The sequence below is a fragment of the Paenibacillus sp. BAC0078 genome (assembly GCF_054483875.1).
Window position 1 is genome coordinate 57,672 of the sequence record NZ_JBTLRW010000013.1, and the last position, 57,671, is coordinate 115,342.

Genomic DNA, 57,671 nt, shown 5'->3' on the forward strand with positions numbered 1-57,671 from the left:
TCATCGCTCCACTCATCAGCCTCGGCGTTCTGCGCCTGTTCCAATCGCGGAAGAAATCCGGAATTATGCTTATTTTCAGCGGGATCGCTGTCTACGCCATTTTTCAAATGGTCATGTCGATCACTCATGCTTGATAGAACACAGTTGAAGCGCTCGGTGCCCGGATACTTTTCGCCCAGGCTGGTGATCATAAATCCGCAATTTCTATAAAATCGGGCGGCATCCTTATCCGTCTCGGCCTGCAGTGTTTCAGCCTTTTTACACTTGCGGAGCTCTTCGATCATTGCACTGCCGATACCTCTTCCGCGCAAACGGGCCTGAACCGCCAGATGACGGATTTCCACCGCCTCCGTACCCAGCCGGATACCAAGCAGCCCTGCCAATTCACCGTTCACAAAGGTTCCCAGTAGCTCCAGAGAGTCCTCAGTCAGATAATTGTCCAGCTCCTCCAGTGCCCGTTCTTCTCCTGCCCACATACATTCTGCCAGCAGAAGCGCCACCGCATCTCTGTCCCAATAGTTTTCCAAGCTGATTAGCAATGTTCACAGCCTCCTTATCAGTTGCTCCTGCACTGGGCAAACGAAAGACCGCCTCCAGTGCGGAAGCGGCCGTTCTCTTCTTGAGTAGAGGAGTTATTGTTAATGCTGTTAAATAGTAGCCAAAGCCTTGTCAAATTGCGTTTTGTTCATGCCTACAATTTTGAAGTCGCCGATGACGGTTACAGGCACAGCTCTCATTCCCATATCCCAAACCTGCTGGGCGAAATCATCGTTCTGTTCAATGTTGCGCTCCTCGTAGGAGACGCCCTTCTCGCTCAGGAAGCTTTTGACCTGACGGCAATGCGGACAGTTGGTTGAAGTGTATACAATAACATTTTCCATAGTTAATCTCCTCCTTAAGGTGTGTAAGAACTTTATAGAATAACCGCGCTGTGCTCCAGACTCTCGATGTATTTCTCGGCATCCATTGCCGCCATGCATCCGCTGCCCGCTGCGGTAATCGCCTGTTTGTAGCGGGTATCCTGCACGTCTCCGCAAGCGAATACGCCGGGAATATTGGTCTCAGAGGTGCCAGGTGTAGTAACGATATAACCATTCGCATCGGTTGTAATCTGTCCGCCCAGGAACGCCGTGTTAGGGTGATGCCCGATGGCTACAAACACGCCGCTCGCTTCAATGACTTCCTCTTTTCCGGTCTCATTGTTAAGCACCTTAATTCCGCTCACGCCCTTGTCGCCGGCAACTACTTCCAGCGGAGTGCGGTTTAATGCCCAAGCCACCTTCTCATTATCGCGGACGCGGTCCTGCATGATCTTGGAGCCGCGCAATTCTTCCCGGCGGTGTACAAGAGTTACCTTCGAGGCAAAACGGGTCAGGAAGCCTGCTTCCTCAAGCGCCGAATCACCGCCGCCGACCACAACAATCTCTTTGCCGCGGAAGAAAAATCCGTCGCAAGTAGCGCATGTGCTGACTCCTCGTCCGACATTATCCTGCTCGCCCGGAATACCCAGGTATTTCGCAGTAGCGCCTGTAGATAGAATCAGTGTATCCGTAATCAGCGTACCCATACCGTCCACATTCAGCTTAAACGGACGTTCGCCCAGTTCCACGCTGTTCACCCAGCCTGTAACAAACTTGGCGCCAAAACGTTCAGCCTGCTTACGCATATTGTCCATCAGCTCAGGACCCATAACCCCCTCAGGAAAACCGGGGAAATTCTCTACTTCCGTTGTAGTGGTAAGCTGTCCGCCCGGCTGCGGGCCTTCGATAACCAGCGGGTTCAGATTGGCGCGGGCCAAGTAGATGGCAGCAGTCAATCCGGCAGGACCAGTACCAATAATGATTGATTTATACATGACTTTATCCTCCTTGAGTTGGACGGTTAAGACGTCAGCTCTTCATCATTCTTAATTAAAATAATTATAATCTAGTATTAATTATGCTCAACTCAAGGGAATATGTCAATATGCCAGACACGCTGTAATCGTACCCATTTTGTGAACAATTCAATTTTAAGCAATTAATTTTTCACAATGACTGCTATATAAGTTGAACTTTAGTTTTTCATATTTGGGCCAAGCCGTAACTGCGGGGAATGTTTGGACTTCCGGCCGCAGACAAAGGCGGACGCTACCGCTCCGTAAGTATCCAAACTTCCCCTCCGTCACTTCGGCCCTTTTTATATTTTCTTTAGTTCAACATATATAGATCAGCCGTGCCAGGTTTTTTAGCGTAAAAGTCTGAGTCCGTTAAGGATAACTAGTATTGTGCTGCCCTCATGGCCGATAACACCAAAAGGAAGGGCAATCCCCTGCAAAAAGTTGCTCAGCATCAATGTAACTATCACCGTTACGGCAAACACCATATTCTGCTTCACTATACGCTGAGAACGCCGGGCCAGGGCAACCGCCATCGCAATCTCCTCAATGTTATCGTTCATCAGCACGACATCGGCAATCTCAAGCGCCGCACCGCTGCCCTTCATGCCCATTCCCATGCCGACTGTGGCCGTGGCCAGCGCTGGTGCATCATTCACCCCGTCGCCCACCATGATCACATTTCCGTATTGCTCGCGCAGCGCTTTGACATGCGTCACTTTATCCTCCGGCAAAAGATCGGCAAATACAAGATCAACGCCGGTTCTTTCAGCGATCACTTCTGCCGTTGCCGCGCGGTCACCAGTCAGCATCGCCACCTTAATGCCCAGCTCCTGCAGCTTGCGCACCGCAACTTCCGCTTGCGGACGGACGGTATCCTGCAGTGCAATCATTCCGGCAATGTCCTCACCGGCAAGAATAAGCGATACTGTTTTGCCCTCTGCCTCGAACTGCCGGCGCAGCGAGATCCACTGCTCATCCCCATTTCCAGCTTCGTTGTTCTTCCGTTCATCCAGCAAATTGGATTTACCGATTCTCCACAGCTCGCCGTCAATCAGCCCTTCAATCCCCCAGCCGGTCACGGACTTGCTCTCCTGAATCACCGGCAGCTCAAGCTGCTCCTCCTCAGCCAAGCGGACAATCGCATCCGCCAGCGGATGGCGGGACAATTTCTCAATCGACGCACTAACCGCCAGCAGCTCATTCCGGTCATAGCCTTCTCCGGCGACGAAATCAGTCACCTGCGGTATGCCTTCGGTCAATGTTCCGGTCTTGTCAAAAGCGACCACAGAGGTCTTCGCCATATTCTCTAAATGAACGCCGCCTTTGAAGAGGATGCCTTTGCGCGCGCTTTTGGAGATGGCCGACAGCATTGCCGGCATAATGGAAGAGACCAGTGCGCACGGAGAGGCCACGACCAGAAATACCATAGCTTTGTAGAATGTGGCGCTCCAGCTCCAGTCCAGCAGTAACGGTGGCAGAGCAATTAATGCTACTGTAGCAGCTACCACTACCCGGGCATAAATCGACTCCAGCCGTTTGATGAACCGCTGCGACTCAGGCACTTCTGTTTCTGCTTCTTCAACCATTCTAATGATCTTGGCAAAAAGCGTATTCTCCGCTGACTTCGTTACCTCTATATAAAGCGGACCTTCTCCATTGATGGTTCCGGCAAACACTTCACTGCCGACTGTTTTCTCAACAGGCAGGGATTCACCCGTGATGGACGCCTGATTGACAGCCGATTCTCCCCGGTAGACTGTACCGTCTGCAGGGATCAATTCGCCGGGGCGCACAAGCAGCATGTCTCCGATTGCCAATAGTTCGATCGCAACCTCACTCATGCTCCCCCCTTCAATGCGAATAGCGGTAGCCGGCTTAAGAGCCATCAGCGACGAAATGTCTTTTTTGCTGCGTTCCATCGTATAGCTTTCCAGCGCTCCGCTCAATGCAAAAATAAAGATCAGCATCGCGCCCTCATTCCAATAGCCGATCGAAGCTGCGCCCAGTGCGGCAGCGATCATCAGCAGATTTACGTCAAGATCACGCTCTTTGAGCAGCGTCTCTACGCCCTCTTTCGCCTTGATCCAGCCGCCTAGCGCGTAGGAAACAACGTAGAGGATGATGGAAAAGACCTCAGACCAGCCGCTGACGGCCCAGGCAATAAGCATAAGTAACCCGCTGCCAAGAGCAGCCTGCATTTCAGCATTGCCAAGCATGGCCATCGGATCGAACCGGCGTGGTTTCGGAGCCCCTGGTTGCTGCGTGCTGCCCTGCCGGGCCATTCGTTTAGGCATTTGTTCGGATCTTGCTTGCATAGTGATCACTCTCCTGATTGGTTTGCGGGGATATTTTGCACCCTCCCCTGTGAGGTGATATGTGCTGCTGAGAATGAGAGCCATTATTACAGCCCCTAAAATGACACATGCTGCCCCGGCTCAGCCGGGACAGCATGGTAAATGAGAATGATAATCGTTTTTGCCATTGTACAAATTTATTTCCTCAGTGCAACTTATACTACTAATATATCACGTTCTCCGGGAAAGTAAAGCCTGAGGCTCGGTTGATTTTGCAGGTAGAGGCTTGTGAGGAGGGGTTTATATTCATTAGCACAACGCTAAGGGGGTGTTCTATATTACCGAAGTACTGATAATAGCGCCATTACAGTAGTGCTGACAATAGCGCCATTACAGTAGTGCTGACAATAACGCGCTGTCTACAATAGGTGCAGGCGTACCAGCCTGTCCCGTCTCTTTTGTGCCAAATGTTCAGGCATTGAAGCTTCAGCAGCTAATTATTGAGGTGAGTGAATGAATGAGTGAGTGAATGGCTTCGGGCCATAGGTTGTAGAGCGTGCAGGACGGACAAATCTTAAGTGGTGGAGAAGTGCGCGGGAAAGGTTAGGGGGTGAGTATAAGGAGTTATGGACTGGGGGATTTAACAACGGCATTTTTGCCGTTGTTTTTGGGGGAACCGGCCAGTTGGGCTTCAACAACGGCATTTTTGCCGTTGTTTCCTAGACAATCGGCCGGGCAGGGCTTCAACAACGGTATTTTTACCGTTGTTTCCCAGACAATCGGCCGGCGAGGCTTCAACAACGGCTTTTTTGCCGTTGTTTCCCAGACAATCGGCCAGCGGAGCTTCAACAACGGTATTTTTACCGTTGTTTCTGAGCACTTTGGACCTTTGGAGAATTTGAACTTATCTTCGCCTTTATGTTCACCTCATCTACAACGAGAGAAGAATCACAAATTCAATTAAATAAGCATAGCAGCGGGACGCAGACCCGCTGCTATGCTCTTGGAGAAATATGTTAGTCTCCGGTGGACTACCGTTCCGCTTGCTTAGCGGGAAATGCCTCTTGATCCTGGACGAACGTATGCTCAAGCTTAAACCGCCTATCCGGCCTGATCTGACCAGGCCGTTGACCCACTCCATGCAGATTTGACCTGTTGCGCAGGTCAAATCTGCAGGCCCGCCGGTTATTGCCATCCACCGGCGGCTGTATCAGGCTGGTCCTGCCGGGCCATCCAGGTCAGGCAGGCCGCTATAAGCAGCGCTTCGGTCCGCTGGGCCGCGCTGCAAAAGATCCCGCTCAAGCCGATCCGGTACAGATCGGCCAGAGCGTGCGCCGCCGGTGCCCCCGCGGCGAGCACTACCGCCGCCGGCTTCACGCTCCGCACGGCGGCCAGGATCGCTTCCGCCGCCTGGGCGAAGCCCCCGGCGGCGCTCTCCTCCGGCGCGGCTTCGCCCGCCGCGCCGTCCAGCACAAGGAAATCGGCGATGCGCGCGATTTCCCCCGCGGCGGCGTGCTCTACATCGGGCGACAGGATCGCCCCGATGCGGCACGCCGCCGCGTAAGCGTGGCCGAGCGTCTGTTCGGCCACGTCCTCGATGAATTCGCGCTGCGCCGCGAATTCGGCAGCGCTGGCGGGATACGCCGCCAGCAGGTCCACGCGGCAGTCGCTGCCCTGCCGCTGGCTCTCCGCGACCGCAGCGAACAGCGCCTCAAGCAACGCATCCTGCAGCGCAGCCAGCTTTACCGGCTGTGCTGCCAGCTCCGGCGTGCAGGGCAGAGTGACTGCGGCCCAGATTCCATCCGCAGACTCCAGCAATGCGGCGGATGACGCCCGCAGCCGGTAATAGATCCGCTGCAGAATCCGGCCAGCCAGCATTTCGTCTTCACAGGATAACCAGCTGTCATAAAGTCCGGCCAGCTCCGGCGTCAACAGCCATTCCTCGCTGCGGATCAGACAAGGCCCCGCCGGATAACCACCGGCTTCCCCCCGAAGGAGCGGCCGTTCCCCGCACCCTTCGCGCAGCACCAGAAAGGCCGGACGTTCGCCCGGACGTCTGAAATAGGCAGCGTTCAGCGGCCCCGTCTCCTGCTGCCGCTCTCCTTCAGCAATAAACTCCGCAGCGGCGGAAGCAACGGAAGCGGACTTGCTCATCTCCACACCGATTGCCCGATCCCCGGCATGATACTTGAACGGGCGCTCCTCATTGCTCCCGTTATGATCCTGCTGTCGTTCAACCTTCATCACCGCACCCACCTTTTACCTTAGGATTGCTGCCGGTGTTCACTTGGCCTACCATGCCGCCCGGCAAATGAATAAGCTTCATTATTATAAGTACGGGATTGTGCCGCAAAATATGCAAGCGTTACCAAGTAAGTAGTAAATACCCAACCTCTAACCGGTAAGGCTCTAAATTCCCAAGACTCCAAGGCTTCAAATAGTCTCTTCTTTCTAAGACTTATGCTTACACGTCATGCGATATTCTGCATTCACTTCGGCCTGAGGGCAAAAAAAGACCACTCTCCCTATACGCCGCCCTTCTTCCGGTGAACAGACAGCACTTAGAGGAAGATCACCTCAAGCTGCCTGGATTCATCACCGTAAAAAAGGCATTCCGTATATGGACAGTGGCATGCATCTGTCTAGTGAACCATGTTCCCCAATACAATAGGTGCGAAAACGTGCGCCCAGGAACGATAATTGCATTTGCTGCAGTTAAAAAGTGGCTTAACCGCTTATTTTTGAAGATAGCTGTATTTCGTGCATTTAAAAATAGCGGTTAGCGTTCTTTTCGTGAATGGAGCGTTATCTAAGTGTACGAAGTGCAATAAACTCTCTTCCACTGCTGAAATCAGCCCTTTTACTTGCATAAAATACAGTTCAGCCTGGATGTGACCGAGCTACCTGAAGCAACTGGTAACCAAATGCAATCCAATGCATTACGCAAGCAGGATTCTGCTGTTAACCGGCAATCCAGGGGTATAAGCTAGATGTGCTCAACCCGCTAAGCACATCCGCTGCAAAAACTATTGCTGGCTCGCGGCAATCGCCTGCTCCAGATCATACAGAATGTCGTCGATGGATTCCGTGCCGATGGACAACCGGATCAATTCCGGCGTTACCCCTGCTGCAATTTGCTCCGCGTCGGACAATTGCTGATGGGTAGTGCTTGCCGGATGGATAATCAGCGATTTGGAATCACCGACGTTTGCTAAATGGGAGAACAGTTTAACATTCTCGATCAGCTTGACACCGGTAGCCGCACCGCCTTTGATTCCGAACGTGAGAATCGCTCCCTGCCCCTTCGGTAAATACTTCTGAGCGAGCTTATAGGACGGGTGGCTTGGCAAGCCGGCATAGCTGACCCATTCCACAGCCTCGTGCTGCTCTAAATACTGGGCCACCTTCAGCGCATTCTGGCTGTGACGCTCCAGCCGCAGATGCAAGGTCTCCAGCCCCTGCAGCAGCAGCCAGGAGTTGAACGGGGAAATCGCCGCGCCCAAATCACGGAGCAATTGAACCCGCGCTTTGATGATATAGGCAATCGGCCCTACGGCCTCCGTGTATACTAATCCGTGGTAGCTCGGGTCCGGCTCAGTCAAGCCCAGGAATTTGCCGCTGGCTTTCCAATCGAACTTGCCGCCATCTACGATGACTCCACCGATGGAGGTCCCGTGCCCGCCAATAAATTTGGTCGCCGAATGGACAACGATGTCTGCCCCGAATTCGATAGGACGAAGCAGATACGGACTTGGGAAGGTATTGTCTACAATCAGCGGGATTCCATGCTCATGAGCGATTGCAGCCACGGCCTCGATATCCAGCACATTTCCCTGCGGATTGCCGATTGTTTCGGCGTAGAGCGCCTTCGTCTTGTCTGTGATCGCGCTGCGGAAGTTCTCCGGGTTATCCGAATCGACAAAATGCACCTTGATTCCCAGCTTGGGCAATGTAGTGGAGAACAGATTATATGTGCCGCCGTACAGGCTGGCAGAGGAGACAATCTCATCCCCGGCCCCGGCAATATTAAGTATGGAGAAGGAAATCGCCGCCGAACCGGAAGCTGTCGCAAGCGCACCCGCCCCGCCCTCCAGTGCGGCAATCCGCTGCTCGAATACATCGGTGGTCGGATTCATCAGGCGGGTATAGATGTTGCCGAACTCCTTCAGCGCAAACAAATTAGCTGCATGCTCGGCATCACGGAATCCATAAGAAGTGGTCTGGTACAGCGGCACTGCACGCGAAAAAGTGGTTGGGTCAATCTCCTGGCCTGCATGAACGGCTAACGTTTCAAACGACAGCTTGCGATCTTCTGACATGGGTTATCCTCCCTTGAAATAAGTAATGGTAAACCTTAACACCTAAAGAATTGTACCTATTCTCTCACAAACTATGTCATTTGAAAAGAAAAAAATCTCATTATTCCCCTGTGTTTTATTACATTAGAAAAAATGATGGAATTCACACAAATCCCGCCTTTAGGGATGCGCTTACATTAATTCGGAACATTTGCCCTGAATTAACGAGCCATTCTTCAGTGATTCGCGCCGCGGCATGAGTGTTTTAAATAAAAATACACCAAATCATCTACAAGCTCCGCTTCTCTCTCAAAGCCTAAAGCCTCCATCAAACGCATGGATCTTGCATTCCCAGGGTCAACCGTTGCCTCAATCATTTCCAGCCCCATCTGCCCATAACCGAACTCAATCACCGGAAGGAGTGCTTCAGTCATCAATCCTTGGCCCCAATAGTCTCTGGATAGATCGAACCCGATTTCCGCTTTCGCCGCTGTGCCCGTTACCCAGCAATGATACCCGCAGGTTCCTGCCAATTGCCCTGTCTGCTTATCGAATATCCCCCATCGGCAGCCCGTGTCTTCGATATGAAACTGAATAATCTCAATGGCTTCACGAATCTCTCTGCAGGGAGGGATATCCATGAAGCGTGTGACCTCCTCGTCGGAAAAATGCCGAAATACAGCCTCACTATCATCAAGTGTCAGTAATCTCAGAGTAAGCCTGTCCGTTTCTATCATAGGAAAATCCATCTTCGCCACCACACTCTCACCTCTTGGCCATTCTGTAAAAAACGGGGAAACGGAGTTGCCCGTTCCCCCGCCAAGTCCTATTCTCTGACTTGCTCTGCGGTTATTAATAGCTGCTCTGGCTTTGCTCACCTTTGGCAATGGCTACGCCGCCGCTGGTGCCGATACGGGTTGCACCCGCTTTAACCATCACCAGCGCATCTTCTGCGCTGCGCACACCGCCGGATGCCTTGACGCCGATGTCAGGACCAACAGTCGCGCGCATCAGCGCGATGTCTTCCTTCGTAGCGCCGCCGGTGGAGAACCCGGTCGAGGTTTTCACATAATCGGCTCCGGCCTCTACGGCAAGCTTGCAGGCGCGGACCTTTTCTTCCTCAGTAAGCAGGCAGGTTTCAATAATTACCTTGGTCAAGGCTTTGCCGCGGGCCGCGTCAACAACAGCAGCGATATCACGCTTAACCAGCTCATTGTTGCCGTCCTTCAGCGCGCCGATATTGATGACCATATCCACTTCGCCAGCACCATTCGAAATGGCATTGGTGGTCTCAAATGCTTTGGTTTCCGGTGTTGAAGCTCCCAGAGGAAAGCCGATAACCGTACATACCTTCACTTCCGGCGTGTCCTTCAAAACTTCATAAGCCGTAGATACCCAGGCCGGGTTGACGCATACCGAAGCAAATTTATAGGTCTTAGCCTCTTCCGCCAGCTTGATGATATCTGCTTTACGCGCATCCGCCTTCAGCAGCGTATGATCAATGATACCGGCCAGTGTGGTTTCACTCATTGTTAATTCCTCCATGACAGTCATTAGTAGATGTTCGCATTCCTTGTAATCATACCAATAGTAGAACACTTTGGAAAGCGGCCAGCTTCTGTGATGGAGCGACAACCCCGCCTACACCCTCACCTGCCGGATGGCTTCCCGCATGTCGTTTGCATGCGCACTGATGACCGTTGAAGCCTCGTATACCTCTTTGATTTTCTCCAATTGAAAATCGGTCAGCTCACGGATCTGCCGGGTCTGCTCCGATACACCGCCAGCAATATGAGCCATGCTGCCCACAGTTGCAGCCACCTCTTCCGAGCCTGCGGAGAGCTGCTCCGCCGTCGCCGAGACATCTATGATCTGCCCGGCCACCTCACGAAAGGCGGTGGAGGCTTCCCGCAGGGCCTCTTCCGCTTCGGATGACATGCGCACGCCTTCTCCAACCTCCTTCGAGGCATCCGTCATCTGCGTACCGATGCTTGCCGACGCTTTGCCGATATGAATCAGCAAATCGGCGACCCGCTGTACCGAAGCGGCAGAGCCCTCGGCCAGCTTGCGCACTTCACCGGCTACGACGGTGAAGCCCCGCCCGTGCTCACCGGCGCGCGCCGCCTCAATCGAAGCATTCAGTGCCAGCAGCTTCGTCTGATCCGCGAACTGACCTATTTCCACCAGCGCCCCTTCAATCTCATTCGTATAACCTTGCAGCAACATCGCCATATCCAGGGTCTGCCCGGTAGATATGGAGATCGACTTCATCTGCCGGTTCATTTCATTCATAACCGTCTGGGAGGATTCCACCATCTCCAGCGCTTTTACTGCCGATTCCGAGACAAAAGCCGAGGATGCCGAAATCCGCGAGATGCCTTGCGCCATCTCGTTCATCGCTGCAGCACTGCTCTGCGCGTCTTCTGTCTGAGTGCTGGCTCCAGCGTAGATATCTCCTATTTTACTATTAACAGTCTCACTCATCCGCAGCACATCATCGGCATTCCTGGCGAATGTCTCAGAGGAGCCGTAGAGAGAATCATATGCTGTGGACACATGGGATACCATTCCCTTCACCCTTGCATTCAAATCATCCGACATTCGGAGCATCGCCCGATAAGCCGTTCCGATCTCCTCCTGTGACTTGACCGGACGGGCATGCAGAATACGGGCCGCTTCGGCCAGATCCCCCCGTGCCATCGTGCCCGCACTTTCCGTAATCGTACGCAGCGGACGCAAGGCCCGGGTGATGAACCAGGCCATGATCCCCAGTGCCCCTAAGGATAAGGCGAGGATGATGCCGTAGAGCGGCAGGCTTTGGAGCAGGACATCGCGGGTCACAGTACTGAGAACTGAGACATCCGTATCAATGCCGAGCGCTCCGACAAGAGCTCCCTGGGCATCTCTCATCGGTACGAATGCTGATATGTAGTCGCCATATTCGGGGTTCTTGATCACCGGGGAGCTGGCATTTTCTCCGGCGAGCACTGCCTCAACCGCAGCAGCGGGCATATCCGTCTGCTCATTGATCGGCGAAGCCAGCGGATCTCCCTTAGGTCTGCCGTCGATCATCAAGAGCGGTTTGTTGTCTTTATCAATCCTGACAAAATACACAAAACGGGCACCGATAGCCTTCCTGAACTGATCCAGTTCATCCCGGAGCGACCAGTACAGGTCTGTCTCCTGCGGCTCGGCCAAAAAATCGCTGTAGCGTCCGGCATCAATCTGCGTAACATAGTGGCTGGCGATGTTCATGTTGTAGCTGCTGATCGTCCCCTTTACCGCTGATCCGGTGTTCGCCCACTGAATGGCGATGTTCCCCGCCGCGATACATAGAATGACTGCAGTCATGACACAGAGGATACGGGCAATAAGACTTTTTCGGATAAAAGAAAACATGGAGGCCTTCCCTTTCGCGCACGGCAGTTGCGTTATTAAAGTAGGGTATTTTAGGATTACGCAATGACAAATGTCCCTCTAACCGAAAAATTTCGACAATATTCTTAAAATTCCTTTTTCCTCCGGCAAAATTTTCTTGCACGAAAGAAGCTGCCACAGAAACTATTTATTAGCTCCTGTGACAGCTTCATAATAAAAGCCATGTATAGATTCAATACCCGCTGTTCAACCCGCGTCTGCAAGCATTAGCTGTGGTAAAGTCCAGAGGCCTTCACTTCATTGAAGAAGGTATTGAACTCCTCGATATTGAGCTGCTGCGCCGCATCGGACAACGCGGTAGCCGGATCGGGATGCACTTCCACCATAATGCCATCGGCTCCTGCGGCAAGCGCGGCCTTGGCACAAGGAATCAGAATATCCTTGCGTCCGGTAGAATGGGTCACATCGACCAGCACCGGCAGGTGACACTCCTGCTTGAGAATCGGCACTGCCGAGATGTCGAGCGTATTTCTTGTCGCTTTCTCATAGGTGCGGATACCGCGTTCAATCAGCATGATCTCCATGTTGCCGCGGGACATAATATATTCTGCCGCATGGATGAATTCATCCAGCGTTGCGGACAATCCGCGCTTCAGCAGCACCGGCTTATTCACTTCGCCCACCGCTTTGAGCAGTTCGAAATTGTGCATATTCCGTGCGCCAACCTGAATTACATCCACATAATCGAGTGCTTCCTCGATATGCCGGGGGTCTACGATTTCGCTGATCGTCAACAGGCCATGATCCTTGGCCGCTTCCCGCAAAATTCTCAGACCGTCCATCCCGAGTCCCTGAAAATCATAAGGGGAGGTACGCGGCTTGAAGGCCCCTCCGCGCATAACCTTCACACCGGCCTTCTGCAAGGCCGCAGCAACCGTGCGGGTCTGCAGCTCGCTCTCCACTGAGCAAGGACCTGCAACCATCAGCGAAGCTGATCCGCCAACGGTGACGTTCCCAGGCAGATTGATAACCGTATCCTCTTTATGATTTTTCCGGGCTACCAGCAAGGATTTCTTGTGATCCGTACTCTGCAGATCAAGTGAAGCGGAGAAGATTTGCTTGAAAAGGGTACGGATGGTTCCGCTTGTGAAAGGCCCTTTGTTGCTCGCAACCAGCTTCTCCAGCATCTGCTTTTCGCGTTCAGGATCGAACTTCGGCACGCCCTGCTTTTCTTTTACAATTCCAATTTCCTGCACCACCTGGGCCCGCTCAGAGATCAGCTCCAGCAGTTGCCCGTTGATTTCATCCAGGCGGGCTCTCAGACCATCCAATTCTACATTGCTCATTACCTTCCACTCCCTCTTGTAATTTGATTTGAAATTTATAAACGCAAAAAGGCCCCCGTCGCAAGGGACGAGGAGCCGTGGTACCACCCTTATTTAGAAATGAACCCCTATGACTATGCAAATACCGGGAATACCAAAATTCTATTCCAGGCAGGGATCACTCTGTCTTACACCCGGTAACGCGGAGCGCGGGCCATCCTACACATACCTTCTGCAGCAGGTACTTCAGGGGCCGACTCGGAAGTGAACTTCAGCGCAAATCGTCTCTTGAGGGTGCTCTCAGTCTCCGGCACACCTTCCCTGTTAAGATCCGCTTTTCACGCTTACTCTCTTCGTCACAGTCATTTCATTATGGACCAGCACTACTTGTGCACCAGTTTCTGCTATCTTAATCAAAAAGAGACGCATATGCAAGACATTATTTCACCGCGCACCAGTTCAGATCAGATATCTTAGATAGATATACACGCTGGAGATAACAATCGAGAGCAGCATCAACGGAAAACCGACCTTCAAATATTTCATAAATGTGATGGGATGCCCTTCTTTTTCAGCTAGACCGGCTACAATAAGATTGGCGCTCGCCCCGATCAGTGTACCGTTCCCGCCCAGGCATGCGCCCAGAGCCAAGCTCCACCACAGCGGCTCCAAATTGCTGATCCCCAGCGTCCCCATCTCCTGAATCAAAGGAATCATCGTCGCCACAAAGGGAATATTATCCAGGAAGGAGGAGGCTATCGCGCTCAGCCACAGAATCAGCATGGAAGCCGCCGTCACATTCCCTCCGGTAAGCTCCATCGCTTTCGCAGCCAGTTCGGCAATCACACCAGTCTCCACCAGCCCCGACACCAGCACAAAGAGGCCAATGAAGAAAAATATTGTAACCCACTCCACGCTCTTAAAAGCCTTTTCCAGCATGTGCTCTCCGCCAGTCAACAGCAGCAGCAGGAACGCCCCCGCCAGCGCCACGGTCGCCGATTCCAAATGAACCGCCTGGTGAAGAAAAAAGCCAAGTATGGTAAGCCCCAGCACCGCAAGACACTTGCGCAGCAGCTTATAATCGGTGATCATCGCCCGCTCATCCATCTCCAGAATGCTTTGCTGAAGCTCCGGGGAAGACTTCATTTGCTTGCCGAACATAAGCAGCAGCAGCGGTATATACGACACGATGATGATCAGGATCACGGGTGTCAGATTGTTGATAAACGCCATAAACGTCAATTCCTTCACAGCGCTGCCAATCATAATATTCGGCGGATCGCCAATCAGTGTCGCCGTTCCGCCGACATTCGAGGCAATGATCTGTGACAGTAGAAAAGGTAGAGGATTAATGCGCAGTTGCCTGGTGATGCTAAAGGTAATCGGTACCATCAACAGAACTGTCGTAACGTTATCCAGGAAAGCCGAGGCCAGCGCTGTGACAATAAACAGAGCAACCAATATTTTCCGCGGCTTTCCTTTGGCCAGCTTGGCTGCTTTTACCGCGACGTACGAGAACAGGCCTGTCTCGGCAGTAATGCCCACCATCATCATCATTCCCACCAGCAGCCCAAGGGTATTAAAATCAATATGCTCCAGCGCCGTTTCCTGGCTGACAATCCCTGCCGCAATCATGACCAGCGCTCCAAGCATAGCGAGAATTGTACGGTGAATTTTCTCAGAAATGATCAGTCCGTATATTAGCAGAAAAATACCAATCGCCCAAATCCCTTGCTGTTCCATAGTACCTCCCAATATAAATTGCGGTAATGCTTCTAATCTGAACTCAATCATACCTCCCTTGGAAGCAAAAAAGAAGCCCGGAGTTCACCAAACATTCATTAACAAACTTACATTCATATACTTACATTTTGTAAGTTGTTGTGTTACAATACCTTATATTCTTTCTTACATCGGACGAGCTAGGCTGTGAAGAAGATACTAATACAACATTCTACAGAATAAGGAGTTTGAACTGATGGATAACAATGCTAGAGAAACTGTGCCGGAATTTGAATTTGGCCTATATACGCTGGGAGATATCGTAACTGATTGCCATACAGGGCAGAAAATCAGCCCACAGCAGCGTTTGAAGGAAGTGATGGACGCAGCCAAGCTGGCCGATGAGGCCGGGCTTGATGTGTTCGGCGTAGGTGAGCATCACCGCCTGGACTTTGTCATTTCCTCGGTGCCGGTCGTGCTGGCTGCCATTTCGCAGGTGACTAAGCGGATCAAGCTGACCAGCGCGACCACCGTGCTGAGCACCATTGATCCGGTGCGGGTATTCGAGGATTTCGCCACGCTTGATCTGCTGTCGGATGGCCGGGCGGAGATTATCTCCGGCCGCGGTGCATTTCTAGAGTCCTTCCCGCTGTTCGGCTATGAGCTGGAGGACTACAAACAGCTCTTTAACGAGAATCTGGAGCTGCTGCTGGAGCTGAACCGGGAGGAAGTGATGAACTGGAAGGGGACCTTCCGTTCGCCGCTGAACAATGCCGAGATTGCTCCGCGGCCTTTACAGAAGAAGCTTCCGCTCTGGGTTGGCATCGGCGGCTCCGCCGAAAGCGCAGAGAACGCCGGCCGCCTGGGGGTTGGCATGGCTATCGCCATTCTCAGCGGCAGCCCGGAGCCGTTCCAGAACCTTGCGGATACGTACCGCAAATATGGGGCTGAAGCCGGGCATGCGCCGGAGGACCTGAAGATTGCCATTACCAGCCACGGATATATTGCCAAGACATCACAGCAGGCATTGGACGATTTTTATCCTTATTATTACAGCTACCGCAATGCCATCAGCCCACGGCCTGGACAGGAATACCGCGTCTCGCGCAGTGATTTCGACCGCTTCGTCTCTCCGGTCAACACACTGGCTGTCGGCAGTCCGCAGCAGATTATCGAGAAAATTCTGTACCAGCACGAGCTCTTCGGCCATAACCGCTTCATGACTCAGCTCGATATCGGCGGGCTTCCATACGCTAAGGTGGCCTCCGCGATTGAGCTGCTGGCTACAGAGGTGGCTCCAGTTGTACGGCGGGAGATTGCCAAGAAAAAGAACGGTGTTTCCCAGTCGCAGAAAATTTAACATCATTGATGGTTTACGCAGTTAATGAGGCTGAAGGATAGCTTACGTCTCTGACCGGTATGATTTGCCAAGCTCTGTGCTTAATCCAAAATAATGGCGGAAATTATAGATCAGCGGGTTCCAGCTTGCCGGATGAATATGATTGTCACCGGCAGCCAGTTCCTTATGGACATGCACCTGCGTGCTCTGCGTTTCAACAATAGCAAAATCCGGTGAACCTTCAGGAATGCGGATATGCTGCACCCGCGCTTCAATCTGGATCGGGCATTCGGCGATTCTGGCGGTCTGAACCGTAGTGGATACGGCCTGAGTAAAGCCTGCGTAAGCAAATTTATCCTTTTCATAGCGAAATCCGGCCTGTTTCTTCTCAGCAGGAACCGGATTTTTTCCTGTCAGGCGGGCCAGACTCTCTACCTGCTTCCACTGGGAGGCTTCAGGCAGATTAATCACACATTCCGGGCTCCGCTCCAGATTTTCCAATGCTTTTCCGGTGGTTCCCAATCCCAGAATAATATGATCTCCCAAAGCCCATGAAGAGGAAATTGGACTTATATTTACAGTCAAATCCTCATTTAGTGTAGTCAATAGAATGACCGGCATCCCGTAATAAAGAATTTTCGGATGTATCGGAACACTCAGGCCTGTTTTCGCACAATTATTCATACTTAAGCTCCTCTGCAGTGTATTCGATTCCATTGTATAATAGTGACAATACAATATTCATCGAAATGTGGAATGCAGAAGGAGGATAAACGATGCATACAAATCCAGCCGTCGCCCGGGTGGCCTCCCTGATCAGCGAGCCATCGCGGGCAAGCATGATGACCGCATTGATGGACGGCGGGTTCCATCCTGCCACAGCACTGGCTTCTGCGGCCGGAATCAAACCGCAAACCGCGAGCTTCCATCTTGGCAAAATGGCCGAAAGCGGAGTAGTCACCGTTCATACCCAAGGAAGACACCGCTATTATGGCATCGCCAGTCCGGAAATCGCCCAAGTGGTAGAGCTATTATTATCTATCTCTCCCCCGGTAAAGGTTAACTCGCTTCGCGGCTCCGTCCAGGATCAGGCTATGCGCCAAGCCAGAACCTGCTACGACCATCTGGCCGGGGAATTCGGGGTGCAGTTCACAGAGGCTTTGCTGCTTGAGGGGATTATCGCTGAGGAAGCAAACGGCTTCTCCGTTACAGCCGCAGGTGAGCTTGCCTTGGTCAGACTCGGAATAGAGCTGGACAAGGTTAGACGATGCCGGCGTGCCTTTGCCCCCAAATGCCTGGACTGGAGCGAAAGACGCTACCATCTTGGGGGTGCGCTGGGAGCTGCCCTCCTTCAGCTTCTGCTGGAGCGCCATTGGGTGAGCAGACTCCCGCAGACGAGAGCCATTGCAGTAACTACAGAAGGTAAAGAAAGATTGGCGGCTGCATTACCGTTGACCTTTAGGGTCTGGTCGTAACTCCGGTGAATGTTTGGACTTCCGGCCGCTGCCCGCCTGCAGATTTCTTGATTTATACCGCTCTACACGGTGGAAATCCGCAGACAGCCTAATCATACGGCCAGCTTTCCTACGGAAAGCTCTCAGGCGGACGCGTTCGCTCCTACAGTTCCAACTTCCCCTCCGCACTCCTACCTTATTGTGATTTTTTTAAGTTCAAGTTATATACTTTGTACTGCAGGAACAAACCACTCTGCGCGGACTCAATAACGGCATCTCTGCCGTTATTCCCAAGCAAACCAACCATAACCTCCAAGCCCCTTACGCAAAGCGGAACACATTTGTCCTACGGAAATTGGGACCAATAGCAGCTTATCCCCAACTTTATACACATCTTATCTACAAGAGCGAAAATCATAGTTACCTATACAAAAAAAAGGGGTCCCCGGAAAACCGGGGACCCTTTGTTCAGCTAAGCAAACGAAGGCTTGTTGTTGTCGACCTTGCCGCTGATAAGCTTCTTGTATTCGTCGTCTCCGCCTTCCAGTGAAGGCGCAATGTATACGTTGATGGATGATGGAGATAGCTTGGTCGGCCTTCCGGCCCCTGCCTTGCGCTTCGCGCGGCTCTTACTGCCCTCACTGCTGCCGCTGCCGTTTGCGGTTCGGCGGACCGCACTGGATACACTTACTGCGCTCTTCATATTCTTCATAGTGTTAGTCCCCTCCCACTAAATGATTGACGGTACGGAACAAATCCCGGTTGTACGACACGACCTCGGTAAGATCATCCGCCGACAATCCGTCGCTCCCCGAAAAATGTACAGAAAGGACATGCTTTTCACCTAAAGGATAGCATAGGATGTATACCTCCGCAACTTCCGTACGCTGAAAAAAGGTCCATTCCTTAGTCAAAAAAGCTTCCATCACTCCCGGACGCATCCCCTTCTCTTCAGTCAATGAAAGAGGATAAACATGCCCGCGTCCCACATTTCCGCCAACCTGCACCAGACCTTCTGCCTCGCGTGCCTGCCACATCGCAGCACCGATTACGCGGCATTGCTTAGGAGGCATAAAGGAATTGCGAATCGCTTCGCTTAGCGCCTGGTAATTCTCCCCCTCTTCAGGAGTGGTCACATTACTATTATATTGCCAAAAGAAATGAAGGATACTTTCTTTCCGCCTAAGCTCATGCTTCAGCTTCTCCAGCTCCTTCAGCGGATCACTGAAGCCTCCATGCTCCTGAATGCTGTCGATAATCTTGCCGCAGCTGACATCGACGGCAGCCACCGGATTGTCATGCTGCCATTCGTATTCCAGAGGTGTAAGACCAGATAAATCGGAGAGCAGATGATATTCTTCGATGTTCTCTCCGGGAATAAGATCGCTGCGGGCTGGCAACTGATCCGGCAGCAGGCAGAAGACCCGGCTGCGCCGCAGTCTCGACCAGAACAGCCCCATTTCAAACTGGGTGTTATCACGGGTGACATAATAATATTTCCCCCGGATTCTGGCTACATCATCAGGCGAGAAGATGAATACGGCAAAATCGCTCTCATCCAGGTTCCGCTCCAGCGCCTCCATCGTATATTCGTTTGCCCGAAACGCACTCGCATACCACGGATTCACCTGGGCTTCCCGCTTCAATTGCTCATGAACCGCCCGTGCATAGCGGATGGATTCTCTGGAGGAGCCAATAAATAATTTCGGTCTGATCACGTCGGCACTCCTTTGTCGGTTTCCCTAATATGTAATAATTATACAGAGGTTTACGATATCAGAACAGAGGTGTATTTTCGGTAGCGGTGACACAGAGCGGAATATTGCTTGAGGAAGCGCACAAACGGGCAGAAATACAGCCCCCGGAGGGGCTGGCGGATGATTTTAATAAATTCAGGGGTAATCTATTCGATGCTGATCTCTTTAATCTTAATCGTATTCAGCTTGCTGAGGTCAATATACTCTTCATCAATCTTAACTAAAGGGGTTTCAATATCGTGGGGGTTCAAATAAACAATTTCCCCTACCCGCCCATCGGTCAGAATGACCTCACGGCCTACGGTCCGCTTCACAATATTCTCCAGAAATACCGAGACAATCTGCGGATCAAGCGCACCAAAGCTTCCCCTTCTCATCTGATCGACAATGATATGGAAGGGCACCGGATCATGATAAGGACGTTTGGAGGACATCGCATGAAAAATATCAGCCACGGCAACAATTTTGCTGTAGGCATCAATTTGCTCGTCTTTCAGACCCAGCGGGTATCCTCTGCCGTCATTTCGTTCATGGTGCTGGAGCGCCGTCAGGGTAATATGAGCGTTCGCGCCTGTGGTCTCCTTCAGCATTTCGTAGCCCAGGATGGTATGCTTTTTGACCAATTCGTATTCTTGCGCGGTCAGCTTGCCCGGCTTATTGAGCAGCTCGGAAGGAATCTTCAGCTTGCCGATATCGTGAAGGGTTGCGGCTAGCGACAGCACCGACAGCTCGGCCTCGCCCATATTCATCCATCTGCCGATAAGCGTGGACAATACACCCACACCGATATTGTGCTGATAGGTATAGTCGTCCTTCCCCTGAATCGCATGGAACAAGGCAAAGATATCCGGATTGCGGGCTATTTCCTGAACAGCGGGCACCACGTCCTTGCGGATATCCGCGAGCGGAACCTTGCGTGAAATCCGGACGGACTCAAATAACTCCTTCGACAGGTTCACTGCATTATAGACCATCTCCCGGCAGGAAGGCCCTTGCCCATCCTCATTTACAAAGATAATGTCAAGAATATCAATTTTCTGCTTACGAATGAGCTCCAGATGTTCTTCATTCAGAATGCTATTTGCAGGGATGACCGTTACTCCATAGGAATTGATCAAGTCATTTTTCACTTTTTTGCCTAAATACCTTTCCATACCCTGTCCTCCCGAATCCCCTGAATGAATATATGTACAAATACCTATACCATTATATCGGTCGAACGCCGGGGAAAACTGAAATGAATTCGAGGAAAAATTAAGGGAAATGTATCCTGAAATAACGATGTCCAAACAGAGGACATTGTTATGGAAGCCTCGAATTTGGCAAAGCCAAACTGGGGGCCCTTCTATGAAACTTCATCGTCTGAAGTGCCGCGAAAGAGCGGCATGGCTGTCCGTTATGACTTCTCTTCCTGCTTACGGAATTCACGCGGCGTCTGTCCGGTGGATTTCTTGAAGACACGGCTGAAATATTTCTCATCCTCATAGCCGACCAGCTCCGAAATTTGCGACAGCCGCAGATTTGTATTTTGCAGCAGCGTTTTGGCTTTATCTATCCTCAGGCCGGCTAAATAATCGGACAGGTTCTCCCCCGTAATCTGCTTGAATTTCCGCGAGACATTCTCCCTGCTGATAAAAAAGCGCTCGGCTATATGCTGAAGCGTCATATCCTGCGCATAATTCTGATTGAGATACTCCCTGATTTCGAGAACAAGCCGGCTGTCCGGCGACTGGGCATTTCCTTTAGACAAGCGCTGCAGCAGCGCCTTGAGCTGCCCCCGCCAATTCGCCACGGAGAACAGCCCCTCACTGTCATAGCAAAGCTCAAGTGAGATCTCCTCTTCCGGCCGCCAGCGCTTCAGCACCGAAGCAATCTCTTCCTGAAGCCGCAGCAAGCTGCTCTCGGTAAGTAAGATCAGCTTGCCGAGCTGCTCAGCCCACTCGTCCACCACCCGTTCCATCTTCTCCACATCGCCGGAAAGGACAGCTATTCCGAGCTTGTCAAGCAGCGGCTCCGGTGCGTAGTCTTGTTCAGGCATACTATTATGCAGATGCTCCCGATAGAGGTGAATACGCCCCTCCCGCTGGAGCAGATTCCGCTCGTTCAGACCTTGCCGTGCCTGCCGGAAGGCCGTTTGCAGCCCGTCTGGAAAAGCATTCACCCGGCTAAGCCCGATATCTAACTGCACACCATAGGTCTGCCCAATGGAGTCATTGATACGGCGCACTTCTTCGTCAGCTTCCGCAGCGGCTGTCCAGAACAGGATTACCAGATCGACCCCGGTCTGCCAGCTGCGGAAGGCAAAGCCGCTCTTCTTCTGTGAGAGCACCTCGTTGCAGACATTGGCCAGCACGAAAGAGGTCAGTCCCACATCGCCATGAAATCTCTGCAGCAGCCGGCAGTCAGCCCCTTGAAGCGTGAGGACGGCTATTCTGCATTCTGCCGCCGTCTCCGGCATCCCCAGCTCCGCACACAACGATGATCTCAGCTCCTGAAAGGATGCCTGTCCGGCTACCAAGTCCGAAAGCACCTTATCCCAGTAAAGGGGACGCAGCTCGTTCAGCCGCATGTTCTGGCGGTGCGCCTGCTGCCGCTCCTCTTCCTCCTCCAGCCACAGCTTGAAGGCATGCTCGGCGGCGGCGATCAACTGCTTGCTGTTCAAGGGCTTCAGCAAATAATCCGTACCGCCGTATACGATTGCCGGCTTGACGTAATTGAAATCCTGATAGCCGCTGATCACGATAGTTTTCGTATTCGGATAATGGCTGTGCAGCCATTCCAGCAGCTCCGCTCCGTCCATGAGCGGCATCCGCATATCCGTGAACACAATGGCCGGCTGCTGCTCCTGCATAATCTGCATCGCTTCCTGCCCGTTGGTCGCTTCGTAAATGCCGGTAATATTATGCTTCTCCCACGGAACAAAATAGCGGATCGCCTCCCGCACATGCTTCTCATCGTCTACAATCAGCACCTTCATTGCCTGCCGCTCCTTTGTGTTAGTAATCGCCGTCCAGCGGAATAATGAGTGTAACTGTTAAGCCTCCATCCTCATTATCCCGCAGCACCAGTTGCGCTTCGCTGCTCATCTGCAGGCGGAGCCGGGCCAGCACATTGTACAGCCCGATCTCCTCATGCTCCGTTCTGCCGCTGCTGTCAAGTCCGGCCGTGATTTCGGCCAGCCGTTCAGGCTCTATCCCCTTGCCGTTGTCCTTGACTGCTAATATTAACCTTCCCTGCTTGTCCAGTGCGCAGCCAATGAAGATCATCCCCTCGCGGATGCCGTCCGCGAAGCCGTGCTTGAAGATATTCTCCACTATGGGCTGAAGGATCATCTTGGGCACCACCACCTCCAGCGCCTCCTCTTCAGCATCGACAACTAGGCGAAGATTCTCTTCACCAAACCGCTCCGTCTGGAGGATAAGATAATTCTGCACATGCTCGATTTCGTCGCGGAGCTGTACCTGCGTCCGCTCCGTATTCATCGAATAACGCATCATGCTGCCTAGCGAATAGATGAGATCATACACCTTCGGCGCGTTGTAGCGCAAGGACAGGCTGGCGATAGACTGCAAGGCATTGTACAGAAAATGCGGATTGACCTGGGCCTGCAGCGCCTTGAGCTGGTTGGTCTTGTTCGCCAGCTCCAGACGGTATTCCTTGAGGATCAGGTCGTTGATCGTCCGGGTCATGCCGGTGATTTTGCGGGTCAGCAGGCCGAATTCATCCTCCCGCTCGACGTCCATATGGGCATCAAGCTGGCCGATCTGCACCTTCTGGGTGAAGGAGATCAGCTTCTTGATCGGTCTGGTGAAGCCAATGGAAATGAGGACCGCGCTGATTCCGCCCAGCAGCAGGAATAACACGCCGATTCCGGTATTGAAGCGGGTGATGATTCTCGCATCCCCATACAGATCCTCATAGGGAACCAGCTTGATAATGCTGCCCTTGAACAACGGGTCGGCGATGTGCCGGTACATTACAATCCCTTTGAAGCCATCCTTCTTCCAGATAAAATGGCCGCTGTCCTGATCCCCAGGAAGCCGGCTCCAGCCTGCCACTACCGGCTTGCCGATCCAGTCCGGATCAGAGGCAAACAGCGCTTGTCCCTGCTCATTCAGCACATAGAGACGTTCCGTATCCGAATTGTACATGGATTTGACGATTCCCTCCAGCTCCGTAAGGCGGTAATCAATGGACAGATCAGCCAGAACATCGGAGCTTGGTGTACGGTAGATGGGAAAATGGGCCGTAAATACCGGCTCGCTTCCCGGCTTCAAATTCGGGAACCCGGACTTCACCCCGTATTGATGGTCCATATGGGTCACCTCGATAAAAGGGCGGTACGTCCCTTCCGGGTGCTCCGTCAGGGCGTAGCTGCTGTTCACCTCCCTGCGGAAATATCCTCCCAGCAGCAGGTTGGACTGCCCAGCCGCCCGGACATACAGATGGATTTGGAAGGTGTTTTTGTCCGAGAGGAACAGGTTGTATAGCTGGGTGGAGATAATGGCCCGGTTATCCGGAACGGTTGTGCCGGCAGGGGCATGATCCTGGCTTTTGGCGGTAAGCAGGGTTGTATAGAAGGAGCTTGGAACATTGATTCCGCTGTACAGCGACATGGCCCGCTGGTTCATTCCGCTGAAATAGCTGCTGAGATTGGCTTCCCCAAGCGTCAACAGCTTCGTGTTCTGCTTCACGGACTGCTCGGTGACCGATTGCTTCGTATAGAGGTATGAGAACGTGACTGAAATGGCCGACGGAATAACCGAGGCCAACAGCACAAGCGCCATCAGCCGGGTTCGGATGCTGTTTCTGAACATGCGTTGTTCCTCCTAAAGTTTTGCGGAAAATCTGCTTCTTCGAAAACCCTTTGCAGCAAAACTCGCTTCGGAAGCATCCGCTGAACATTGTGCGATCAAAGCGCTGCAATATAATCCACTTTTATCATCATCAAATTGAGTGTTGGTGCTTCGCGGGCCTTTCTATAATGAAGGTGTGAACCGCTAGATTAACTATACAAAGGAGACTCCATATGAGAAAAGCTCTGCGCCTGCAAAAAGGCTGGGGACAGCAAATCATTTTCCTCTGGCCCAGTCTGCTCTTCTTCCTGACCATTGTGGTCATTCCCTTCGTTCTCGGCTTTTATTATTCCTCCACCAACTGGAACGGGCTGGATCTGGACAAAGCAGTCTGGACCGGCGCAGCCAACTGGAAACGGATTTTCACAAATGACGATAAGTTCTGGGAATCGCTGGTCTTTACCCTGCGTTTTACCGTGGTATCCGTGATTGCCGCGAATGTCCTGGCACTCCTGCTCGCCTTCCTGCTCATGACGTCGCTTAAGACCAAGAAGGCGCTGCGCACAATTTTCTTCATGCCCAATGTGATCGGCGGAATTCTGCTCGGCTACATCTGGCAGTTTATTTTCACCAAAGGCTTCTCCACCATCGGCGAAATTACCGGGCTTTCCTTCTTTCAGCTTCCTTGGCTGGGTACGCCGAACACCGGATTCTGGGGACTCGTTATCGTGTTCGTATGGCAGACCGCCGGTTATATGATGGTCATTTATATTGCCTCGCTGGCCGGGATTCCGAAGGACCTGATCGAAGCTGCCCAGATCGACGGTGCACGCGCTCCGCAGTTGTTCAAAAGCGTCTATGTCCCGCTGATTATGCCGGCTATCACCATCTGCCTGTTCCTGACAACCTCCAATGCCTTCAAAATGTTCGATCTCAACCTGTCGCTGACCAAAGGCGGACCGGGAACCTCGACCCAGTCGCTGGCCTACAACATTTATTCGGAAGCGCTGGTCAACAACCGGTACGGACTCGGCACTGCCAAAGCGCTGCTCTTCTTCTTCGCCGTCTCGCTGATTACCGTCACACAGGTCTGGCTTACTAAACGAAAAGAGGTGTCGGCATAATGCACAGCAGCAGATACCGGCTTAACAATTTTATTTTGGAAATCGCCGCCATTCTCTTGGCTCTAGTGTTCCTGTCCCCGTTCTACCTGGTGCTGAGCAATTCCGTCAAGGGGCTAAAGGATATTCTTATTGATGCCGCATCCTTCCCGCAGGTATTCCACTGGGATAATTACTCCAAGGTGTGGGATGCGATCAACTTCCCGCAGGCGTTCTGGAACTCCCTGCAAATCACTCTTCTAAGTGTGATCCTAATCGTGCTGTTCAGCTCAATGGCGGCGTATCAGATCGTCAGAAAACCGTCGCGCTTCAATTCCTTTGTGTTCCTGATGCTCGTCTCTGCAATGATCATTCCGTTCCAGTCCCTGATGCTGCAATTGGTCCGGGTCACCAGCTTACTGGAAATACGCGGAGAGCTGTACGGCATTGTGGCCTGCTATCTCGGCTTCGGGATGCCGCTGTCGGTGTTCCTGTTCCACGGCTTTATCAAGACGGTTCCCATAGAGCTGGAGGAGGCGGCCCGGGTCGACGGATCTAGTCCGTACGGGGTTTTCTTCCGCATCGTCTTCCCGCTGCTGATGCCGATCATCGTCACCGTCATTATTCTGAACACGCTGTGGATTTGGAACGATTACCTGCTGCCGGTGCTTGTTATTGGAGGGAACAAGGATCTGACCACATTGCCTGTGGCGGTCACCAAGTTCTTCGGACAGTACACCAAGAAGTGGGACCTTGCCCTGGCAGGCCTGGTCATGGCGATTACGCCGATTCTCTTGTTTTTCCTGTCGCTGCAGCGTTATATTGTTGAAGGTGTCACCGCCGGCTCCATTAAGGGATAAGCCCTTTGCAACAATATCCACTTTTTCGAGCAAAATATTAAGTGTAAGTCCATTGGCATTTGCATTACGATCAAGGTGTAGGAACCACTAGACCAGGGAGGTTATACTATGAAAAGAAAGCTTGCTTTTATTATCGCAATCGTTTGCACACTTATTATCGCAGGTTGCGGCAATAGCGGCAACAATAATTCCGCCGCAGGTGGAAACGCTACCAATTCGCCGGATGCCGGAGCAGCGTCACCCGAAGCTACCACAGCCCCGGCCAAGAATGTAACGATTAAAATGTTCCAGTTCAAGGTTGAAATTGCCGAGCAGCTGAACGCGCTGGCCGAAGAATATGAGAAAGAAACCGGCGTTAAGGTAGAAGTGGAAACCCACGGCGGCGGTGAAGATTACGGTGCGTTGCTTAAGGCCGAGCTCGCTTCTGGCGCTGAACCGGAAATTTTCAATAATGGCGGCTATACTGCCCTGGTTCCTTATATGGATCGTGCCACAGATCTATCCAGTGAGCCTTGGGCGGCTAACCTGCTTCCAACCGCCAAAGCTCCGGCAACAGTAGACGGTAAGCTATACGGCATGCCAATGAACGTTGAAGGCTACGGGCTTATCTATAACAAAGACCTGTTCAAGAAAGCAGGCATTACCGAAGAGCCGAAAACACTTCCACAGCTGAAAGACGCAGTAGCCAAACTGAAGTCCGCAGGCATCACCCCGTTTGAAGCTACCAATGAATGGTGGTCGATGGGAATTCACTTGGTTAACGTAGGTCTGGCTCACCAGCCCGATCCGAAGAAATTCATCGAAGATGTCAAAGCCGGTACAGAAACCATCAAAGGCAATGCCGTATTCAAGCAATGGCTTGACCTGGTAGATGTTATTTTCGACAACGCCCAGGATAATAAAATGACTACCGACTACGCTACTCAGGTTGCTGAATTTGCCTCCGGCAAAGCGGCCATGATGATGCAGGGCAACTGGACGCAAGGCGATATCGACAAAATTGATCCGGCGATGAATCTCGGCCTCCTTCCGCTTCCAATCAACGACCAAGAAGGAACGATTCTCGTAGGTGTGCCTAACAACTATATTGTGAACAGCAAATCCGCGCATCCTGAAGAAGCCAAAGCATTCCTCAACTGGCTGGTAAGCTCTGAAACCGGCAAAAAATATTTGACCAAAGAATTCAAGTTCATCCCGGCTGAAACCAATATTCAAACTGACGCCGCAGATATCGGTCAGGTCGCGGTTGCCGTACAGGAGAAATCCGCTAACGCGCTCGGCTGGAACTGGGATATGTTCCCTGACGGCGTAACTCAGGGCTTCGGCGCTGCGATGCAGGAGTATCTCGGCGGCCAAGTAAACCGTGACCAGCTTCTGGAAAAGCTCGACAAAGCCGTACAGGATATCGTGAAGCAGTAACTTGATAATAAATAACGGGGCCTTCCTACTCAGGAGGGTCCCGTTATTTGCTTTTAGATGAACAACTCCGCGACGAGGAACAGATTCAGCGATACGACCAGCGCCGAGATGATCCAGCCCAGAATTGTAGTGATCCGGCGGTTGACCAGCCCGTTCATAATCTTACGGTTGCTGGTGAAGATCACCAGCGGTATCAGGGCAAAAGCGATCCCGAACGAGAGCACTACCTGACTCATCACCAGTGCGCTTGTAGCATTAATGCCAAAGGCGATAATCGCCAGCGGAGGAATAATTGTAATCGCCCGCCGCAGGTAGAGATTGATTCTTTTATTAATGAAGCCCTGCATGACCACATCACCGGCCATTGTCCCTACCGACGAGCTGGAGAGTCCGGCGATCAGTAGACCCAGACCGAAGGAAATTGCTGTAACCGGTCCTGCCAGATGACTGAACTGCTGAAAGGCAACATCCAGATCCTCCACCACCAGCCCATTTTTGAAAAATAACGCGGCAGACACCACTACCATCGCCATATTGACCGCACCGGCAATCAGCATTGCAATAAGAATATCAATGAATTCCAGCTTGAAAATCTGCTTCTTCTCCTGATCATCAATCCCGACGACACGGCTCTGTGTCAGCGAGGAATGCAGATAAATCGCATGTGGCATCACAGTTGCGCCGAGTATACCTGCAGCGAGAAGGATGCTGTCCACACCCTGGAACTGCGGAGTGAAGATTCCGGCAACAACAGCCCCGCCATCCGGCTTCGCCATAATGACCTGGAACGTAAAGGCCAGCACGACCATCATCACCATCGCGGCGATTCCCGCCTCCAGTGTACGGTAGCCGCGCCGCTGCAGCTCCAGAATGGCGAACGAACCGACTGCGGTAATCAGTGCGGCTGGCAGCATCGGAATGCCGAACAATAAATACAAGCCGAGGGCTGCTCCGATAAATTCCGCCAAATCAGTGGCGATAATGACCAGCTCACTCTGAATCCACAAGAAAATGGATACACCCTTCGGGAATCTCTCCCGCGCCACTTCCGGCAGATTTTTGCCGGTGGCAATGCCAAGCTTGGCGGACAACGACTGGATAAGCACAGCCATGAGATTTGACCCGAATATAACCCATAACAGCAAATACCCGTACTTCGAGCCTGCTGTAATATTAGTGGCGAAATTCCCCGGGTCCAAATACGCTACGGAAGCGATAAAAGCCGGGCCCAGGAAAGGAAGGAGCCTCTTGAGTCCCTTTACATCCCCATTTAGCACATCTTGCGCTGAAATTCTGTTTTTACGGCTATGAACCATTGGAGTTGCTTCTGCTGCTACAGTTTGCTCCATCATTTCAATCCCTCCTCTTGCCCGGAAAAGTTGTCTATATACACGAAAGTTTCCCTGGTGCAACTTTAATTTAATTTTATTATAATCCGCTTATTGAAAAATGTAAATGGGTTTGCGCAAACAAATACTTGGCACTCTGGAACCTAGTGTGGATGCTTGCCATTCCGTGGTTATTCCTGGAGCGAGCCGCAATCTGCTGCACTCTCTACAACAGATTGGCTATAAATCAATTAACAAACAGGACCTGTTGTACTTTGTGCAGCAGATTTCCGCTAAAAGCTCATTTTGAACAGAAATGCCGGAAATCCATTGCACGAAATACAGCAGAATGCAAAATATCGTTGCCTCATGGGCATTCTATTGCAGAAAATGCAATCACGTATAGACTTTTGTGGGCTTTCTTATTCATATGAAAAAAAGCCCCACAAAGTGAGGCCTATGTTCAGATGCTTATTTCAAAACAAACAGACGAGCTTCAGGGTCATTCCCCGACGGCTCGCCCGATGCTGGTTCGTGCCTAATTCCTTCATGCCGTTAAGAAGTAATGCTGTGAATATCCGCCTGCATTTTTTCATTTTGCGCTTTGAGCTCATTGAGCTCCTTCTGCAGCTCTTCTATCTTCGGCTCCCGCCGCGAATGCCCGCCATGCCCATGTCCATGTCCTCCGCGCATGCCAAACATCATAAAGATCATCATCAGCGGACAGACCAGTGCAATTAACCAGGACCAGTTCATCACTTTGCCTCCTTCAGAATTCAGGGTTCTGAGCTTCATTATAGGGAGGGAATGTGAAGAAACTATGTTGAGCATTAAGTTACTTCCCCTTTAAGCTTTTTTCAAGTTCATTTCATGAGAAAATTTTATTTTTTGCCCTTCCAGGTGTCCTTCAGCGGAACGATACGGTTGAACACCAAGCGCTCCCTGCTTGACAACTTGTTGTCCGCACAGAAGTAGCCTTGGCGCATAAATTGAAATTTATCTTCAGGCTTGGCGGAAGCTGCAAAAGGCTCCAGCAGGCAATGCTTCATCAGCTTCATGGAATCGGGATTAATATACTCCTCCCAGGTTTCGCCTTCCGCCTTGGGACCGTCATTGTCCTTCAGCAGCTTCTCATACAGATACACCTCCGCCGCTATGCCGTGACTGGCTGAGACCCAGTGCAGGGTACCTTTGACCTTCCGTTCGCTAGAGCCGCTGCCGCTTTTCGTCAGAGGGTCATAGGTGCAGCGCAGTTCGCTGATCTCACCAGTTACTGCATCCTTGATAACTTCATTGCATTTAATGATATACGCTCCCTTCAGCCGCACCTCACCGCCTGGGATTAGCCGCCGGAAGCCCGGCGACGGCTCCTCCATGAAATCCTCGCGCTCAATGTAGACAACGCCGGAGAAAGGCACTTCTCTCACGCCCAGCCCCGCATTTTCGCTATTATTGGCAAGCGTCAGCCATTCCGTCGCTGCGGTTTCATAATTGGTGATGACAACCTTCAGCGGGTCGAGCACCGCCATTATACTTGGCACACTGGCTTTTAGATCCTGCCTCAAGCTGTGTTCCAGCATGGAAAAGTCCACCATCGTCTGGCTTCTGACCATGCCGATCTCCCGGACAAAGCTCCTGATGCTCTCCGGGGTGAAGCCCCGTCTCCGCAGACCACGAAGCGTGGGCAGCCGCGGATCATCCCAGCCGTCCACATAATTCCCCGCAACCAACTCTCTCAGATACCGCTTGCTGGTGACCACCCCCGTCAGATTGACCCGTCCGAATTCTCTCTGCCTAGGCGCTTCCTCTATGCCGAGCTCCTCCAGCACCCAATCATACAGCGGCCGATGGTCCTTGAATTCCAGCGAGCATAAAGAATGGGTAATCCCTTCAATGGCATCCTGAATCGGATGGGCAAAATCGTACATCGGATAGATGCACCAGGCATCCCCTGTGCGGTAATGCTCCGCATGGATAATTCTGTACAGCACCGGGTCCCGCAGATTGATGTTCGGGGAGGCCATGTTGATTTTGGCCCGCAGCACCCGGGAACCGGTGGGATAGGCCCCTTTTCTCATCCCCTCGAATAATTGCAGATTCTCCTCTACGGAGCGTTCACGGTAAGGACTGTCCTTGCCCGGTTCTGTCAGTGTGCCTCTGTAGGCAGTCACCTCTTCCGGTGATAAATCGCAGACATAGGCTTTGTCTTTGCGGATTAAGGCCAGCGCGCTGTTGTAGATTTGCTCCGAGTAGTCCGAGCCGTAATAAATATGCTCCCCCGGGCTGCAGCCTAGCCATTCGATGTCCTCGGTGATGGCCTTCACATATTCCATATCCTCTTTGAGCGGATTTGTATCATCAAAACGCAGATGGAAGGTGCCGCCATATTTTTGCGCAATCCCGTAATTGGTATGAATGGCAAATGCGCTGCCAATATGCAGATACCCGTTCGGTTCCGGCGGAAATCTGGTGCAGATCTCCCTGCTGTAGACTCCAGCCTCTATATCTTCCCTGATCAGTTTATCCATATAATTCTCCGCTGCTGCGGCTTCTGTGCTGTTATTCATGTGTGAACCCTCCTGTGTGTATGTGATGACCGCGCTGAACCTTTGATCAATGCAAAAAAGAACCCCACCTCCAAGACTTATGGTCTTGGGGACGAGATTCTCGCGGTACCACCCCAGGTTTATTAATATGTCGCCATATTAATCTCATCAAGTACGGCATTGCCGGGCAGGCAAGGCTTATACTCTAGCTCTGTAACAGGAGCTCCTGTCGCACTATCCCCAGCTTCTGTCTGGTTCCGGGTGCGCCACTCAGAGACTTGGTTCAACATACCGTTCTTTGCCCCTTTTCAGCATCCGGGGCTCTCTGTGAAAGAATGGATATATCTACTCTTCTCGTCATCGCGTTTCGTTATAATTGCTTGTATTTTACAAAAAATCAGCGGTGCTGTAAAGCCCGTATCAGTCTCCACTGAGCGCAGCCAGCAAATCCAGCGCCTCCTCATGCTCCGGCTCAAGCACCAGCGCCCGGCGCGTATACTCCCGCGCTGCCTCCAGATCCTCAAGCTCATAGCTGCAAATCGCCAGGCAGTAGAGCACCGTGACCACAGGCTCGTCCTCCGTCTCCCTCAGCGATTGCGTAAGGTAGTGTTGCGCTTCCTCATATAGCCCCATTTCGAACAGCAGCAATCCGCTGTCGAGGGCCAGATCATACCGCTGCGGCATCGGATAGAACCCTGCCCACATCCGGTCGATCCCCAGCTTCAAATCGAGAATCTCCTCGTCGGTGGCGTCCTCCAGCAGACTGGAGATGCGTTCCGCGCTCTGGATGAACAGTTCGGCATCGTAGCCGCCCAGCCGCCAGAACGCCAGAATTTGCTGTATTCCACTGCTGTCGTAGTTCTGGTCGATCCACAGCTTCATGCTGAAGAAATCATCCGGTCCGAAGCGCTCAATAAATCTGTGGTAGGCCAAGCGGGTCTGTACATGGCGCAGCGGCTCCTCCAGCATATAGATACAGCCGACGTTCAGGTTCTTGTAATGATGCTCAGTAAATGAGGATAAAGCGCCCTTCTGCTCAAAATGGCACACCATCGCATGATAATTCGCTGTGAGCGAAATGCTTCCGTGATGAATCAGCTTAGGGGGCTCGACAAATTCCCAGTTCTCCAGCCGGTGGTCACCCTTGTCGGCGGTCAGCAGCAGGAAGCCCGCTCCGGACAGTGCGTTCAGCCGATCCATGCATCCCAGCGCAGCGGCCGGGAACAGCACATGCGAATCCTCCAGCTTCTCCTGGTAGAAGGCGATAACCTCGCGGTACGGGTACGCTTCCTCTTCATAGCCAGCCGCCCGGCGGTAGTGATACTCGGGAATCAGATCCCTGAGCACCTCGGAAGTGCCCATTTCTTCCATTTGCTCCGGGTAGCGCAGCGATACCTCGCATTCATAAATTTTGCCCTCATCCACATAGAGCAGCTCCTGCGGAATACTGTCAAAAAAGTAGTTGGCAATCACCATCAGCGGCTGCGCCAGCTTACCCGGTGCAATCACCGTACCGCTCTCCGTCAGGTGCAGCTCTGTATCCGCGACTGCATCGAAACGCGCGAAATCAAGGATGCCGCGCTCCACAAAAGGCTTCAGTCCGGGATGCTGCTGCCAGCCGGTGATATTTTTCCAGGGCAAATCGCTCATTACATAGGTGAACGGGGGCAGCGCAAGCCCCGCGTATTCAATTAATTTGCTCAGTTGATGCAGCACATGGAACGCAAGCCGGCCTACCCCTGCCCCCAGCTCCAGAATGATGACCCGTTCCGTGGTCTGTCCCAGACTTGCACGGTCCTGTAAAAAACCGAAGATCATCTCCGCATAGGCGGTTCCAATCATCGGGTTGCTCGTAATATATTGCGGAACCTGGTCGTTTTTCCAGGCTTGCATGCCCAGCTCTTCATAATATTTGCGCTGCAGCTCCCAAATCGGCGCTTCACTGAAGCGGTAGCGTTCTTGTCCGCGATCTGTCATATGTGTGTACCCTGCTCTCTGATTATCGTTAAAGTATCCTTACTTCTGCTTCGTGCTTGCCATCTGCGAGCGGAAAATTACATACTCCGCTTCTGCGGGCACTTCAATTGAAAATGATGCTCTGCCACCCTTGGCCAGCCGTGCTGCGGGACCTGCAAGACTCTGGCGCGCGCTCTTGCCTTTGTTGTCAACAGTGACGAATTCAAGCTCCACCTTGTCTTTATCTAACAGGAATGGAGAGGAATTCAGCGTGTCCAAGGTCAGACGGTAGCCTCCATTAGCAACCTGAACCTGCGATAGCCCAGTAGGAAATAACGGATTATACGTTCCATCTATCATCTCCGGTGTATACACAAATGGAGCAAGCAGCAGAAACGGCTGCGTCTGTGGCAAGGTCACACCCTGTCTCCCCCAGATTACCCCGCTTACTTTATTAATCCGGTTCGACATGTTCTCCCAGCGGATAGATTTCGAATCCTTCAGAACCGAGCTCATGGGAACAAACAGCACACCATTCTTCAGCTCTGGTGCGACACCCAGCGACGCTTCAATATTCCCGCTGAATATGGCGTTCATCCGTCCGTCCTTAATTCCGCGCACAGCCTGCCCCATATAAGAGAATGTAAGGCTTCTGTCGGCAGAATCATAAGTTAGCTGTGCTCCGAGCATATCCGAGAATGCCCGGATCGGCATGAGCAATCTCCCTTCCTTCATATAAGGGGCCTGTTTGCCCGGGAACAGCACGTAGCTGTCGTTAAGCAGCAGCGGCAGCCGCTGTTCTCCACGATCCCCTGCCGCTGCAAATGCACCCGCGGGCATGAATACGCTGCTTCCTGCAATCCATACAATAACCAGCAAACCAACGATTACAGCCCTTATTCTGCTTATGCGGAGGGCTGAATGAGTGAATTTTGCCATTTCCGTATACCTTCTCCCTATAATTTCGGCTTCAAATTTCGCGGGACACTGCCAACTTCTATTCTGGTCATTTACCCGGGTTTGTCAATCATATGCGGCAGAATTTCGCATATATTTCCATGAAGTATTGAGTATCCTGAAAGGAGTCTTTGCCATGACTGCCAGCAAGTCTGATTCCCCCGGTCCACTTCCGGTCCCCCAGCCGATACGAAGCGACGGCACCGGCAATGTGGACCTCGGCCCCCGCGATGTGATGCGGGACCGGGAGAACCCGGATATGTTCGTCCCTCCCGTAACGGATAACGGATTAATTCCCAATCTGAGATTTTCCTTCTCCGACACCCACATGCAGCTAAATCACGGCGGCTGGTCCAGAGAGATTACCGTAAGAGAGCTGCCTGTAGCCACCACACTCGCCGGAGTCAATATGAGCCTCACCCCAGGCGGTGTGCGGGAGCTGCATTGGCATCAGCAGGCCGAGTGGTCCTACATGCTGATCGGAAGCGCACGGATTACGGCGGTAGACCAGAATGGACGGAACTTCATTGCCGACGTAGGCCCAGGCGATCTGTGGTATTTCCCTCCGGGCATCCCCCACTCCATTCAAGGGCTTGAGGAAGGCTGCGAATTTCTGCTTGTGTTCGACGACGGCAGCTTCTCCGATCTGAACACGCTGTCTATTTCCGACTGGTTCGCCCATACGCCGAAGGAGGTGCTGTCAGCCAATTTCGGTATACCGCCTTCCGCGTTTGACTGTATCCCGAAGGATCAGGTCTACATCTACCAGGACCAGGTTCCGGGCTCCTTGCAGAGTCAAAAAGTACAGTCCCCCTTCGGTGACATTCCGCTCAGCTTCAAGCATCAGCTCTTGGCCCAGCCTCCGCTGAAGACTCCGGGCGGCAGCGTGAGAATTGTCGATTCCTCCAATTTCCCTATCTCCAAGACCATCGCCGCTGCGCTGGTCGAGATTGAGCCAGGCGCGATGCGCGAGCTGCACTGGCATCCGAACAATGACGAATGGCAGTATTACTTGACCGGCCAAGGCCGCATGACCGTCTTCGGCGGCAACGGAGCGGCCCGCACCTTCAATTACAGAGCTGGGGATGTCGGCTATGTTCCTTTTGCCTTCGGGCATTATATCCAAAATACCGGGACGGAAACACTGTGGTTCCTGGAAATGTTCAAGAGCGACCGCTTCGCCGACGTCTCGCTGAATCAATGGATGGCACTCACGCCAGAGGCGCTTGTCAGCAGCAACCTGAACGTAGGGCCTGAGCTGATTGACGCACTGCGCAAGGTAAAATGGCCGGTAGTCACCTACCCCGGATACGGCGGCACGAAAGGGAAGGATTAGGCGGTGCAGCAGATGAATGCATGATGGATTGCAAGAAACCTATTCATCAAAAAAAAGGGATGGTGCAGGCCAAGCGGCCCGCACCATCCCTTTTTGTTAGCTTAAGTGAACTTCAGCGTCAAATACAACCCGAGCAATGTAATGAACAACGTTGGTATCGTCAATACAATCCCCGTCTTGAAGTAGGTTCCCCAGGATATCTTCACACCCTTGGAGGATAGAACATGCAGCCACAGCAGGGTAGCCAGTGAGCCGATGGGCGTAATCTTCGGTCCCAGGTCAGAGCCGATCACATTGGCGTAGATGAGTGCCTCCTTGATCAGTCCTGTGGCATGAGCCGTATCAATCGCGAGCGCACCGATCAGCACCGTCGGCAAATTGTTCATCACCGAAGAGATCACAGCAGCAAGGAAGCCCATCCCCATCGTTGCCGCAAACAGTCCATGCCGGGCCGCAGCATTGATCAGTTCAGCCAGTTCATCCGTGAGACCCGCATTTCGCAGTCCATAGACTACGACATACATGCCGATTGAGAAAAATACAATAGCCCACGGCGCTCCTTTGACCACTTCCATCGTCTTGACTGCAGGGCTTTTGCTCGCCAGCAGCAAGAAGCATAGCGCAATGAATCCAGCGACCACTGAGACGGGAATATCCAGAAATTCGCTCACGAAATAGCCTGCCAGCAGCAGTGCCAGTACTCCCCACGACAGCCGGAACATCCGCTCATCCTTCAGCGCCTCTACCGGATTCTTCAAACTCGAGACGTCATAGTACTTGGGAATGCTTTTGCGGAAGAAAAGATATAAGACCAGAATACTCGCCCCCAGCGAGAACAGCGTCGGCAGCAGCATACGTCCTGCATATTGCATGAAGGTAATGCCGAAGAAATCGACGGAGACGATATTGACCAGATTACTGACAATCAGCGGCAGCGAAGTAGTATCCGCAATGAATCCGCCGGCGATAATGAACGGGAAGACCTTTTTCTCATCAAAATTCAGCGCCCGCACCATAGCCAGAACAATCGGTGTCAGAATCAGCGCAGCCCCGTCATTGGCAAAAAACGCTGCAACAACCGCACCCAGAATGATGACATAGACGAACATCCGTGTTCCGTTGCCCCGGGCCGCCGCTGCCATGTGCAGTGCCGCCCACTCAAAGAACCCGATTTTATCGAGGATCAGCGAGATTAGGATGATGGCTATAAAAGCCAAAGTAGCATTCCACACGATCAGCGTAACGTCGAAAACATCTCTGAAGCTTACCACCCCGGCCGCCAGCGCAAGCGCCGCTCCGCCGCAAGCTGACCAGCCAATTGATAAATTGCGCGGCTGCCAAATGACAAAAAACAAGGTGACAATAAAGATAAGGCAGGCAACAATGACCACCGCTCTGCATCCTCCTAAATTCTCATAGAAACCAATGTTATATACTATAACAGCAAACTGTAATAATCAATACGTATTCTGCATGGAAATTCATTAGCATAACTTTTCACGATATGAAGTACTATTTCTCTACATCAGCTCATAGTTTGTATAAGGGGAACGAAGCAGCTTCTTGGAGAGGAGATGCCGTCCGACAGAGCCATCCTTAACAGGAATGGAGGCCCGGACACCCATGAGTACAGACCAGCTCATTGCACTGCTCGTTCTGGTAATCATGATCATTCAACTCGCCGTCAGCAAAAGAAAGCTGTAAACCCGCACTACTGCATCCGCCTGCCGCTCCGCCTTTTGGGAGTGGCGGGCATTTTTAGGTTCAGCTTCATATATACTATCCATTGTGCAACAAAAAACTTACTTACGAAAGTTGAGAAACATTAAAAAGTATAGTAAGATGAAATTACGAAAAAAGGAGGCGGATTGAAATGGCCGAAATGGAAAACAGTATGGAAATAGGCATCAGCACATTCCTGGAAACTACGCCGGACCCGGTAACCGGTAAGGTGATCAGCCACGCAGAAAGACTGCGCGAGGCGGTGGAGGAGATTGTATTAGCCGATCAGGTCGGCTTGGATGTATATGGAATCGGGGAACATCACCGTGCCGATTATGCGGGCAGCGCTCCCGCTGTGGTGCTTGCCGCTGCCGCGGCCATGACGAAGAAGATCAGGCTCACGAGCGCCGTTTCCGTGCTGTCTTCAGATGATCCGGTGCGTGTATATCAGAATTTCGCAACGCTGGACGGGCTGTCGAACGGCCGGGCGGAAATTATGGCAGGCCGGGGTTCATTCATCGAGTCCTTCCCCCTCTTCGGCTACAGTCTCGACGACTATGATGAATTGTTCGAAGAGAAGCTTGAGCTGCTGCTGAAAATCAGGGCCTCGGAAAAAGTAACCTGGCGCGGCGGCCATCGCCCGGCCATTGATAACCTTCCGGTCTATCCGCGCGCAGTCCAGGACCCGCTGCCAGTATGGATTGCCAGCGGCGGCAATCCCGAATCCGCAATCCGGGCAGGCATGCTTGGCCTTCCGATTGCCTTCGCCATCATCGGCGGCATGCCGGAGCGCTTCGCGCCGCTGGTCAAGCTCTACAAGGATGCTGCGGCAAAGGCCGGACATAACCCCGACAAGCTGCAGATTGCCACACATTCGCATGGCTTTGTCGGTGAAACCACAGAACAGGCTGCCGCCTTGTTCTACCCTTCCACCCAGGCCCAGATGAATGTCATCGGACGTGAGCGGGGCTGGGGGCAAACCTATAACCGCGCAACCTATGACGATGCGCGCAGCCTGCGCGGCGCCCTCTATGTTGGCGATGCCGAATATGTTGCCGAGAAGATCCTCCTGCTCCGCAAGAACCTCGGCGTTACGCGCTTCTTCCTGCATGTCAACGTCGGCACCATGCCGCACCGCGAAGTTCTGCGTGCCATCGAGCTGCTCGGCACCAAGGTTGCACCTATTGTGCGCAAGGAGCTGGCAAAGAACGCTGCAACAGAATAACGCCAAAAGGGATGCTCCAGAAGCCAAACGGTTCACATTTTGGCCAATGGAGCATCCCTATTTTATTGATTACCCCTCAATTAATCCTGCTTGTTGCAGCATCCGGTACAGCAGCACGGCTGTTTCTGCACGGGTTAATGGCTTCTGCGGACGCAGCTCATTTCCATACCCCTTTATCAGCCCCGCATAAATCGCTGTCCGCAGCGCTTCGCTCGCCCAGCCGCCGATTTGGCCGCTGTCCGCGTAGACGGCTAAATCCACTTTGGCTCCAGCACTGCCCGTTAGCGCACCATTATCGGCCAGCCGCAGCGCCCGTATGACGGTGACAACTGCTTCTTGCCGCGACACCTTCTGGTTCGGTCTAAATGATCCATCCTCGAAGCCATCCATAATTCCGTATGCTTTTACTGCTGCTATAGCGCCGCTATACCAGCTCAAGCCGCCTACATCACGGAACCCGGCTGAGTTATCCCCTTGTGCCAATCCCAGCGCCCTTGCCAGCATTGCCGCCAATTCAGCCCGGGTAATTACCGCTTCAGGCGCAAAGCGGCCTCCTTCTGTTCCCTGTACGATCATTCTATTGCTCATGCTGGAAATTTCCGGCTCAGCCCAATGCTTTTGAATATCTGTTAATTGGGACGCTTTGGATACCACTGCGTAGGTGCTGTTCGTGAGACTGCGAATGACAGCGGCACGACGTCCATCAACTGTAATGAATTTTGTCGGGACCGGGCGTACTCCGGAGCTCTGATCCCATACAATAGCCGTTGATGCCGCTCCGGCATCAGAGGATAAGTAGATAACCCTCTCCACATAATGGCTGAAGCGCGAAATCTCTTTTTTCCCGCCATTACGCATTACAAGTACATTGAAATGAACCGGATCTGCCACTAGCCCAAAACCATTTGTACGCACTGCTTCCTGCAAGCCCGCTTCCCGGTTGCCACGCTCAATTACGATCTGGACTTCCGTATCATTCGTCCAAGCGGACTCCTGGTCTGTAATCTCAGCTAGCGGCAAGCGATATTTACCATGCTGAGTTTTCAAAGTAATGTCAGCTGCCTTCTCAGCCAGGAGCGGGACTGCATTGCCGGGAAGTCTTAGCACCAGTTTATCTGCCGCATCTTCAATTGAAACCGAGAGATTAGCTTCAGAAGGATTGGACAGTGAATCGAGGACCTGGCGCAGATTATCCATATTCAGCAGAACGTCGATCGTTTTCGCTCCATTTGCATCCGTATGAAGTGTCGCCAGCCCCGTTACTTTCTTATCATTAATCCAAACCACAGGAGCAAACCCCGTAGAAGTCTGGCTTGGAGAGTTTGGAGTAACCGAAGGACTGCTCGGAACAGAACTCGGAACGGGACTCGGAGTTGGAGTTGGACTCGGAACAGGGCTTGGAGCAGAACTGGCCGCTGACCGGATCACGTTGAGCGTATACGTTTTATTGGAACCGTCTTGCGCTTTGACACGGGCTTCGAATTTATTTTGACCCGTTGCAAGATCATACTCCTTGGTTAGCGAATTGCTGTCTACCTGGAGTCCGTTGACATAGACGGCAGAGTACACATCTGCGGGGGTCAGCAGCATTTTCAGCCCATGCACCGCATTGCTGACTTCCAGCCAATTGTTTATTTTTCCAGGATCAAAATCAAACTTCACCGTCCCGCCGAGTCCGATCAGCTGCCAGCCTATCAAGTTCGCATTGCTGCTCAAAGGAACGATGTTCTGAACATCAATCTGGCTGACATTCGCGTTGCCCGCTGTATCTGCCACATAGACTGAATAAATTCCATTCTCCTGTACGGTGAAATGGTCCTTAACTTCCGTACCCTGTGTATCAAAATAAGCTATCGAACGGCTTCCTGCCGCCCACTTTATCGAAGAAATGCTGTTGAATTCACCGTACGCAGATGCTGTGACTGTAATATTTACACTGCCAAAGGTCGGAGTGACGGGATCAGCCTGCAGTCCGATAACAGGCGGCTGGTCGTACGTAAAAGTAATACTCACAGTCTGATCTAGCGTTATGCCACTTGCTTCTTCCTTTGCAGAATAGGTCACTTTCTCAGCCGCTACATTGCTGACCACAAATGTGGCAAGCCCCTCCGCATTGGTCCATCCATAAACCTCTTTGGACACAGAGCTTCCATAAACGGCTTTGGCAACAGAATCTTCATAAACGGCTTCCGTGACAGAGCTTCCGTCTTGAGCATGCAGCTGTACCCGTTTTCCAGCAAACGGATGGTCGTATGCGTCTTTAAGCTTCACGAAGATTGTGGCTTGGCTGTTGCCATCTGCCCGCACGACCAGGTCGCTTGCCGTCATTGTGGAGTGAGATGAACTCACATCGCCTGGTAAAAGCTGAACTAATACCGCCGAGGCCAGCGCACCGCCATTCACAGTTGCACTGATCTTCGCGGTCCCTACTGTTGTCGGCGCTGTCAGTGTCGCCGTATAGGTTCCGTTCTGGTTGTCCGTTACAGTGCCTACCGTACCTAATGTCGATGTGATCAGCACCACCGCCCCTCCGGTAGTCAAGGCATTGCCCTGCGCATCCTTCAGCTTCACGGTGATTGCCGTCTGACTCGTTCCGTCGGCTGTCAGCGAAAAATCGTCCGCTGCAATTGTGCCATTCTCCGCTGATGGCTCCCCGGCCACGAACTGTACCGTGGCCGTTCCGGTTAATGCAGTGCCACCTACTGTGGCACTGACTGTTGCGGTCCCTACCGTTGTCGGCGCAGTTAGTGTCGCCGTGTAGGTTCCGTTATGGTTGTCCGTTACGGTACTAACTGTACCTAACGTTGATGTAACCGCCACCGTCGCTCCTCCGGTGGTCAAGGCATTGCCCTGTGCATCCTTCAGCTTCACGGTTACTGTCGTCTGACTTGTTCCGTCAGCCGTCAGCGAGCTATTGCCCACTGCTAGCGTGCTGCTCGCACTGGACGGCGCTCCGGCCACGAACTGCACCGTGGCCGTGGAGGACAGTTCACTGCCGCCTACACTGGCACTGACTGTCGCGGTCCCTACCGCTACCGGCGCTGTCAGCGCCGCCGTGTAGGTCCCGTTATGGTTATCCGTTACGGCGCTAACCGCACCTAACGTCGAGGTAATTGCCACCGTCGCTCCTCCGGTGGTCAGGGCATTGCCCTGTGCATCCTTCAGCTTCACAGTCACTGTCGTCTGACTCGTGCCGTCAGCCGTCAAAGAACTATTGCCCACCGCTAGCATGCTGGTCGCGCTGGATGCTGCGCCGGGCACGAACTGCACCGTTGCCTTAGAGGTCAGCTCACTGCCGCCTACACTGGCACTGACTGTCGCGGTCCCTACCGTTACCGGCGCTGTCAGCACCGCCGTGTAGGTCCCGTTATGGTTATCGGTTACGGTGCTTACCGTACCCGAAGTTGTTGTAATCGCCACCGTCGCCCCTCCGGTGGTAATAACATTCCCCTGTGCATCCTTCAGCTTCACGGTCACTGTCGTCTGACTCGTTCCGTCAGCCGTCAAAGAGCTATCCGCCACTGCTAACGCACTGTTCGCACTGGACGGCGCTCCGGCCACGAACTGCACCGTGGCCGTCCCTGAGAGCGCAGTGCCGCCTACGCTGGCACTGACTGTCGCGGTCCCTACCGTTACCGGCGCTGTCAGCGCCGCCGTGTAGGTCCCGTTGTGGTTATCCGTTACGGCGCTAACCGCACCTAACGTCGATGTAATCACCACCGTCGCTCCTCCGGTGGTCAAGGCATTGCCCTGTGCATCCTTTAGCTTCACAGTCACTGTCGTCTGACTCGTTCCGTCAGCCGTCAAAGAGCTATTGCCCACGGCCAGCGTGCTATTCGCGCTGGAAGGCGCTCCGGCCACGAACTGCACCGTGGCCGTCCCTGAGAGCGCAGTGCCGCCTACACTGGCACTGACTGTCGCGGTCCCTACCGTTACCGGCGCTGTCAGCGCCGCCGTGTAGGTCCCGTTATGGTTGTCCGTTACGGTGCTTACCGTACCTAACGTCGATGTAATCACCACCGTCGCTCCTCCGGTGGTAATAACATTGCCCTGTGCATCCTTCAGCTTCACGGTGACTGCCGTCTGACTCGTTCCGTCAGCCGTCAGCGAGTTACTCCCCACTGCTAACGTACTATTCGCATTGGACGGAGCTCCGGCCACGAACTGCACCGTGACCGTCCCTGAGAGCGCAGTGCCGCCTTCACTGGCACTGACTGTCGCGGTCCCTGCCGTTACCGGCGCTGTCAGCACCGCCGTGTAGGTCCCGTTGTGGTTGTCCGTTACGGCGCTAACCGCACCTAACGTTGATGTAATCGCCACCGTCGCTCCTCCGGTGGTAATAACATTGCCCTGTGCATCCTTCAGCTTCACAGTTACTGTCGTCTGACTCGTTCCGTCAGCTGTCAAAGAGCTGCTCCCCACTGCTACCGTACTGTTCGCACTGGATGGTGCTCCAGCCACGAACTGCACCGTGGCCGTGCTTGTTAACGCAGTGCCGCCCACTGTGGCAACGACCGTCGCACTTCCTGCCGTTGTTGGAGCCGTCAGCGTTGTCGTATAGGTCCCGTTATTATTATCGGTTATAGGGCTAAGCGTACCCGAAGTTGTTGTGATCGTCACCGTCGCTCCTCCGGTGGTCAAGGCATTGCCCTGCGCATCCTTCAGCTTCACGGTTACTGTCGTCTGACTCGTTCCGTCAGCCGTCAGTGAGCTACTCCCCACTGCTACCGTGCTGCTCGCACTGGACGGTGACCCGACCACGAACTGGACCGTGGCCGTGCCTGGCAACGCAGTGCCGCCGACTGTGGCACTGACTGTTGCGGTCCCTACCGCTGTCGGCGCTGTCAGCGTTGCCGTGTAGGTCCCATTGTTCTTATCCGTGACGGCGCTGATCGTACCTGACGTTGATGTAATCGCCACCGTTGCTCCTCCGGTGGTCAAGGCATTGCCCTGCGCATCCTTCAGCTTCACGGTTACTGTCGTCTGACTCGTGCCGTCAGCCGTCAGCGAGCTACTGCCCACTGTTAACGTGCTGTTTGCACTGGATGGTGACCCCGGCACGAATTGGACCGCCGTTGTACCTCCCAACGGAATGCCGTTTAATGTGCCACTTACCGTTGCGGTCCCTGCCGTTGTCGACGCTGTCAGCGTCGCCGTGTAGGTCCCGTTATTGTTATCCGTTACGGTACTAACCGTACCCGAAGTCGATGTGATCCCCACCATCGCCCCTCCGGTAGTCAGGGCATTGCCCTGGGCATCCTTCAGCGTCACCGTCACTGTCGTCTGACTCGCTCCGTCCGCTACAAGACTGGATACGCTACTTGATATCCCGCTTAATGCGGGGGATGTCGAATAATCGGCAATCATGTACGTCCTGAAAGAATAGTCATAATTGGTCGCCGGAGAGTCTCCTCTTGTGTACGGGTTGCCACCGCTCATATTCCATCCGAAGCCATTCGATCCTCCTCCGAATTCCGTGGAAGCGACCATTCTATACATCGTATCCTTCTTCAAATAAGGCAATGTTCCTGAGAAATCAACCGACGTCCAGCCTGAACTGTAAGAAGCCAATTGCGCTTCAGCGAGCAATGTCGAAAGGTCGCTTTCCTTATAAATTTTCAGCTTCAGGGCTCCTGATGAACCGAAGATACTCGCAATGTTCAGATCAATCCTGCTAAGATTTCCGGCAATCTCCGGAGTAAAAGTCTGATATCTTGCATAATCAGCATTAACCCATGAATTTCCAGTTCCATTTTCCTGCTTTTGATCCAATACCACTGGACCTGCCGCAGACACATATCCTTCAGAAGCCGGACTTAAAGCAATCATGAATATAAGAAACATAGCAATCCAGCGCTTGTATCGTTTTATAGCTTGCATTAAATATCCTCCATTCTTGACTTTCCGATCAATCGAAAGAACGCTTATGTAAGTTGCAGCTTTATCTACCAAATCCGAATTGGGTTACCGATATATGACTTAACTCACGAAAAAAGTGCCTCCCCCAACAATCAACGCCGCAACGAAAAAAATACCAAAATACCATTTTGAAAATTTAAAGCTTAGCCCGGGGCCATCCCACCAAATCTTCACATAGATAACAACTCCAAAAATAAGAGTAGTAATAAAAGCATAGAAGGCATTCATCATATTCGTTCACCCAGACCTTCCCGATTCTTTAATTCAGCCAAATAAGTCATGCTCCCAGAATAAAGCCATTACTTAAAATTCTCTATACCTAAAAAGTTGTATCTTCTATTACAATAGAATGTAATCGCTAGTTAGCCCAATAGTAGAGGTGTCCGAGAATGAAAGTTGACCAACAATTTGACAGTGTTACCGGAAATACAAGACTTGAGCAACGTGACTCTGGTGTAATGCCGGGGCATGATGCGGGTATGACGCTTAGGGAATTCATGAATGAACAAACCTGCATGAATCCCGAGGCATTTCTCGTACTCGCCAGATCTATCGTGGCCGGTGTCCTGCAGCTTCATCAGCAACAGACCCTTCATCTCGATTTACGGCCGGAGAGAATCGTTGTTCGTTCCAAGGGGCAAGAGGCCTATTTAATAGATTCCGGTTATGCGGTGCATCGTTCGGATGACGGTTATGTCCGTCCGGCTGGCTACAGTATGTCTGACTCAGGCCTGCCCTATTGCTCACCCGAGAATACAGGCAGAATGCTGCGGACAGTGGATGAGCGCAGCGATCTGTATTCTTTAGGTGTTATTTTCTATGAAATCTGGGCCGGGCATTTGCCTTTCCTGGCCGAGGGTCCGCTCGAATGGGTGTACCTGCACCTGACACAAGTCCCTCCTCCGCTGACTCATGAGCATAGGCATTTGCCTGATGGCCTGGAAGCTATTGTCATGAAATTGCTCGACAAAAATCCGGATAATCGCTATCAGAATGCCGGCTTTCTATTGGCAGACTTAGACAAAATCGGACGCTCTCACAATACCTTTGTTATGGAACCAGGGTTTCATGGTAGAGAGTATGAAATGTCAATGCTCAACCAGGCCTTTTATTCCGCTTGCTTCGGGTCAACAGAAATGGTCTACATATCAGGCGAAGCCGGCATTGGCAAAACAAGCCTCATAGACGAGGTTTTTCGCAAGCAGCGGCATGCCCGCAATTTTTTCTATATCACCGGAAAATTCGAGCAAATATCCAAAGAAAGCCCTTATCATCCGATCATTCAAGCCTTTCGTGGATTAATGCGGCATTTGCTGGGTGAACGCAAGGAGCAGTCGGAGTTGTGGAAACTTAAGCTGCAGGAGACACTTGGGGCAAGCGCCAACGTGATTACTGCGATTATCCCTGAAGCCGAGCTGATCCTTGGCGCCACACCGGCTGCAGAAGAGCTTCCGGCCAATGAATCGAAGAAACGGTTCATCTATGTTTTTCGCAAATTTGTTCAGGCGCTGGCTTCCAAAGAACATCCCCTTGTCCTGTTTATCGATGACCTGCAATGGGCGGATTCTTCGTCGCTGCAATTAATTCATGCGCTGCTATGCGACCCGGAATGCCAATATTTGCTGTTTGTCTGCACCTATCGCCATAACGATATCGACCTTAGCAAGCTGCCGGGGTACGAGCCGGACGGAAGCGTTACCGACCAAGCCGTGATCCGCCATATTCATCTGTCGCCGCTGAGCCTTGAGCAAATGAACCATATCGTGATGGAGACGCTGAATAGCGGGGCGGATGCCGCAATGTCCTTAACAGAGCTGCTGTATCACAAATCAGGCGGCAACCCTTTTCATTTCAAGCAAATATTGCTGCACCTGCAGGACGACGGCATTCTGCAATACAACCACGGAAACCAAAGCTGGCAATGGAATTTGGGGCAGATTATTGGTCAGGAGCCTAACTATGCCATCAATGATTTAATGGAGCACAGATTTCAGCGTCTCTCGGGTGCTGCGCAGGAGCTGCTCCAAATTGCCGCTTGTGTAGGAAGCACCTTCCACCCGCATTTGATTGCCTACGTTGCCAACCGGAAGATCGGGGAGGCCATTACTGAATGGGCCGCGATTGAAGCCGAAGGGATGATTTTGCCATATGATACAGATAAATTCCGGTTTGCCCACGATAATATCCAGAAGCTGATTTACAGTCAGATGGATGATGAAACGAAACAGGCCATTCATATTCGCATAGGCCGAAGCTTGCAGGATGACGGGTATGAAGAGACTTCATTTGATGTCGTCAACCATTTGAATAGAGGCTCAAGCCGAATAACGGAAGCAGTGGAGAACCTTGAGCTTGTACAATTAAACCTTGCTGCGGGAAACCGCGCCAAGGCTGCTTCCGCCTACGATGTTGCGCTGGGGTATTTCAGAAAAGGGGTAGAGCTTCTGCCGGCAGAAGCTTGGAACAATGCCTTCGAGCTCTGTTTCGAGCTGCATGCGGAGCAAGCGGAATGTGAATATTTATGCGGAAATTCCAGGGAGTCTGACAGGCAAATCAATTTCCTGCTTGATCATGCGCGCAATACGGCTGAGCGGAGCAGGGTGCAAATGATCCGGATCATGCAATACATAAATCAAGGCAAATATTTGGAAGGCACTGCACTTGGTCTTGAGAGCCTGCAGGAGCACCAAATTATCATTTCACCCAATCCGGGCAAATTCGTACTATTAATTGAAGCAATGCGAATTGAGGTGCTGCTGCGCAACCGGTATGACAAGCTCGCTGATTTGGAGGAAATGTCCGATAAAGACCGGATTGCCGCAATGAATCTCATTCTGGCGATAATTCCTTCAACCTTTTTCACGAATAAAAAGATCTTTTTCCTGCTGATCTGCAGAGCCATTCAATTATCCCTGAAATATGGAAATACCCCTGTTTCCGCGGCCGTTTATTCCGCTTATGGCATGCTTTTGGGGAATGCCCGGGGCAAATATGACAAAGGTTATGCCATCGGCAAGGTCGGTATGGAGCTTTCCGAGCGGTATAACATCACTTCAGTTAAAAGTAAAACCTACACCATGTTCGGCGGAGTACTCTGCCAATTTGCCGGAGATGCCCGTGAAGGTGAGGGTTATTTGGCTAAGGCGCTCCGCTTCGGTCTGGAATCGGGGGATTATGTATTTGCCAGCTATGCCATTGGTGCGCATATTAATTCACTCTACACCCGAGCACCATTAAGTGAGCTTGCAAGAACGATAGCCGAGTATATGGTGATCCTGGATACCACAAATGACGAGTTCGTGAAGCAGAACTTTTACCTGTATCAGCAATTCATTCTTGCCCTTCAGGGCGGGACGGCAGCGCCGGACTCCTTCAACAACGCGGGCTTTGACGAAGGGGATTTTCTGAGCCGGATTCAGATGGAGGAGACTTCAGCCACCACCTTTTTTCAATACAATACTTATAAAGCTCAGCTTTGCTATTTGCTCGGCAATCATGCGGAAGCCATCCGCTGGGCCCGGCAAGCGGAGCCTTATGAAGACTACGCCACACACCTGCCGCATTTGCCGGAATGCCTTTTATACGAATCACTCGCGTTATTAGCCGGTCCTGCACAGTCATGGAAAGAGGCCAATACTAAAAAACGCCTGCTAAGCAATCTTCAGCGTTACAAAAAATGGGCAGCGCTCAGCCCGGATAATTACCGGCCCAGATCCGATCTCCTTCAAGCCGAATTTGCGCGTGCCTCCGGCGAATTCATGAGGGCTGAGGAGCTGTACGATAAAGCCATACGCGGAGCGAGAGAGCAGGATGATATTCAAATAACAAGCCTTTCGGGCGAGCTTGCCGCCAGCCATTACTGGAGCCGGGGCAATAAGAAAACTGCTTTATTTTATTTGCAATTGGCCTTCGAGGCATATACTGAGTGGGGTGTACAAGTGAAGCTGACACAGGTGGAGAAGCTCCTGCAGCACTGGCAGCAGCGTGAAAATGCTGATCCGGCATCCGAAAGCGTACCAATTCCGGCGGGACGAAGTGCTCTAGAGCATACGGCAGAAGTAGCTGTCCATGGTAATCCTGGTAATGTGCCTGGTGCTTTTGACAACTTCGATCTTGCGGCGATCCTCAAAACAACTCAGGCAATAACCAATCAGATGGACATCGACACCGTGCTTGCGGAAATTATGAATACCATAATGAAGTATGCAGGTGCCAGTAAAGGCGCTCTGCTGATGGGCAGTAATGATGGACTCTACATACAGGTATATGCCGATACAGAAGCAAAGGTTGCCCCGGCGCCTATGGAAATGAATGACAGCTCCCTCTTGCCGGAAGGCATTATCAGATACGTCTTTCGCACACAGGAGGATGTCCATTATACCGGAGGTGAGGATAGCTGGCTGATTCATAACCCGTATATTGCGGAGCACCGGCCCGGGTCCGCCCTGTGCATTCCGGTAACCGTCCATAGTAATATGCTTGGCGTGCTTTATCTCGAAAATAAGCTGGCAAGCGGTGTATTCGCAAAGGAACGAATGGCCGTTCTTCAGGCTATGGCGTCAAATGGAATATTGATTTGTATGCTGCAGAACTCAGCTGAGCAATCCGCTACAGAACCAGGGATGGCTGAAGAAGCCTCGCCTTTGCAAGAGACAATGGAAGAACCCCTCACGGACCGTGAGCTTGAGGTGCTCGCCTTACTCGCAGCAGGATTGTCCAATAAAGAAATCGCCGACCAACTGATTATCGCCATAGGAACAGTAAAGGTCCATGTAAAAAACATCTTCGCCAAGCTAAAAGTCAACCGCCGCACCAAAGCCATCGTTCAGGCCAAGGAGCTTAAGCTGCTGGATCAGAGCAAGTGGCATTCTTGAGAAAAAAAGCCGAGCAAATGTCAGGAAAAAATCCTGCATCTGCCCGGCTTTTATTTGTTCAATACGCTATTTTCTTCGGACATTTGCAATTGAAACCGGTTCAGCAGATTCCAAAATTGTTCAACCATAACCGCTGCCGGATACGGCATCGAACGGATAATCCACCATTCCAATAAACCCACTCCCGCTGAAATTAAAAATTGCACCGTAATGTCCCTGTTCAACTCCTGATCGAGATTAATCGAATCCAGATGCTCGCTCAGACTTTGCCGGAATATTGTCTCCATTTGCTTTCGGAAAACCAAACTTCCCTTGCTCGTCAGCATCATGGAATAGAAAGAAGCATGCTGCTCCAAATATTCAAATGTGCGCAGAAGCGCGGCTTTGGAAGTGAGATGAACGAAGCCCTCTTCAGGCATACAATTATGCAGTAACTGGTTTATTTGAGCTTCCGTGCACTGATCGCGCAAATCGTACTTGTCAGCGAAATGCAGATACACCGTTCCCCGATTGACATTCGCTGCTTCCGCAATTTGGTTGATCGTTATGCTCTCGAAGTCCTTTTCCGACATCAGCCTCAAAAAAGCATTCATAATCGCTTGCCTCGATTTTTGAATACGCCTGTCCATAACTTTCTCCCCTTTTAGCCCATATAAAATGAACATATCTAAACCCTCTGTTGAAAAATCAACAACCGGGCTTGCTTTAACCATTGAACACCATCTGCCGCCCTGATACATTCACAATATAAAACTTATGTTAAAAATTCAACATATGTTCAATTTATAAGGAGGCTTAATCATGAAAGCTATTGCTTTGACAAGCTTTGGAATCCCCGAAGCACTAGAGGAACTGGAAGTGCCGGTTCCCGTACTTACGGACACACAGGTTCTCGTCGAAATGCGCGCCTCTTCCATCAATCCCGCAGATATTCAATTGCGCAGCGGCGCGATTCTTCAGAGTCCGATGGCCGACAAATTTCCGGTTCAATTGCCGCTTGTTCTTGGTATTGATGTAGCCGGCATCGTAAAAGAGGTTGGCGCAAAAGTGCGTCACTTCAAGCCGGGGGATCGTGTTATGGGCATGGTTCCGATGGGCTCCTACATGGACTATGTTGCGGTGGAGGAAGATCACCTTGCCGTTATCCCGGAGAGTCTTTCCTTCGAAGAAGCAGGCGCCGCGCCTACGGTTGCCCTGACAGCTTGGCAAGCGCTGTTTGAGCATGGCCGTCTTCAACCCGGACAACGCATCCTTATTCAAGCCGGAGCCGGAGGTGTGGGACATGCGGCGGTCCAGTTAGCCAAGCAACATGGAGCATATGTTATCGCAACTGCGAGGGACTATAATCATGATTTCGTTAAAGGGCTTGGTGCAGACGAGGTGTTCGACTACACAAAAGTCGACTTTGCCGCCAAAATAACCGCACCTGTCGATATCGTGTTGGATTCCGCTATGGACCCTTCCACCTTCGGAACCGGGCTGCCAGGAGATATCGGAGAGAAAAACTACTCGGTTATCAAGGATGGCGGCACCTATATTTCAGTGGTGGCATTTACGATTAATCAATATCGGGCGGTCCGCGGCATTAACGCGCATTTCTTCCAGGCAAAACCTAACCGTACCGACTTTGAATCCATTGTCCGCCATATGCAAAAGAACAAGTTGAATATCCACATCAATGAGATCTACCCCTTTACTGCTCAGGGCCTGCTTCAGGCGTACCGCAAAAGCGAAGAGCTCCCGAAACGGGGAAAAGTCGTCATATCGAAAAGCATGGGATAAACATCCTGCAAAAATAAAGCATGGCGGTGCTGGGTCCCCCCTCACCGCCATGCTTTTAACTACATAGATATAGTTTTTGTTGCAACTGTTTGTTGAAATGCCTGATCATGCTCAACAATAACCATTGTGGGATTAAATCTTTGAATAAGCTCTTCAATCTGCATGCGCGAATAAATATCAATAAAATTTAACGGTTCATCCCAAATATATAAATGAGCTTTTTCACATAAGCTTTTGGCTATAAGCAGCTTTTTCTTTTGTCCACCAGAATAATGAGATATGTCTTTCTCAAATTGAATCCGGTCAAAATCCATCTTGCGCAGAATAGATTTAAATAACGTTTCATCAATCTCATGCTCCTCAATAAAGTCCGATAGCCGTCCCTTCAAATGAGAAGTATCTTGCTCGACATAGGAAATAACGAGGCCTGAACCTAAATTCATTGAGCCTGTATGTTGTATCGGATTTCCCATAATTAGCTTCAACATACTGCTTTTCCCGCTTCCGTTCTTTCCATCAAGTACAATCCGGTCACCTTGTTCAACTGTAAAGCTAATTGGCTTATTCACTATTTGGTCATCGTACTTAACAGACACATCAGCCAAAACAATCAACTCATTTGACGGAAATTCCAAGGGTTCTAATTTTAACGACTCGGTTTTTTCCACATTTTTTAGCAGCTTTGACTTTTCCTCAATAGCCTTTTGTTGCCTTGATTCAAGGTTCTTTGCTCTCTTCATCATCTTTGCCGCTTTATGTCCTACAAAACCCTTATCCAGCTTAGAACCCGAATTCGTTGTCCCGTTTTTGGAGGCTTCCACTTGATTAGACCAGCCTGCTGAACGCTTCGAAGACTGTTTTAATCTCCCGATGTCTTTTTGCAGACGCTGATTTGTTGTCTCTTCGTGTTCCTGCTGTCTATCAAAATTTAACTTCCAAGAAGAAAAGTTACCGCTTTGCACTTCAATATTCGCCCTGTTTATAGATAAGATATGGTCAACGCATCCATCTAAAAAGAATCTGTCATGAGAAATTAGAATAAACCCTTTTTTCTTCCTTAAATAATCAGAGACCGTCTTTCGTGCCTCAGTGTCTAGATGATTGGTTGGCTCATCAATTAACAGAAATTGACCCTCAGTCAAAAAAAGTGCAGCAAGCAACACCTTTGTTTGTTCTCCATTTGATAATGTATTAAAAGGCCGGTACATGACCTCGGCATCAACATTTAAATAGGAGATTTCACGAAGAAATTCCCAATCTTCTGCTTGGGGGCAAATTTCCTCACAGATTTCATGAGTGTACTTGTTTTTATCCGAAACTGGATAAGGGAAATAATTAAATTCTACCGAGGAAGTGATTTTCCCGCTATACTCATACTTCCCTAATAATAAATTAAAGAACGTTGTTTTACCCCGCCCATTTCTACCGATAAATCCAAGTTTCCAATCCGTATCTATTTGAAAATTTACACCTTCAAAAATATTGTCAAAGCTGCCTGGATAAGAAAACGTTAAGTCTTGAACTTGTATCATTGACATGATGATTCCTCCTTTGTATATCAACACTTTTTACTTTTTATACAAAGTCGGTATATCCATCACTACATTTCTCCGTATAAGCTTGATGGATATTAACGACTTATACGGAGTATTACATGCGTAACAATAGTATCTGAATCGCTCATTTTTATCTCTCCTTTACTCAAAAAATCCTCCCAATTTATAATTGGAAGGATTAGTCTTTGGGCTTATAATAAGTTCTTTGTTGCCACTGGAATCATGACAAATAAAGAAAACTGATTTATAAAAATGGATAGACTAACCCTATATTTTGTAGTTTGAAGTTATTCATTTCAAATAAAAATATAGATTAGTTAATCATTGTCCATCCATCAGTCCTCTCATAAATGTATTTTTAGTTTAACAAACTTTTTTATGCAATACAATTCAGCCCGCTTTTTTAGGACCAAGGCCGGTTATAGCTCTAATTAACCTAATATGCTATTTCTCTTCCGTTCCCACACTTGAAATAAAGAACTCATATTCAAGCGTCTGGTCCGAAGGAATGGTGTATTCCTTGTGCACCGGCGCTCCCCAGCTGTCGTCGCCACCTACGCCCATTTGTCTGCCTGCCACGGTCACTACGGTGTAGTGAACCTGCGGAAGCTCGAAGGCATGGCCGGCATGCTCCAGCTCGAACGCTGTGTACGGCGACAGATTGCATTCTACAGGCGCAGTTGCCGGGGCTGAGATTTGCAGTCCGATTCCCGCGTTGTCGGTAATCTTCACACGGCGTACGCCAGTACGGTTACCGGACTCCTGCGGAACAAGATAACGGGATGGCAGCTCCTGCACCTTCCGGCTGAACACACCAAGTCTGGCGCCGAACGCACGGTCGATATAATTCTCTTCCGGTCCCATCGCGTACCATTCACTCTGGCTGTAGTCAGCCGTCATTTTAAATGACAAGGCCACAATCGGCAGATCCGGCAGTCCGGCAGCGCCGGTATAGCGGGTATTTACCCGGACCGTTCCGTCACCGTAGACGGTATAGGCGGTCTGCACCGCCAGATCAGGATGAATGCTGAACCGGTAGTCAAAGGTTACTGTAACAGTCCCTTCATCTTGTGCCAGGCTCACTTCAACACATTTACGCGCCAGGCTGGCGGCATACCAGCATCCGGCATTGTAGCCGAGATTCGTTCCCTTGTCATTGTCGGTCGTTGCCCGCCAGAACAGCGGTGCCGGAGGGGCCGCAATCAGCTCACGGCCGTGGTAGTTCAGCGATACCAGTGAACCCACTTGCTTGGAGAACAGCACAGTGAAGTTTTCGCCGAGGACGCCGATCTGCACATCCCCTTCTACAACCTTCAATTCACCGGCAGCCTGCTCTGCCTCCGCATCTGCCTGCACAACGAAGACAGACTCTCCAAAGGCGATTTCATATCCTTCTTCGGCCCACAGCTCCGCTTTTTTCAGCAGTAATGAGGCTTGTATGCTGTATTCGCCCGGTGTCTCGTCCAAGTTCGGCAGCTCTATCGGCACCAGGATTTCACTTTGCGGCTCCGCGCTGGCCTCTGCAGTCCAAGTGCCGAGCAGCTCGCCTTCACAGTACAGGCTGTATTCCAGCGTAAGATGTTCCGTTCCCGCGAACAAGCTTTCATTAATGAGGCGGATGCCTGTCTTGGCCGGCTCCAGCTTGTAGTTCTGGTATAGGAATTTGACCTCCTGCAGCTTCGGCGTCCACTCCCGGTCGGCATACACTATGCCGTTGCCGCAGAAGCTGTAATCTGTCGGTCGGTCCCCGAAATCTCCGCCGTAAGCGAAGTACTCCTGTCCAAAGCGGTCTTTGGTAAGGATCGACTGATCAATATAGTCCCAAATGAACCCGCCCTGGTACATAGGGTATTTATTCTCCAGCTCCGTGTATTTATGCATGCCGCCAACTGAGTTGCCCATCGCATGCATGTATTCGCAGCTGATATAAGGCTTCTCCGGACTATTGTTCAGGTATTCTTCGATATCTGCCGGCTTGGCGTACATGCGGCTCTCCATATCACTTGTTGCATCATAATCGCGGTTGTGGAACACGCCCTCATAGTGGACAAGGCGGCTGTTGTCCCGGCTGCGGAACCAGTTCGCCGCATCCAGAATGACTTGTCCCGCATACGACTCATTCCCGCAGGACCAGATCAGAATGGAAGGGTGATTCTTATCACGCTCCACCATAGAGACGGCCCGGTCCAGAACGATGTCCCGCCAATCCGGGTCATTGCCCGGAATGTTCCACGAAGGCTCAACAGCGCCCATCTTCTGCCACGAGCCATGGGTTTCCAGATTCATTTCATCGATAACATAAACGCCGTATTCATCACACAGCTCATACCATAACGTTTGATTCGGATAATGTGATGTGCGTACAGCATTAATATTGCTTCTTTTCAACGTCTGGATATCCCACAGCATATCTTCTCGGGTGATGTTCCGGCCTTGGCGGCAGTTGAATTCATGGCGGTTGACGCCTTTGAAGACAATGCGCTTGCCGTTGATGCACATTAGCTTGTTCTTCAGCTCGAACCGGCGGAAGCCGGTCTTTTGGACCACTGCTTCAATGATATTTCCCTGCGCATCCGTAAGCGAAATGCAGAGTGTGTACAGATACGGGTTCTCTGCGCTCCATAGCAGGACATCGGCAACCTCTCCCGAAAGAGTAAGCTCCTGTCCGTTAAAGACGCCCCTACTACTCAGCCGTACCTCACCGGCTTTATCCTTGAGCTCAAGCCTGGCGCTGACAGCCTCCTGCGGAGTATCAAGTAGCTGCATGAGCACAGTCAGGCTACCTTGAGTATACGTATCATCCAGCTCTGCCCGTACCTCAAGGTCCCGGATATGGTGCTTCGGAACAGTATACAGATAGACGTCGCGGAAGATGCCTGAGAACCGCCAGAAATCCTGATCCTCCAGCCAGCCGCCGGTACTGCGCTGATACACCTCCACGGCCAGCTTGTTTTTGCCTGCACGCATATACGGAGTCAGATCAAATTCCGACGGGGTGAAGCTGTCCTCGGCATAGCCGACGAATTCGCCGTTAAGCCAGACATAAAAAGCCGATTCCACCCCTTGGAAGGAAATAAACAGTGGTCCGTTCTCCAGATTCGCCGGCAGGCGGAATTCCTTCACATAGCTGCCGACCGGGTTATGCTCCTGCGGGATATGCGGCGGACGGACATCACTGAGGCCATCCCACGGATACATTGTATTGACATATTGCGGCCGGCCGAACCCCTGCAGCTGGATATGTCCGGGAACCTGGATACTGTCCCAGGCCGAGCAATTATAGCTTTCTGTAAAAAATGCTTCTACACGGCTGGCCGGATTCGGCGCATAACTGAATTTCCAGCTCCCGTTCAGGCTGTAGCGCATATCCATCGGTGCTCCGGCCTCTGCTTCAGCCATGTTCGAATAATAACGGTGGTCCGAATGGGCCTCCAGCCGGTTCACCTTGAATACGCCCGGATCTTCCAGCCAGTTCAAGCTTGGACTAACTGTCACTTCCAATCCCTCCTAATGTGTTATTTCACGGAACCAACCATGCCGGCGACGAACTGCTTCTGCATCAGGAAGAAGACGAGTGCTGTCGGAAGTGTGGAGATGACCACCGCAGCCATAATAACACCGAAATCGGGCGAGTAGCTGGAGCCGAGGTTCGAGATCAGGAGCGGGATCGTCCGTTTCTCCGGAGTCTGCAGCACGATCAGCGGCCAGAGGTAGTTATTCCAACTGGACATGAACGTAATAATCGCAGCAGCGGAATAAGTCGTCTTCATGGTTGGAACATAAATACGGAAGAACAATCCCAGCTCTGACAATCCGTCCATCCGTCCGGCTTCCAGAAGCTCTCTCGGGAACATCTTGGAGCTCTGACGAAAGAAGAAGATCAGAAACGCCGTTGTGAAGGTCGGGAGAATAACCGCAGCCAGCGAGTTCACTCCAATAACCGGAACCGTACCGGTCAGCTTCGAGAACATTTGATACAGCGGAACCATCAGCGCGGCGAAAGGAATCATCATGGACAATAATAACAGATTGAAGACGATATCCTTCGCTTTACTGCGGTAAATTTCAAATCCGTATCCGGCCAGTGACGCAATCAGCAGAGCCAGAATAGTTGTCATCAAGGCAATTTTCAGTGTATTCCACAGTGCCGGCACCAGGTTGATCGAATCCGTCAGCTTTCTAATATTTTCGAACAGATGAGTACCGGGGAGCATTCTTCCCTGGGTCACATCCACTGAAAGATTCGTCGCGCTGATAATCATCCACACAAACGGAAAAATCGACACGATCGCCACAATAGTCAAAAACACATAGATAGGGGCACGTCGCAGTGTTCTCATTACTTATCATCACCTGCCAATTTGATTTGAAGGAAGGACAGTATAATAATCATGACCACGATAGAATACGACACTGTAGCCGCATATCCAAAGTCAGGCGTGTACTTGAACGAAAGATTGTAAATATATTGGGAAATGGAGAGCGTCGCGTTGCCGGGACCTCCCTTGGTAATATTCATAATTTCATCGAACAATTGCAGCGTACCGATGGTCGAGGTAATCGACGTAAAGAGAATGATCGGCTTGAGCAGCGGTACGGTAATCGAGAAAAATTGTCTCGGGCCCGAAGCACCGTCAATTTTCGCAGCTTCATAAATGGAGTTGTCGATGTTCTGCAGCGAGGAGAGGAAGAAAATCATATTGTATCCCGTCCAGCGCCAGGTAATTGCAATAATAATGGTGACTTTAGCCCAGAAGGGATCGGAGATCCACTGAATCGGTTCGGATAAAATATGCAGGTTCATTAAAGCCAGATTCACCAGTCCGTCATTACCGAACAGATATTTGAA

Annotated in this window: 40 protein-coding genes and 1 other annotated feature (2 of these 41 cut by a window edge); of the genes, 9 read left to right on the forward strand and 31 right to left on the reverse strand. The window is 51.6% G+C overall.

From position 1 onward, the window contains the following. From ACX1DY_RS21790 to ACX1DY_RS21845, 12 genes are all read right to left on the reverse strand, one after another. On the reverse strand, positions 1-539 hold the 5' portion of the coding sequence (locus ACX1DY_RS21790) for a GNAT family N-acetyltransferase (protein WP_458966306.1). It extends 106 nt beyond the left edge of the window; only the first 539 of its 645 coding nucleotides appear in the window; its start codon is at positions 537-539; its stop codon lies off the left edge, out of view. A 108-nt stretch (positions 540-647) separates the two neighbouring features. Continuing rightward, entirely contained in the window at positions 648-881 is a 234-nt protein-coding gene (locus tag ACX1DY_RS21795; RefSeq protein ID WP_019908367.1) for a glutaredoxin family protein, read from the reverse strand. A gap of 32 nt (positions 882-913) precedes the next feature. Beyond that, a complete protein-coding gene (trxB, locus tag ACX1DY_RS21800; protein ID WP_458966307.1) occupies positions 914-1,855 on the reverse strand; it encodes a thioredoxin-disulfide reductase in 942 nt (313 codons plus the stop codon). A 371-nt stretch (positions 1,856-2,226) separates the two neighbouring features. Beyond that, a complete protein-coding gene (locus tag ACX1DY_RS21805; protein ID WP_458966308.1) occupies positions 2,227-4,194 on the reverse strand; it encodes a heavy metal translocating P-type ATPase in 1,968 nt (655 codons plus the stop codon). A 603-nt stretch (positions 4,195-4,797) separates the two neighbouring features. Continuing rightward, positions 4,798-5,025: a hypothetical protein gene (locus tag ACX1DY_RS21810; RefSeq protein WP_458966309.1), complete on the reverse strand. Its 228-nt coding sequence runs from the start codon at positions 5,023-5,025 to the stop codon at positions 4,798-4,800. A 333-nt stretch (positions 5,026-5,358) separates the two neighbouring features. After that, complete coding sequence (locus ACX1DY_RS21815) at positions 5,359-6,417, reverse strand: hypothetical protein (protein WP_458966310.1); 1,059 nt, start codon at positions 6,415-6,417, stop codon at positions 5,359-5,361. Between the two features lie 782 nt (positions 6,418-7,199). Further along, positions 7,200-8,492, reverse strand: coding sequence for a homocysteine synthase (locus ACX1DY_RS21820; RefSeq protein WP_458966311.1), 1,293 nt, complete (start codon positions 8,490-8,492; stop codon positions 7,200-7,202). Positions 8,493-8,707: 215 nt separating this feature from the next. Beyond that, positions 8,708-9,220, reverse strand: a complete 513-nt coding sequence (locus ACX1DY_RS21825) for a GNAT family N-acetyltransferase (RefSeq protein WP_458966377.1) — start codon at positions 9,218-9,220, stop codon at positions 8,708-8,710. Between the two features lie 103 nt (positions 9,221-9,323). Then, a complete protein-coding gene (gene deoC, locus ACX1DY_RS21830) occupies positions 9,324-10,001 on the reverse strand; it encodes a deoxyribose-phosphate aldolase (RefSeq protein WP_458966312.1) in 678 nt (225 codons plus the stop codon). Between the two features lie 111 nt (positions 10,002-10,112). Further along, positions 10,113-11,870: a methyl-accepting chemotaxis protein gene (locus tag ACX1DY_RS21835; RefSeq protein ID WP_458966313.1), complete on the reverse strand. Its 1,758-nt coding sequence runs from the start codon at positions 11,868-11,870 to the stop codon at positions 10,113-10,115. A gap of 245 nt (positions 11,871-12,115) precedes the next feature. Continuing rightward, positions 12,116-13,195, reverse strand: a complete 1,080-nt coding sequence (locus ACX1DY_RS21840) for a bifunctional 3-deoxy-7-phosphoheptulonate synthase/chorismate mutase (protein ID WP_458966314.1) — start codon at positions 13,193-13,195, stop codon at positions 12,116-12,118. A gap of 438 nt (positions 13,196-13,633) precedes the next feature. Beyond that, on the reverse strand, positions 13,634-14,917 hold the full coding sequence (locus tag ACX1DY_RS21845) for an ArsB/NhaD family transporter (RefSeq protein ID WP_458966315.1): 1,284 nt from the start codon (positions 14,915-14,917) through the stop codon (positions 13,634-13,636). A 235-nt stretch (positions 14,918-15,152) separates the two neighbouring features. Here ACX1DY_RS21845 and ACX1DY_RS21850 point away from each other — a divergent pair, with 235 nt between their 5' ends. After that, positions 15,153-16,256, forward strand: coding sequence for an LLM class flavin-dependent oxidoreductase (locus tag ACX1DY_RS21850; RefSeq protein WP_458966316.1), 1,104 nt, complete (start codon positions 15,153-15,155; stop codon positions 16,254-16,256). Between the two features lie 42 nt (positions 16,257-16,298). Here the strand turns inward: ACX1DY_RS21850 and ACX1DY_RS21855 are convergent, their stop codons facing one another. After that, positions 16,299-16,919 (reverse strand): flavin reductase family protein, encoded by a 621-nt coding sequence (locus tag ACX1DY_RS21855; RefSeq protein ID WP_458966317.1) that lies wholly within the window; start codon positions 16,917-16,919, stop codon positions 16,299-16,301. A gap of 92 nt (positions 16,920-17,011) precedes the next feature. Here ACX1DY_RS21855 and ACX1DY_RS21860 point away from each other — a divergent pair, with 92 nt between their 5' ends. Further along, positions 17,012-17,710, forward strand: a complete 699-nt coding sequence (locus tag ACX1DY_RS21860; RefSeq protein ID WP_458966318.1) for an ArsR/SmtB family transcription factor — start codon at positions 17,012-17,014, stop codon at positions 17,708-17,710. Positions 17,711-18,161: 451 nt separating this feature from the next. On the opposite strand, the gene ACX1DY_RS21865 is transcribed toward ACX1DY_RS21860, so the two are convergent. From ACX1DY_RS21865 to ACX1DY_RS21885, 5 genes are all read right to left on the reverse strand, one after another. Then, the gene (locus ACX1DY_RS21865) at positions 18,162-18,401 is read right to left on the reverse strand and encodes a hypothetical protein (protein WP_458966319.1); all 240 of its coding nucleotides are present in this window, start codon (positions 18,399-18,401) and stop codon (positions 18,162-18,164) included. A 4-nt stretch (positions 18,402-18,405) separates the two neighbouring features. Beyond that, entirely contained in the window at positions 18,406-19,407 is a 1,002-nt protein-coding gene (locus tag ACX1DY_RS21870) for a TIR domain-containing protein (RefSeq protein ID WP_458966320.1), read from the reverse strand. Between the two features lie 185 nt (positions 19,408-19,592). Further along, positions 19,593-20,600: an HD-GYP domain-containing protein gene (locus tag ACX1DY_RS21875; RefSeq protein ID WP_458966321.1), complete on the reverse strand. Its 1,008-nt coding sequence runs from the start codon at positions 20,598-20,600 to the stop codon at positions 19,593-19,595. A 242-nt stretch (positions 20,601-20,842) separates the two neighbouring features. Beyond that, on the reverse strand, positions 20,843-22,423 hold the full coding sequence (locus ACX1DY_RS21880) for a response regulator (protein ID WP_458966322.1): 1,581 nt from the start codon (positions 22,421-22,423) through the stop codon (positions 20,843-20,845). A 19-nt stretch (positions 22,424-22,442) separates the two neighbouring features. Then, the gene (locus ACX1DY_RS21885) at positions 22,443-24,263 is read right to left on the reverse strand and encodes a sensor histidine kinase (RefSeq protein WP_458966323.1); all 1,821 of its coding nucleotides are present in this window, start codon (positions 24,261-24,263) and stop codon (positions 22,443-22,445) included. Positions 24,264-24,475: 212 nt separating this feature from the next. Between ACX1DY_RS21885 and ACX1DY_RS21890 the strand changes: the two genes are divergently transcribed. The 3 genes from ACX1DY_RS21890 (at position 24,476) to ACX1DY_RS21900 (ending at position 27,621) form a co-directional block, all read left to right on the forward strand. Then, positions 24,476-25,366: a carbohydrate ABC transporter permease gene (locus ACX1DY_RS21890; RefSeq protein ID WP_458966324.1), complete on the forward strand. Its 891-nt coding sequence runs from the start codon at positions 24,476-24,478 to the stop codon at positions 25,364-25,366. Then, positions 25,366-26,202 (forward strand): carbohydrate ABC transporter permease, encoded by an 837-nt coding sequence (locus tag ACX1DY_RS21895; protein ID WP_458966325.1) that lies wholly within the window; start codon positions 25,366-25,368, stop codon positions 26,200-26,202. The genes ACX1DY_RS21890 and ACX1DY_RS21895 overlap by 1 nt, the downstream gene beginning before the upstream one ends. Positions 26,203-26,310: 108 nt before the next feature. Continuing rightward, the gene (locus tag ACX1DY_RS21900) at positions 26,311-27,621 is read left to right on the forward strand and encodes an ABC transporter substrate-binding protein (RefSeq protein ID WP_458966326.1); all 1,311 of its coding nucleotides are present in this window, start codon (positions 26,311-26,313) and stop codon (positions 27,619-27,621) included. Between the two features lie 53 nt (positions 27,622-27,674). On the opposite strand, the gene ACX1DY_RS21905 is transcribed toward ACX1DY_RS21900, so the two are convergent. The 5 genes from ACX1DY_RS21905 to ACX1DY_RS21925 all read right to left on the reverse strand — a co-directional run bounded on the left by ACX1DY_RS21905 (position 27,675) and on the right by ACX1DY_RS21925 (position 34,390). Further along, positions 27,675-28,937: an Nramp family divalent metal transporter gene (locus ACX1DY_RS21905; protein ID WP_458966378.1), complete on the reverse strand. Its 1,263-nt coding sequence runs from the start codon at positions 28,935-28,937 to the stop codon at positions 27,675-27,677. Positions 28,938-29,504: 567 nt separating this feature from the next. Further along, a complete protein-coding gene (locus ACX1DY_RS21910; protein WP_458966327.1) occupies positions 29,505-29,705 on the reverse strand; it encodes a DUF2933 domain-containing protein in 201 nt (66 codons plus the stop codon). 125 nt (positions 29,706-29,830) lie between these two features. Next, positions 29,831-31,516, reverse strand: coding sequence for a glutamine--tRNA ligase/YqeY domain fusion protein (locus ACX1DY_RS21915; RefSeq protein ID WP_458966328.1), 1,686 nt, complete (start codon positions 31,514-31,516; stop codon positions 29,831-29,833). 84 nt (positions 31,517-31,600) lie between these two features. Beyond that, positions 31,601-31,865 (reverse strand) — a binding site (T-box leader). 50 nt (positions 31,866-31,915) lie between these two features. After that, complete coding sequence (locus ACX1DY_RS21920) at positions 31,916-33,472, reverse strand: tetratricopeptide repeat protein (RefSeq protein ID WP_458966329.1); 1,557 nt, start codon at positions 33,470-33,472, stop codon at positions 31,916-31,918. Between the two features lie 39 nt (positions 33,473-33,511). Beyond that, entirely contained in the window at positions 33,512-34,390 is an 879-nt protein-coding gene (locus tag ACX1DY_RS21925; RefSeq protein ID WP_458966330.1) for a stalk domain-containing protein, read from the reverse strand. Between the two features lie 154 nt (positions 34,391-34,544). On the opposite strand from ACX1DY_RS21925, the gene ACX1DY_RS21930 reads away from it, so the two are divergent. Then, the gene (locus ACX1DY_RS21930; protein WP_458966331.1) at positions 34,545-35,744 is read left to right on the forward strand and encodes an oxalate decarboxylase family bicupin; all 1,200 of its coding nucleotides are present in this window, start codon (positions 34,545-34,547) and stop codon (positions 35,742-35,744) included. 101 nt (positions 35,745-35,845) lie between these two features. Here the strand turns inward: ACX1DY_RS21930 and ACX1DY_RS21935 are convergent, their stop codons facing one another. Together ACX1DY_RS21935 and ACX1DY_RS21940 are read right to left on the reverse strand one after the other, a co-directional pair. Further along, positions 35,846-37,135, reverse strand: coding sequence for an arsenic transporter (locus ACX1DY_RS21935; RefSeq protein WP_458966332.1), 1,290 nt, complete (start codon positions 37,133-37,135; stop codon positions 35,846-35,848). 129 nt (positions 37,136-37,264) lie between these two features. Beyond that, positions 37,265-37,411 carry a hypothetical protein gene (locus ACX1DY_RS21940; protein ID WP_458966333.1) on the reverse strand — a complete coding sequence of 49 codons (147 nt, stop codon included), beginning with the start codon at positions 37,409-37,411 and terminating at the stop codon, positions 37,265-37,267. Positions 37,412-37,617: 206 nt separating this feature from the next. Between ACX1DY_RS21940 and ACX1DY_RS21945 the strand changes: the two genes are divergently transcribed. Further along, entirely contained in the window at positions 37,618-38,691 is a 1,074-nt protein-coding gene (locus ACX1DY_RS21945; RefSeq protein ID WP_458966334.1) for an LLM class flavin-dependent oxidoreductase, read from the forward strand. Positions 38,692-38,760: 69 nt separating this feature from the next. Here the strand turns inward: ACX1DY_RS21945 and ACX1DY_RS21950 are convergent, their stop codons facing one another. Beyond that, positions 38,761-44,571, reverse strand: coding sequence for an invasin domain 3-containing protein (locus tag ACX1DY_RS21950; protein ID WP_458966335.1), 5,811 nt, complete (start codon positions 44,569-44,571; stop codon positions 38,761-38,763). Positions 44,572-44,999: 428 nt separating this feature from the next. Here ACX1DY_RS21950 and ACX1DY_RS21955 point away from each other — a divergent pair, with 428 nt between their 5' ends. Beyond that, a complete protein-coding gene (locus ACX1DY_RS21955; RefSeq protein WP_458966336.1) occupies positions 45,000-49,484 on the forward strand; it encodes a helix-turn-helix transcriptional regulator in 4,485 nt (1,494 codons plus the stop codon). Between the two features lie 50 nt (positions 49,485-49,534). Here ACX1DY_RS21955 and ACX1DY_RS21960 read toward each other — a convergent pair whose 3' ends face one another. Continuing rightward, positions 49,535-50,113, reverse strand: a complete 579-nt coding sequence (locus tag ACX1DY_RS21960) for a TetR/AcrR family transcriptional regulator (protein WP_458966337.1) — start codon at positions 50,111-50,113, stop codon at positions 49,535-49,537. Between the two features lie 172 nt (positions 50,114-50,285). Here ACX1DY_RS21960 and ACX1DY_RS21965 point away from each other — a divergent pair, with 172 nt between their 5' ends. After that, positions 50,286-51,266 carry an NADP-dependent oxidoreductase gene (locus tag ACX1DY_RS21965; protein ID WP_458966338.1) on the forward strand — a complete coding sequence of 327 codons (981 nt, stop codon included), beginning with the start codon at positions 50,286-50,288 and terminating at the stop codon, positions 51,264-51,266. Between the two features lie 59 nt (positions 51,267-51,325). Here ACX1DY_RS21965 and ACX1DY_RS21970 read toward each other — a convergent pair whose 3' ends face one another. The 4 genes from ACX1DY_RS21970 to ACX1DY_RS21985 all read right to left on the reverse strand — a co-directional run. Continuing rightward, on the reverse strand, positions 51,326-52,804 hold the full coding sequence (locus tag ACX1DY_RS21970; RefSeq protein ID WP_458966339.1) for an Lsa family ABC-F type ribosomal protection protein: 1,479 nt from the start codon (positions 52,802-52,804) through the stop codon (positions 51,326-51,328). 462 nt (positions 52,805-53,266) lie between these two features. Next, positions 53,267-56,317 (reverse strand): beta-galactosidase, LacZ type, encoded by a 3,051-nt coding sequence (gene lacZ, locus ACX1DY_RS21975; RefSeq protein ID WP_458966340.1) that lies wholly within the window; start codon positions 56,315-56,317, stop codon positions 53,267-53,269. Positions 56,318-56,337: 20 nt separating this feature from the next. Next, on the reverse strand, positions 56,338-57,162 hold the full coding sequence (locus ACX1DY_RS21980) for a carbohydrate ABC transporter permease (RefSeq protein WP_458966341.1): 825 nt from the start codon (positions 57,160-57,162) through the stop codon (positions 56,338-56,340). Then, positions 57,162-57,671 carry the 3' portion of a carbohydrate ABC transporter permease gene (locus ACX1DY_RS21985; RefSeq protein WP_458966379.1) on the reverse strand. The gene runs 357 nt beyond the window's last position, so the window shows 510 of its 867 coding nt (coding positions 358-867); its start codon lies off the right edge, out of view; the stop codon is at positions 57,162-57,164. The genes ACX1DY_RS21980 and ACX1DY_RS21985 overlap by 1 nt, the downstream gene beginning before the upstream one ends.

What these genes read in the sequence shown, in the direction of transcription:
- ACX1DY_RS21795 (WP_019908367.1), bottom strand. Translation starts at nt 881, where the DNA reads ATGGAAAATGTTATTGTATACACTTCAACCAACTGTCCGCATTGCCGT.
- trxB (WP_458966307.1), bottom strand. Translation starts at nt 1,855, where the DNA reads ATGTATAAATCAATCATTATTGGTACTGGTCCTGCCGGATTGACTGCT.
- ACX1DY_RS21805 (WP_458966308.1), bottom strand. Translation starts at nt 4,194, where the DNA reads ATGCAAGCAAGATCCGAACAAATGCCTAAACGAATGGCCCGGCAGGGC.
- ACX1DY_RS21815 (WP_458966310.1), bottom strand. Translation starts at nt 6,417, where the DNA reads ATGAAGGTTGAACGACAGCAGGATCATAACGGGAGCAATGAGGAGCGC.
- ACX1DY_RS21820 (WP_458966311.1), bottom strand. Translation starts at nt 8,492, where the DNA reads ATGTCAGAAGATCGCAAGCTGTCGTTTGAAACGTTAGCCGTTCATGCA.
- ACX1DY_RS21825 (WP_458966377.1), bottom strand. Translation starts at nt 9,220, where the DNA reads ATGGATTTTCCTATGATAGAAACGGACAGGCTTACTCTGAGATTACTG.
- deoC (WP_458966312.1), bottom strand. Translation starts at nt 10,001, where the DNA reads ATGAGTGAAACCACACTGGCCGGTATCATTGATCATACGCTGCTGAAG.
- ACX1DY_RS21835 (WP_458966313.1), bottom strand. Translation starts at nt 11,870, where the DNA reads ATGTTTTCTTTTATCCGAAAAAGTCTTATTGCCCGTATCCTCTGTGTC.
- ACX1DY_RS21840 (WP_458966314.1), bottom strand. Translation starts at nt 13,195, where the DNA reads ATGAGCAATGTAGAATTGGATGGTCTGAGAGCCCGCCTGGATGAAATC.
- ACX1DY_RS21845 (WP_458966315.1), bottom strand. Translation starts at nt 14,917, where the DNA reads ATGGAACAGCAAGGGATTTGGGCGATTGGTATTTTTCTGCTAATATAC.
- ACX1DY_RS21850 (WP_458966316.1), top strand. Translation starts at nt 15,153, where the DNA reads ATGGATAACAATGCTAGAGAAACTGTGCCGGAATTTGAATTTGGCCTA.
- ACX1DY_RS21855 (WP_458966317.1), bottom strand. Translation starts at nt 16,919, where the DNA reads ATGAATAATTGTGCGAAAACAGGCCTGAGTGTTCCGATACATCCGAAA.
- ACX1DY_RS21860 (WP_458966318.1), top strand. Translation starts at nt 17,012, where the DNA reads ATGCATACAAATCCAGCCGTCGCCCGGGTGGCCTCCCTGATCAGCGAG.
- ACX1DY_RS21865 (WP_458966319.1), bottom strand. Translation starts at nt 18,401, where the DNA reads ATGAAGAATATGAAGAGCGCAGTAAGTGTATCCAGTGCGGTCCGCCGA.
- ACX1DY_RS21875 (WP_458966321.1), bottom strand. Translation starts at nt 20,600, where the DNA reads ATGGAAAGGTATTTAGGCAAAAAAGTGAAAAATGACTTGATCAATTCC.
- ACX1DY_RS21880 (WP_458966322.1), bottom strand. Translation starts at nt 22,423, where the DNA reads ATGAAGGTGCTGATTGTAGACGATGAGAAGCATGTGCGGGAGGCGATC.
- ACX1DY_RS21885 (WP_458966323.1), bottom strand. Translation starts at nt 24,263, where the DNA reads ATGTTCAGAAACAGCATCCGAACCCGGCTGATGGCGCTTGTGCTGTTG.
- ACX1DY_RS21890 (WP_458966324.1), top strand. Translation starts at nt 24,476, where the DNA reads ATGAGAAAAGCTCTGCGCCTGCAAAAAGGCTGGGGACAGCAAATCATT.
- ACX1DY_RS21895 (WP_458966325.1), top strand. Translation starts at nt 25,366, where the DNA reads ATGCACAGCAGCAGATACCGGCTTAACAATTTTATTTTGGAAATCGCC.
- ACX1DY_RS21900 (WP_458966326.1), top strand. Translation starts at nt 26,311, where the DNA reads ATGAAAAGAAAGCTTGCTTTTATTATCGCAATCGTTTGCACACTTATT.
- ACX1DY_RS21905 (WP_458966378.1), bottom strand. Translation starts at nt 28,937, where the DNA reads ATGGTTCATAGCCGTAAAAACAGAATTTCAGCGCAAGATGTGCTAAAT.
- ACX1DY_RS21910 (WP_458966327.1), bottom strand. Translation starts at nt 29,705, where the DNA reads ATGAACTGGTCCTGGTTAATTGCACTGGTCTGTCCGCTGATGATGATC.
- ACX1DY_RS21915 (WP_458966328.1), bottom strand. Translation starts at nt 31,516, where the DNA reads ATGAATAACAGCACAGAAGCCGCAGCAGCGGAGAATTATATGGATAAA.
- ACX1DY_RS21920 (WP_458966329.1), bottom strand. Translation starts at nt 33,472, where the DNA reads ATGACAGATCGCGGACAAGAACGCTACCGCTTCAGTGAAGCGCCGATT.
- ACX1DY_RS21925 (WP_458966330.1), bottom strand. Translation starts at nt 34,390, where the DNA reads ATGGCAAAATTCACTCATTCAGCCCTCCGCATAAGCAGAATAAGGGCT.
- ACX1DY_RS21930 (WP_458966331.1), top strand. Translation starts at nt 34,545, where the DNA reads ATGACTGCCAGCAAGTCTGATTCCCCCGGTCCACTTCCGGTCCCCCAG.
- ACX1DY_RS21940 (WP_458966333.1), bottom strand. Translation starts at nt 37,411, where the DNA reads ATGATTACCAGAACGAGCAGTGCAATGAGCTGGTCTGTACTCATGGGT.
- ACX1DY_RS21945 (WP_458966334.1), top strand. Translation starts at nt 37,618, where the DNA reads ATGGCCGAAATGGAAAACAGTATGGAAATAGGCATCAGCACATTCCTG.
- ACX1DY_RS21950 (WP_458966335.1), bottom strand. Translation starts at nt 44,571, where the DNA reads ATGCAAGCTATAAAACGATACAAGCGCTGGATTGCTATGTTTCTTATA.
- ACX1DY_RS21955 (WP_458966336.1), top strand. Translation starts at nt 45,000, where the DNA reads ATGAAAGTTGACCAACAATTTGACAGTGTTACCGGAAATACAAGACTT.
- ACX1DY_RS21960 (WP_458966337.1), bottom strand. Translation starts at nt 50,113, where the DNA reads ATGGACAGGCGTATTCAAAAATCGAGGCAAGCGATTATGAATGCTTTT.
- ACX1DY_RS21965 (WP_458966338.1), top strand. Translation starts at nt 50,286, where the DNA reads ATGAAAGCTATTGCTTTGACAAGCTTTGGAATCCCCGAAGCACTAGAG.
- ACX1DY_RS21970 (WP_458966339.1), bottom strand. Translation starts at nt 52,804, where the DNA reads ATGTCAATGATACAAGTTCAAGACTTAACGTTTTCTTATCCAGGCAGC.
- ACX1DY_RS21980 (WP_458966341.1), bottom strand. Translation starts at nt 57,162, where the DNA reads ATGAGAACACTGCGACGTGCCCCTATCTATGTGTTTTTGACTATTGTG.